The following is a 57671-nucleotide window of genomic DNA, read 5'->3' as shown; positions in this document are numbered from 1 at the left end:
TGTTCTACGATTTTTATTTCCTCCTCACTCAACCCATACAATTCATACACCATTTTATCAATAGCTTTATCAGTTTTGTCGATTTTCTGTTTTAGAGTTTGGGCTTGTAATTTGTATTCTTCAAAAATTTCCATCCAGTCTATTTCATCTTTTTTGGAAAGTGTTGGTTTGCCAGTTGCCTTTATGGCTTTGTTGAGTTCCAAAATGAAGGAAGAAAAGTTTTGTTCGTGCCAGTTTTCTAATTTTTTTGTAAGTTTTTCTAGTTTGTATTGACCTGAAAAGTAGTTGCTAAATTTTTCAATTATAATGTCATAGTTTTGTTTTAGTTGGACAGCAATATCTACATCATTACTTAACTTTTCGTTTTGGATATTTTTTGGAATAGGCAACTTATAAACATATTGCCTTTTCCATCTCAAAAAACCACCTCTAATTTCTGAACTTATCTGACTAAATAAAAAATTAATCAATTTTGAATTTAGAATACCTAATAACTCTTTAGATTCACTACCTATTATAAATGAAGTCATATCAAAATAAGACTTTTCTCTATCAATAGAGAATCTTCCATTAGTTGCTATTTCTGGATATACAATCTTTGACTTTTCAAATTCATTATAATAATCACAAGCTCTTAATTCCCACCAATATTTACCTTGGTCGGTTCTCATTTTTGCTCTTTTTTCAAATGGTTTTAAATATTCAGAAATCAATTCGTATTCAGAATTTAACCAATTCCAAGCATCAAGTTCATTTTTAAAACTACCTTTTGAATCGGTCCATTTATTTGGGATACAAATTATATATTTATCAATTGTTGGTTTTCCATATCTTGATAAATCTCTTCCAACTCCGTAGGGTTTTACAATCTCTTCATATTTTGTTGATTTTGAAGTTAGAGCTTTATAGAAATCTTTATTAATAATAAAAGCATCATTTAAACCTGTTTTTAAACCAACATACATTTTACCTCCAATAAACTCTTTAAGGCTTGATTTTTCTTTCGAAAGTCTTGTGATAATCCTCATTATTTTATCATCTGCTATTGACCAGCCTTCATCTCTTAAAAACAATCTATTCACATTGCTTTTGTAATTACTAACATATTGATCTAAACTTGAAAATAATAAATTATCAACTTCAACTCCGATAAAATTTTCACCTTTTTTGTTGCCTCCAACGGTTAAAATACACGGGTAAGCAATTGCATCATTAAAAACAGGTAAGTCTTTAAAATCAATTATTTCAATAATGTTTTGTTCTTTTAGCCAAATTCTTAACTCTTTACCATAATTTGCCCTCATCCACTTATTAGCAACTATAATACTGAATATGCCATTTTGTTTTAAGAGGTGCTTTATACCCAACTCAATAAAATATGTATATAAATCCGCCACACTATTGTAACATTTATAATTTTTTTCTAAATATGGTTTTATATCTATAAATAGTTCTTGTCTGACATAAGGCGGATTCCCAATAATCACATCAAAACCCCCTTTGGCAAAAACTTCTGGAAATTGTTCCTTCCAATTAAAGGCTTTGTCGCCAGCAATGGCTTTGTTGTCAATCAGTGAGTTGCCACATTTGATGTTGTTGTTTAGGCTCGTTAGTTTTCGTTTAGGTTGTGCAGTTCTTAACCACAAAGAGAGTTTCGCTATCTCGATACTTTCCTCATTAAGATCTACCCCATAGATGTTGTGTTCTAGGATTTGGTTTTCGATATCGGGAAAGACAAAGAAACCCCCAAAAAGTTGTTTATTGAGTTCGTCTAGATAGGCGTGTTCTCGAATCAGGAAATCCAAGGCTTGGTTCAGGAAGGCTCCGGAGCCACAAGCGGGGTCACAAATGGTAAGTCCCAAAAGCCATTCGCGGTAATCCTTGAGCTGCTGGTCCAGTTTGATAATCGTTGCTTCGTGGCGGTTCTTGCGACCTTTGGCATATTCTTCGTCTATAATGCCCAGTTCCTGTTTTTTCTCTGTACACAATTTGCCAATAGTGTTGTCAACAATGTATTTGGTAATGTATTTAGGGGTATAGAAAACCCCGTCTTTCTTGCGTTTGGTTTTTTGTTTGTCGAAATCCGTCCCTTCAATTTCGGCATTGACACTTTCGATTTCGTTCAAGGAATGTTCGAAAATGTGCCCCAGAATATTGACATCCACTTGACTTTCAAAATCGTAGGTTGAAAGCTTTAAGGTATGACGGTACAACATTTCGTTGTCGATGATTACGGCATCGAGAATAGTATCGGGTTGAAAAAGTCCACCATTGTAGGCAAAGATTTCTTCTTTCTTGTCGGTGCCTTTGCGACCAGTATCAAGATAGCCAAAGTATTGTTTGTAGCGGTCGTATAATGGCACTTCCACATCCAAATCGGCCAAAGACTTCCATTCTTTGAGAACGGTATTGATGGAGTTTGGGGCCAGCAGTCCCCGGTCTTCTGCAAAGAGAATGAACAAAAAACGGTCGATTAGTTTTTGTGATTTTTGGAAAAGAATCAGTTTAGTAGTCTTTTCGGGTAAATCATTAAGTATGATGTTAGACCGGTTTTGTTTGACTAAATCCCGGTACAATTCGCGTTTAAAAACGGAATAATCGGAATAGAATTTTTTGGTAATATTTTCTTCTTCCACCACCGAAGCTTCTTTTATGCTGAGTGGTTTGTTAGCCAGAATATTTTCTTTGGCCAGACAGAGGTAGAAGATTTCGAATTCGGCGTGGGTGAGGGTAAATAGATTGAACTCTTCATAGTCCACGGCATTATTGATGTAGAACCTCAACTTCTCGAAATTGGAGGTGATGACATAGATACAACCTGTTTGGTTGGCTTTGTAATCAAATGCTTGTTGGCGGATGCTTTCGAGGTCTTTGGTATTGGTTCCCTTTAGTTCGATTACACCCAAGGCGTTTCCGTCTTTTAGTATGGCACCATCCACTTTTTTGGCACCTTTTATGTTTTTTAATTCGGTAGTAAGATTGAACTTCGGAGTAGGGTTGAGGGTATATCCTAGTATATCCACAAATAATTCTCTAAGAAAACCTTCTTGAAATTGTTCCTCTTTACTGTTACGGATGTTTTCTTGAATAGTGATATTATGGAAATACTTGACGTATTTTTTATAGGCTTTCAGTACTTGATCTGAATCTTGTTGGCTTAAATATTTCTTAAGAACTGAAGGCTGGAATAATGACATGGGTAACGCTTTTTTTTAAGAATCTAAAAATACACAATTTGAAAGTAGTGTAAGATTTTTGTTATTAACAAATTAGGTTGATAAATAACACTATTTTTAGAGTTAGAATCGGATTGATTTTTCAAAGTTATGCGGAGTAAATGGAATTAGTTTACGGTTTTCCACATTTGCATCACTAAAATAATTTCAGAAGTAATATTTTAATTCATTTTGGATTAGTACGTTTTGGTTCGTGCAATGTAAAATAACAGCGATTTTAACGAATTTCCAATACCCACTTTTGGTGATTTTTAATCTATTTTGTAGGAATCCAGATAGTACTGTAATTCATATAGTTTAATCAGTTTTTGGTCTAGATCTGCTAATTGGGCTAATTGAATAAAACTAATGTTTTTGGATGCCGTTTTTTCTCCCAAAAGTTCTATAATTATTATGGAAAGAGCTTGATCTAAAGTTTTTGTGTTACAAAGTATATTATAGTTTTTTAGATAAATGTGGATTTGTAACTTATCCGTTTCTTGATCATGATCTAATGATATAAAATTCAGACTTTTTGCTTTTAAAGTGTTTTCGCGAATTATGTATGGCTTTTCTAGTTCTTCAATAATTTGAATTATTTGCTCGGTTGGCTTTAGGAACGTATTGAAGTTCCATGTTCTCAATCTTGGTGCATTATCGATTAAAGCTGTGACTTGTTGGAAATAGGTGGAATTTCCATTGGCAGTGACAATAAATTCCGCTTTGCTATTTTCTTTTTTTGGATAGACAATTATAAAGTCAATTTCCCTGCAGTAGTAGCTTAAGTTTTTATTTATCCAAAATATGATATATTGTTGATTTTGAGGCGTTTCATGGATTAGTTTTTTGATAGTTTGATTGTTGTCTTGGAACCAGTTCCAGAAGGTGTTGATTTTTTTCATTGTGTAAAAAGGTTATTTAGTTAATTGCTTTGGGTTGACTGTTCGTTTGTTTCGTTCTATCGACTCCGATCGAGATGACAGAGAGGTGTGCTGATATTATCGTTTGTCTTTAACGCTTTTGTCAAAGGCAATTAAGTTTATCATTTGGCGTAATCGGCTTCGGACACGATTTCCATATTGGTTTTCTATTTCAGTCGCAGATAAGTTTGTTGTGATGTGCGTGATAAGTTTTTTAGAAATAAATAAGTCGTAACGCGATAGTAGAATTTCAGCCATAACGTTGCATTCGTTTCCAAAATACTTCAGATTATTTTCAGTGCCCAAATCATCGAAACATATAGTTTTAGCCTCCGATGAATAAAGTTTTCCCTTGCTGTATTTGTGGATAATTTCATAACCGTCTTGGATGAATTCGAAACTGATTTCCCTGCAGGGCTTCACATAAAATTTATTATCGGTAGGGGTAAGGTATTTCATTAAATTCAATAATGACGTTTTACCGCATCCTACTGGGCCGCTCAACATTACTCCTTTATTCAGGTTCACATTCAATTGAAAACAGGTTTGCTCGTCTTTAAGGAAATAGGCAATAAGTTTGTAAATAATGGTATGATCATCTTCTACTATTTTAAATTGAGTTCCGTATAATTCACTTCCTTTTTTTTCCAGCCAGACGATTACTTCGTCATAGTTATAATGGCTCTGAATAGTCTTTATCAATGGTTGTATTGAGGTGTTTTGCTCTGTTGGGTTGGTACTGTTCATTGGTGTTAAATTTGTTTGCGTTTATCATCCAGTTTTGTGCTGCTGCCTTCCAATCAACCATTGGAGTTTTGCCACCGACTAACCATCCATTACTGGAGAAGTAATTGAAGAATTTCTGTGCTTCGATTTCTTGGAAGTCTTGTTCGAGGAAATATGTTTTGACATCTTCAATTCTTGGCTTCTCGTCTCTCGACTGTGCTCGAGATGACACGCTCGAAGTGACAAAATTTACCTTGTCGACAATTTCATAATTTTTTTCTATCGGTGTCGGCGAATCCAAAAGGGATTTCTTTTTTTCGCGCAACTTTTTTTCTTTTTTTTCGGCATCTTGGTTTTTAAAAATTGAACCGTCATCTTGAAAATTTTGTGCTTGCTCATCCAAGTTTGTAACCTTTAAAATGTTTGGATTATTTGTAATGTTTGTATTGTTTATATAGGATACCAGAGCTTGTTCAGTGCCTGTATCGCTGCTAGTGCAGGACTTGTCCACAACTTGTTCGTCAACTAGTTTAAAAACGGGTTCATTATTTGAACTCGTGTTTTTTTCACTTTTGGGCATTGGTTTTAATTCGTCAGCTAAATTAAATAGGTACACTTGACTTCCTTTGAATGGATTATACGATGGCTCGTAATTAATGTAGCCCAAAGAATGCAAGTTTTTTAAGCATTTGTGATAGGTTGCTTTCGAACTAATTTTGCTGATTCGCATCACCTCATCACGAGAAATACTGATTGGGTTTTTGAATCGATTGCAATTCCAGAATTGGAATAATGCGATGTATAAACTAACGTGTGTTGGATTGAGAATTTTGTCTTTTGATACTTTATCAAAAAACCCAGTTAAGTGTTTTATGTAATTCATACGGAAGTATTAAGATTGGAGTATTAAGTATTAAAACTTTTATTTAGATAATGAGATTTTCTTGTCCCCCACAAAAACATTATTTGAAGAGTGTGGGTAGCGCATTAACTTTGTTGCCGTTTAATACCTTTTCAATATCAGAATGGTCGTAGTAGACTATGCCACCAATTTTAGTGTATGTTAAGGTTCCATTTATCCGAAGGTTTTGGAGCGTGCCAGGGGAGATGTTCAGAAGCTTTCTAACTTCAGTGGATTTTAGCCATTTTTTAGATTGTTCATTATTGCCTTTGAGGATGTTTTTAATATCTTGCAACAGAGATTTTTGGAATTCTTTAAGGTCTTCTTTGGTAAGGATTTCGATTGCCATAACTTTAGTATTTTAAGTTGTTATGGTACAAAATTGTATGTTTTGGAACTTTTTATATCACAAGTGATTCACAAGTTGTGATAGAAAAAAAGGGGAATTAATAAAGAATTTACTTTTTTCTTAATGGATCCCTCGCCTTAACTCACGGTTAGTTTAAGTAAAATTAAGTTTAGGTTTTATTTTGGTTTGTGCTGTTTACGTTTTTAATTAAAAGTGCGTGCTATTTTTACTGTTTGAATTTGATGGAAATTTACTGACTACTTTTAATCGCTTTATTTTTTTTTAATTGCAAATGCAATTTAGATTAGAATTGATTTGTTCAATTCCTTAATGAAATAGGTGGGTGATATTCCTGTATGAGTATTGAAAGCTCTGGTAAAGTTTTGGGTTGATCCAAATCCTGCTTCATCTCCTAAAGCTTTGTTCGTATAATTTCGATATTTATTTTCGTTTTTAAGCAATTCTATTATATGGTCAATTTTAAGATCGCTTATATACTCTATAGTGCCTTTTTCGCGGTATTTTAGAATAATTTTTGAAACGTACTTCGTATTTGTATTTAGCAAAGAGGCTAATTTGTATAAGTTCATCTCTTTGTCGAGATACTTTTTAGTGGATTCGAATTTTTCTAATTTTTTTAGGATTGATGTTACCACCTCTGGACTTAAATCAATGGAAAAGGTTCCGTCATTTTTTGTTTCAACTATTTTGGTCGTTTCTGGCTGCCGTTTCATTAACTCGCCGAATAATCTTTTAGACCTGAAATGTCGATAAACGAGAAATGCAATTATTGCTGCTAAAACTGTAATAATAGTAATCCCCATTATGGTGCGGATATTCAATGAATTCCTTAAATCACTTTGGGATTGCAGTAGTTTTTCGGTGTTATAGTTTTTCGTTATTTTTCCGGACAAGTATTTGTAATTGTATTCTAATAATTGATCAGCTTTTAGTAATCTAGTGACGTAATATAAATGTGCTTTTTGATTATTTTTATTACTGTAATAGTCGATTATAAGCTCATAGGCTTCTCTCAGTTCAGGGCTAATATAGTTTTGTTCTTTAAAAGTAAAATCTACCTTTTTAAAATAAAACACTGCTTTTTCTTTTTCGTTTTGTGACCAGTAATTTTTGCCTATGTAGAAATATGCTAGTGTTTCATTGGCAAAATCCTTATTACTTTTAAGATCCAGAAGTGCTAATGATAATTTTTTTGTTGCATCTTCATAGTTGTGTTTTAGAGATTGATTTACACCTTCAGAAAAAAGAAAGTATGATTTCATTCGAAAAATTTCAAACTGCATCGCAGCGTTTATTCCTTTCTGATTTATTTTACTGCATAATTGATATTTATTAATTCTGCTGTAGCACTGACCTAAAGAATATAATGAATTCACATACGCATGATCATTTTGTTCTTTAAAATAAGCAACACAATCCGTAAATAAAGCTATTGCTTCATGGTAAAATCCAAGATAATATTTAGTCAGGGCTTTACAGTATTTTAATTTATAAATTAGATAATCGTCGTCTGTCTTTGAAATATATTCTTCGGCGAGTAGGTAATTATCCAGCGCTTTCATCATTTCTTTTCTATCATAAAATACAATTCCTTTAGTCATGTACGCTGATCCTATCAACTCAGGATCTCTTGTCCGTATGGCAGCAACAACCGAACTATCTGCGTATAAGTGTCTTAATTTTTTATCAAATCTATAGATTAAAGATTTGTAGGCGAGAGCCATTTGATTGTGGTTTTTCTCAGATTTTGCTTTAGCTAGCCAAGATTGGGCATATAACCGTTCTCTTAAACTATCATTTTCTTTATAAATTATTTTTTCATTGAAGTAGTTGAACTCTTTTTTTGAGAGACTATCTGGAACTATGAATCTTTTTTGAGCGTTTAAGTAAGTTGCAAAACAAAGTAAAAGTAGGATTGGGTAGGTTTTTTTCATGTTCTAATTTGGGGTTATAGAATTTCAAAAATTAAACTAATAATATTTCGAGGGTATTTGTAAGGATAAATGTATAAAAAAAACTTTGATAATTCGATGTTACAAGTAGTTAAGCCAAAGTACAGTTGTTGACTGTAAATCATTGGTTTTGTTTTCATTGGTTAATAAATTGAATGTTATCAATTCTGGAATTGCACATTGTAGATTCCCGAATTACACAGTAGCTGGCTTGTGTACCACTTCTTTCGCATTTAGTTTTGCTTCGAATTCAAATGGTTTTGTTATGAGCAAAACGAATAATGTTCTAATAATCCCGGGCAAAATGAACTAATGTAAAAAGTAATTAATAACATTTAAAACATTTAAAACCATGAAAAAAATATTTTTATACCTAGCCATTTTTATGTCCTTTGCTACACTCTTGCACTCTTGTAGCACCGATTCTGAATCAATAATTGAGAATAAATCCGATAACATTGATAAACAAGGACGTAATTTTAAATATAATTCGAAGAGTACAGGAATCATACCTGCAAACTCAAGTAATCCTTTTGATACTGATGGAAGGATGCTTTACGAGCAAAAGTCACTTGATAATTCCAAAAACTTTTTAGATGGTAATGTTATCCCTAAAACAACTGGAATTGAAACCCTTACCGTATCATCTAGCGCTAGAAATCATTTACAAGAAATAATTGCAACTTGGGAAATGACTCCGGATGCCAAATTAAGTTTTAGTCATTTTATTGATTCCTTATTGGGTCTTATAAGACTGCAAGAACAGTACGAGACGCTATATAATTTTATAGTTGATTATGAAGAGGATATTTTGCTTGATGATAACTTATCAACAGAAGATAAAGAGTCTTTACTGATCAATTCCTCTATTATTCGGTATGCCACTTATGAGGCGTCAATCAAGCCGCCAAAAAATAAAGATCCTGATTGGACTATACTTTTTAGAGAAGTTAGTTCATCAAAAAATGTGGTTGTTCAAGGTTTAAAGTAGAAATTATACAATGTGAGTAAAATTATCAAGCCGTCCTACTGGGCGGCTTTTTCTGGTTTTTTCTTGGATCTATCTTTTCATGTGATTTTGTTGTTGAAAAACGGACTTTTCAATTGTTTATCAATGTAGTTTTTGCTCAAAAAGTTGTTCGTCTTTGTTTAATGCTCCAGTAAATTTAATTGATTGAATTGGTTGTAAACTAATTTTCATCTGCGATTTCCATTCGGATCATTAGCTTATTTTTAAGGTTGTTCAAGAATTTAGTTCTTTCTGTTTTTCGGTTACGTATTTCAAGAAACACTCTATTAAATTGTCTCAATTCAATATCAAAAGTAGATTCGAAAAAGCTTACGACTTCTTTAAGCCCTGAAGTTCCATTATTAAAAACTCCTTCAGTATGCAATGCATATATCATTTCAATTAATTCCACTTTTGATCCTGTCCATTTCTGTTTTTTGCAAGGCAAGGAAGTAGTTGCAGCTACCACGATGTTACTTTCTAATTTTTTAATTTCTGATTCTAAGTAAGATTTAATTAAAGTATTGGCTAAAATCTTTGCCAATTTGTAGTCATGTGAAGTAGAAAAGCGCTGGTCTGTTTGAAAGTAAAAACTATCGAGAGTCAATTTTACATCATATTTGCCTCGTACGAAGTACGTAATGTCCAGGCATTGAATTTTTGTACGATAGTACCGGTAAAATTCCTGATTGTCGTTGAAGAATGTTTTTAACTTAGAGATTTCAGTAGTGTAATATTTACGTACAGCTTTATTAGAACCATAAGGTTTACTAGTTTCAATTGTGTAGATTTCGTTATAATAAATTAGTTTCGCCGCAAACTGGGGTTTAATATTTTTGAAAAACTCAATTTCCTCTGCTTTATCTTTGAATTTGTATTTTATGCAATACGTTTTTAACCTTTCTAAAATGGATATTGAAATTTTTATCGCCGCTTCTGCAAACTGCACCGGCTCTTTCATTTCTAAATGTATGATGTCTAACTGGTTTTCTAATTCTAATAGGAGGGATTGTGAAAACAATTTCATCTTAGGTTATTAAGGTTATTCAATTGCACAGATGTGGGTCTCGTATAGTTTGACAAATCTATATGTCTCTGTTTGAGCATGCAAACAGTCTTTTATTCAATTCCCGAATTGAATAGTGAAATTCCCGAATTGCATAGTGGAAATTTGGGAAGTAATTATAGTGACACAGGCATAAGTGTTACCAAATCAAATTGATAAGATAGTAGTGATTTTTTAATCGTAAATTAATTTTAAAAAAATTAATTATCTTTCGAAGATGTATCTTACTGCGGAAGATGTAATTGTTTCAGATATCAAAGGAAGCAAAGATATTATTATGAAATCAGAACTTGAACACCCACAATTATTATTAGTATTGTTTTTATCTTTCCTAAAAAAACAGATGCTTACTAAAATTATTTACCAGGCAAAATAATATGATATGATTGATATCTTTTGAGTGCTATTTTATCTTCATTAATTTTATTTTTTAATTTATAAAACATTATATCAGATGATCAAAAGAAATGTCGCTATATTTACTACAAATCTTTATCATATAGCATGGTTGACATAGCCAAGGTAACAACAGAACTTTTATTAGAAGAGACAAAAACAAGCGGTCATTCCCCGCTGAAGTTTATTTGTAATGATGGTTATCTGTATTACTGCAAATATTTGGTTGATTTTGATCCAAATGAAATTAACTGTCTCGCTTATGAGATAGTTTCCCATTATTTACTAAAAGTTTTAAATATCCCTACTCCAGATATAGCTTTGGTTAAGATTTCCGAAGGAACTTTGGATAAAAGTAAAATTATAAAAAACAGAAGACTTTGCGTAAACCATATTTGTTTTGGTTCAAAAGGAATTGATCCTTCAGAAGAACTCACTGAATTTGAAACGTGCAGTAGCAAAAGGGATTACAATCGAATTCTAAATCAGGAGGATGTAGTTAAAATTGCGCTTTTTGATTTATGGATCAATAATGTGGATAGAGGACGATTTATCAACCCAGGATTTAATTACAATCTTTTAACTGTAAGATCTGGTAATAAACGTAAAATATTGGCATTTGATCATGCTTTTGTTTTTGGTGGAGTTGAACAAATAGGCGTTTTTAATTCAAAAATGCCTTTTATAAATCAGGATAAATTTCATGACTCGGATTTTTACAAGAGCTTTATTAGCTATATGGACGAAGAAGAAATCATTAAAATTGTTGAAAATTTCATACCTTTGTTGAAAATTTCCCATAAAGAGGTTATTGATGCTGCTATTTATCAATTACCTGATATATGGAAATTAACCCCTAATTTAGCGAACCGAATACAAGAATATTTGTTTTGTGAAGAACGAATTGAAAAAGTTAAAACGGTTATATTGAACAGTAAATCCATTTATTGAAATGAAAACATTTTTCAGCATTGTCAGCATTCAAACTAATCCTATTTCTTTGGAAAAAGTGGTTATGGGCGTATTGGCTATTACCGAAAATGAGATTTATTTTGATTATTCTAAAAACAAATTGGGATTACTAGATAAATTGGCTCCTACCAAAATAGGGATTGGAAGCATGGCTAAAAATGCCTTGCAGCAAATAAAGCAAAAAGTTACTGAGGCTAACAAAGCACTGACTAAAGATCAAAAGAAATTAGTGTTTGAAAAATCGATTTTCTCTAAAGATTATATTTCTTATTTGAATAAATACAATAATGGAATTTTGTTTTTTTCGGAACCTGCTTCTTTATCTTTTGATTTTACTGCCGAGAAATTTATGCAGTACTATTACAACTTTGTAGGTGAAATGGTAGCCATCGAAACTAAAAAAGAAATGGTAACTTTTGCCAAAAAGATAAAACCTGCTTTTGAAAAAGAAGGTCTCGACGAAAAAGCAGATTTAAAATTTACTTTTGACCCTTTTACTTTCAATGGTATCCTAAAAGAAACACATATACCGTTGATTACTAAGAATGGAGCAATTAGTGCCATTCAAATCGTTGATTTTAGTTTAGGAGAACAAACGGTGGTTCATCATTTGTATGAAACAAAAATTTTACAACAGGTTTTGAATGTCTTTGCTATAAAAGCCAAAACTACAGTCAATAAAATTAAAATTGCATTTGAGGAGCCAAATGAAGGTACATTGCAACACGAATTGTTTGATCTTAGTTTTCAAAATTACAAAGACGATTTTGATTTTATTACACCAGATAAATTAGAAAAAGAAACAGACATAATTAGCAGCTCCAACAATATTAAATTCTCTGAATTTATTTTGACTTTAGAATTTTAAAAAGGGCTTTTCAGCCCTTTCTTTTATACAAGACGTTTTCTATTATTGTGCTGTTCCTCTTTTAACCGCACTTCACTCATTGCGCTAACTATTGTGTGTAAATCCAAGCGGTCTGGTTTTTTTATTTTTCGGTATTCTTAATGAAATTTATAAATTCTACTGCAAATTCGGTTATACTCATAATTTCAAATGGTTCCGTTCCTATCGCACCGATACCGCTATCGATTACTAAAGCTTTTGAATAAAGTCTTTGTTTGTAAAATCTAAATTTATCGTCAGAAATATTATAATTATTACATCCTCTAAATTTTTCAAGATTATTGTGATTATTTCTAATCTCACCTCTTTCTTTTTCTATTTCAATTATTTGTCTTGCGTATTTTGATGGTCCAATATTGATTGTCTCTTTTTTACGTTTTTCGTTAGCTTTATGTAATTGCTCAGCAAGTTCATTTTTTCTTAAAACTTCAATATTGTATTTTTTGCCAAAATGTCGATGTTCATATAATATTATAAGTTCATCTTCTGATAAATCTGTAATTAAATCTAGATATACATCCACAAACTCAAAATCATTTTCTGGACTTTTTAAACCTTTAATTAAAATGTCTTTGAATCGATTGAGTTTCAATTCTGATTTCGTCGTGTAAACACGTTTTATTACAGCTTCAAATAAATCATTAAAATTCTCGGTTTTAATGTTCTCAATATTAATTTCATTATTATTGGAAAATTCTTTAGCAAGAATTTCTACAAATTTATTTAATCGATTTTGCTTAATTCTTCCGTTATAATCGAAAACTAGTTCGGTTAGTGCTGTTCCGGCATATGGAATTACACTAAAAACTGTCTTTACAAAACTGTTTAATATTTCTGTTTTTTCGTCGTTTCTCATAAAATATTTGTCAACTTTTATATATGTCTGATTTTGTTTGTGGGCACGGAAAAGATTTTCGCGTGATTGGGGGTATTCGGCATTATAGGCTTTATCAAAATGCCAATGAGTTACTCGTCCATAAATTAATTTTTATACTAAATTCCGAGTGTAATTAACATCCCTAGTTTGTCATTTCCCTTGTTAACTTCAATTTGTAAGATCAAACCGTTTAATTTCCACAACCTGCCAGGCCATTCAAGATTAGAAATTTGCGCCTTTTCATTTTCCCAATCAAATTTACCTCTACTGTTAACATCAGAACCAAATAAATCGTATGAATGATTAATAACCATTTCAAATTCGCGAAAAAATAATCCCGGAGAATAATTTTTCCTTTCAGAATACATATAATAATATTGGACTTTATCCTCAGTCATATTATCAACACGATTAAAGAGTCCAAAATAGTCTAGGGCTGTTTTTATGGTAATTGTCTCCCTGTTAAATTGCAGTGATTTCTTAGAACCCAATACAATCCCGTTTTCAAGATCATATCTTAGCAATTCAGAAAAATCATGATTTTCATTATCAATATAAAAATCAAAAGTTTCTATAAATTCGTCAATGTGACAAACTTTCGTTTCTATTCCCAGCAGCCTATATAATATTTTTGTCTTTTTAAGAAAACCTTTATCGTCAGAGACCACCATATCAGTGTATGCACTATAATAGCTGTGAAAACCATCATTGAGCATATTATTAAATTTGACAGACTTTGCTGGTTCTTTGCAAATTCCCAAGAGATCAAGAATACAATATGCATTTACATAGAAATCCTGACGGCTGACATACTTGTCACCATCTGGATTTAAATTTTTTTCAACAAAGTCTAAGAATGTCTTTCCAAGTAAAGAATCTTTAAGATCTAGGTTAAAGTTTGAATTGTCTGCCTCTGCAGTGTATTTGCCATTATTTATATATTTGTCACTTGTATTCCTAATCTGCTTATAAATGGACTTGTTGTCTTCCATTTTATCAAGAAGTTCTTTAAAGTAGCCAGATAATTTGTCAATTGGAAGATCCTCCAAAAAACAGGCATCTTCTGGCTTAAATGATGAATAAGGAAGTTCAAGAGGGTTTAATAATCCATAATTGGACTTAATGTTTGACATTGCATTCTTAATACCGTCACGCCTCATTTTTTCGAGTTCGCTTAAATCCTCACTATCTTTAGATAACAGACTAGTAATATCAATGTTTTCAACAGTATTGATTTCACTTGCAAAAGTTTCTAAAGGCTTTGCTAAGTAGAAAGATGTTTTTTTCTCAATGCCATGATAAGAAATGTAATTGTCTGCCACCAGCGTTTCCATAAATTCCAACTCGGCAAATTTTATGTTTGTGGTGTCATTCTTTAAATCCAACAAGTGCGCATGTGAATAACAGAATAGATTATTGCTTGCTGCTCTATATAGCTTAGGCAAAAGGAAACAATATTTGTCCTGTTCTTGCTTAAAAAGGTGGCTAAAAATCTGTTTGTCAAAATATATTCTCATAATGACTTCTATATAGTATTATTCTGATATTATAATCTGTGGCATATTAAAACTTATCTTGTACCGTTCAAAACAGGTTACATTGTTTGTATTGTGCATGCCACGAAACCTCAGCTGTTATAGATAGTAGTTTTTACTTATTGAATTCTAAACTCCATTTGTCTTTTGTTTCTAGATATCTATTAGATAAACTATCGGGAATAAATAACAATTTATGAATAAATCTTATTACCATAAAGATTCCGTATAAAACAACAAAATTTAAAGTAAACAGCCATGTGTCTGGGTTTTCTATACCAAGTATGGTATACATATTGTAGAACAACATAAGTGTAATAAATATGACAAAAAAGCCATTGAGAATTATCCAATTTCTGGGCTCAGTATGAAGTAATTTTCCAGTTTCAACTACCCTACCTTTCAAATTTATATTGCCGTTATGAGCTACTTCTAAAACAATAAAATCTGTTGAATCTAAATTTTCAAAATTAAGCTTTGCGGTTTTTTTATCAATATTTGTAGAAAGCCCTTCTACATTTTTTACTATAATGATATTGTCAATTTTACCCGATGAAATAATCTCTAATTTATTGATTTGTTCAGTTGATATGGTTTTCCTGCCATTATTATAAATTAAGATTCTGGTACTAAACATATTTTCGGGATTAGACCAATCACTAATTTTTTTACAACTTTTACAAATTGTATTTGTTGAGTAAACCAATCTGTAAAACGATTTAAAATAAAAGTAGTAAGAGATAAAAAGACCTATTAAAAAGGTAATGATGGAAATTATGTTTCCAATTCCAAAGGTTTTAATACTTTTATTAAGAATGTTCAATATCTCCATATAATTTCAGGTTCGTATTACTATTGACTAGATTGTTCTGGTTCTACCAAGTTTTTTTGGAACTAAGTTAAGATTTATCTTAAGGTTATCACTAAACTTCCAAATACAAAACCAACTTTCCATTAATCCAATTGCCCAAATCCGTTGTAGTAGCCGTTGGCTGCAGTTTAAATTTCACCAATCATTTTCCTTATTGTATAGTTTTCTAATTTATTTGCAATACTTACTTCATTGTCTTTCCAATGCATACCATCATTATATATGATGCCAAGTAGGTAATAGATTTCGGGAACAACTACACCTTTGTTTTCTGCAAACTTGAGTTTATTTGGAGTTGTGTGGGTATTTAAAAATTCATCCTTAAATTCTTGCGTCAATAGTTTATCATAAATATTTTTTTCAACTTTCTTTCTTACTGCACAACAAACTGCAAAAGGGTCATATATTTCTTCATTGTTATTGTATTTGGTAAATTCATCACCAATGAATTCCTCAAAAATTTGTGAATTACCCCAAGTCGGTTTGAGATTTAGAGATTCAAAATCTGGGCGAATGTTTATTGAAATTGGTTCGTAGTGTAAGTGATATTTTGAGACATTATCTTTAATTAAGATATTTTCTCGATTAATAAGTATTTTTTTAAAATGCTCATTAATTTTTGCAGCTTTACTATTTAAGAAATGCACCTTTTGTTTGCTAAACACAAAATTTTTGAAAAAGTATGGATTTAAATGAGTAAATATTATAGGATAGATTTTGCGTCCTTCAGATTGAAATTTTTGAATAAATTGTGTAACATAATATTGTACCGCTATCAAGTTTGCGTCATCTAAATAATCAAAAACTTCGTCTATGATTAAGACACCTTTTGATTTTGTCAATTTTAATTCTGCTTTTTTTAGCAAAGCAATGAAACACATAACATCTCTTTGCCCATTTGAAATGTATGCGGTTTTCGGAATTTCGACAATCAATTTATTGTCCTTAGCTAGAGGTTTAAAATTTTGCCAACTTGAATTAAAACTAGCAAATAATGCTTCGTATTGGTCTTTTTCATAGTTATAGATTTTTCTTAAAATCGCTGCTTTAAAATTTGCTTCATTTTCTTTAAACATTTTAGCAAATTGTATAGCAGTTAAAAAGCTATCAGCAACTCTGGTGTAATTTAAATCTAGAGAAATAATATAATTTTTAATATCTCTCAAATATGGAATGTCTTCCAAATTTCCCAGTTCATTATTCTCAATCCAGTCAAGAACAGTTTCGGCATTTCCAACCTGTTCATTAACCCTTTCAATAAATGAATTTAATTTCTCCTGTGTTTTGACACCTGTATTTAGTCTGTTTATATGTACATAATAATTAGCAAGACCTTTGATCATTTTGTCATTACCAAAAAGAACAGAAATATTTTTCAACACTTTTCCATTCTGACCGAACACTTCTCTATGATGAGTAATTGTATAATCAAAATGAATTAATTCAGGAATATTGTTGACTAAAATTATTGGAGGAGTTTCCAATGAAGCGGTAGCAATTACAAATCCGCCTAAATTATTTTTTTTTGCTTTAGCATATATCTGATTATTGATAACAAAATAGTCAAATTCAGATTTTATTATGTTGGATACTTGGTTTGCAGAAACAGTGTTCGAAGTACCATTTTCTTCGTAAGTTATACTAATAGATGGAAGATTTAATTCACTATTTTTAAAATAGTGTTCTTTTTCTAATACAATTTTTCCTGGTTGAAGAGATTTGAATGCGACTGAAAATGAACTTTTTCCAAAACCGTTTGGAGCTACAAGTATATTTGGTTTATTTGGTGATATTTCAAAATTATAATTACAGTTTTCTGTTGTCGTTCCAATTCCTTTAACATTTCGAATTTCAATTCTTGTTATCATAAATATTTGTTTAGAGACGAATATGGACGATTTGGGTCGTAAATTGCAGCCAACTTGTCTATACCAGCCATGAAATGGCAGCAGTCTCCCCGAATGAGGTTTGCTTTGTTCCATAAAATGGTTTTTTACTGGCAGCACCAAACATACAAAACCATTTTTATTATACTTTACGGTTTTCCACATTATCAAAAAAATATAATGTAAAAACAAAAAAGGCGCCTCACAACATTTTCCTTTATTTCAGTCGCCTATCCTTTAAACTATCATTATAACGCCTATTTCTCATACGCTCATAAAATTTCCCTCTCAAGTAAAGGCCTACAACCCAAACCACAGCCAGCCCTATTATTTCATACCATTCCATCGTTATTATAGATTTGATTAAACGTCAAACCTATAATTTTACAGAGTTAGTAACAAATAGTGTAGTGTGTGATTCCGGAATTGAATACCTAAAGTATATTGGTTTATATTGAAAAAGCTTTCAGATATCTTTTACTTCACTGAAAAAATATCATCGTCAAAAAAATCTTTTAATTTAATATTGATCATGTCACAAAATTTCTTAATTGAGTACACAGTAACTCCTCTTTTATTTTTTGTGCTTTCCCATCTATTAATGACCTGCCGATCTATATCATATTTCTTAGCAAAATCCGATTGTGATAAACCAGTTTGCAGCCTTAGAAACTCAATCCTTTCAGATATTTTTCTCTGTAGTACAGTATCTTCTTTTGTTAGTTCAGCCATACTGCAATTTTCATAATATTTCATAATATTCTGTAAACCACTTGGATTACAAAATATAATTTATATCTTTGGTTATCATTTGATCTTTATTTGGAAATAATAGATATCATTTATTAGATTTGCGTTTCTTCATATAGAAAATATTTGAAGCATTCGCTTAGAATTTCGTCTTAGAAAACTGGTAATTTTAAAAGGAACGAAATAATAAGTAAGATGCTCACGTCCCATGGCGTGGGCTCACTTATTGTTCCCGGGTATACCAGTACCTCTAAGGCAGTAAGCTGAGTTCCATGCCATTTTTTAAGGCTACACCTCCAGCTAATTCTTAGCCAATCTTCTTCATTTTTAAAGACTCGCAATAATTTGTCAACTATTTAACTCTTAAATCAGCATGCCTATGATATAAAAAAAAGAATACTATTTACATGTTGCCTGTACTGATTCTTTATTTTGAATTAGTTATTCAGTACAGGCTTCACAAAAAGCATAAAAAAGGCCTTCTTACCGTCTCGACAACTCCACGAAGGGCATACAGCTAGCAAAAACATTCAATTTAACTTACCTCAACCAGTATTATGAATAAAAAATCCTTAAACAATGTCCTAAGAAGCGTTCTTGAAAATCAATTCATACTTATAACATTACGTTACCACAACACATGGGATATACATGGTGTTGTGTAATATACAAAAATTGATATTATGAAATACTATAAACTAATACAAGCTGCTCTAATAGTAGCATTTATAACACTAATATACCTATGGATTTATGGTTGCAGCAGTTTGTCTTAGACCGATTTATGGTGTAATAAAAAGCCTTAACTGATTTATTGAGCATTTGAACCAATTTTTAAGTTTTCAATAAACGATGCACATTCTAAATCGCACTACTAACCTTAAAAATTAGTTTGCCTATGATAAAACAATAAAAGTGCTATTGCGTAATAGCAATTTAGTGTCGCTTATTTACTGGAAATAAAAAAAATAGTCCCTTATGTGCTAAGGGTTATAAAAGAAAGCACAAAAAAAAAGGCCCTCTTACCGTCTCGACAACTGAATAGAGGACCTAAAGCTAACAAAAACATTCATTTAAATTAACTTAACCAATATTATGAAAAATATTTCATTTTACAAAGGGAGGCTTGTCATTCCTTTACTTTTAGCAATGTGGTTCTATAACTTTGCCGCACATGCCGCTACGATAAGCTCTTCGACTGTGCTCAGGGCGACAAAAAAGGATATATACCAACTACAAATTACGGGAACTGTCAAAGATAATCGGGGGCAAATACCTGGAGTAACGGTCACCGTAAAAGGAACAAAAACTTCTGTTATTACTGATTTTGACGGTAAATACATGATCAGCGCTTTAAGCACTGATATATTAGTTTTTTCTTTTATCGGATACAAGACAATTGAAATTCCAATCAATAGTAAATCGGTACTAAATGTGCTGCTACAGGAAGATTCCACCAGCTTGCAGGAGGTAAAAGTGAACGCTGGCTATTATAGTGTGAAAGAAAGTGAGCGAACAGGAAGTATTGCTCGAATAACTTCAAACGACATTGAAAAGCAACCGGTTCCTAATATTCTTGCAACCATGCAAGGTAGAATGGCAGGTGTTAATATTGTTCAAGAAAGTGGGATTGCAGGTGGTGGATTTAGTATCAACATACGAGGACTAAACAGTCTGCGGGAAGGGGCGAATGCGCCGCTTTATGTTATTGACGGAGTTCCCTATTCATCAGATCCGATAAGTGATCGTCAAACTTCTACATCTATTCCAGGAGACGGAAACCCGTTAGCGAGCATTAATCCTGGCGATATAGAAAGTCTTGAAATTTTAAAAGATGCTGATGCTACAGCAATTTACGGTTCTCGCGGTGCCAACGGCGTAGTTCTAGTTACTACTAAAAAAGGCAAAGCAGGCAAGACCACTTTTACAATAAATACTAATCACAGTAGTGGATCGGTCAGCAGAGTAATGCCTCTCATGAACACTGAACAGTATTTATCTATGCGGCGCAGTGCTTTTGCTAATGATGGTATAGTTGCCTTGCTGCCAAATGCCTTTGATGTTAACGGCACTTGGGATACTAGCCGTTATACAGATTGGCAAAAGAAATTAATAGGAGGTACATCTGAAGTTATGGGATTGCAGGCTTCGGTCAGTGGCGGTTCTGAACAAACAAAATACCTACTCAGCGGAAATTATTATACGGAAAGTAGCGTGTTCCCCGGAGATTTTTTATATCGTAGAGGAGGTGCTCGACTTAGTTTTGATCATGTGTCTGAGGATAAAAAGTTTCGTGTCACTTTTTCGGGAAGTTTTACTGCGCAAAACAATAACCTTCCATGGATTGACTTTGTTACTTTGTCGCGACAACTTGCACCTAATGCTCCTGCACTTTATGATGCTGATAATCAGCTAAACTGGGAGAACGGTACATGGGAAAACCCACTGGCCAATTTAGAAAGCAAGAATATTACTCAAACAACCGATCTTATTGCAAATAGCTTACTTTCTTATAGTGTAGCAAAAAACTTGGAATTCAAAACAAGTCTTGGCTTTACCGATTTAAATAATGTAGATAATCGTTCCATCCCCGCTACTATTTACAATCCTGCATTTAATTTAGGTAGTGAGTATTCCTCGATATTTAGCAATACCGTGAGCAGACGTTCGTGGATCGTTGAGCCGCAATTGAACTGGCGTAAGGAGTATGGACAATCAAAAATAGATGTATTGTTAGGTGCTACTTTTCAAAACCAAGATAGCGAGAAGTTACTTACTGTTGCTAGTGGATTTACTAGCAATAACCTACTTTCTGACTTGGCATCAGCATCGGTGACACAAATTTTGAATAATGATGCTATACTTTATAAATATCAAGCTTTTTTTGGGCGTGCTAATTACACCTTTGCTGAAAAGTATATTTTAAATCTTACCGCTAGGAGGGATGGGTCGAGTCGTTTTGGACCTGCAAAGCAGTTTGCCACTTTTGGAGCTATCGGCGGTGCGTGGTTGTTTCATAAAGAACCATTAGTCGCTGAAAATATTTCATGGCTAAGTTTTGGAAAACTACGATCCAGCTATGGGACTACTGGAAATGATCAAATAGGAGATTACCAGTTTTTAAATACTTATAGTTCCTCGGGCTTTCAATACGGAGGTATTAATGGTTTGCAACCTGCTAGACTTTATAATGCTGATTTTGGATGGGAAACTAACAAAAAATTTGAAGCTGCACTAGAACTGGGATTTTTTAACGATCGTATTTTTTTGACAACCGCTTGGTATCAGAATCGTTCTTCCAACCAGCTGGTTGGTTTACCTTTAGCAGGAACCACGGGCTTTAGTAGCATCCAAGCTAATTTAGATGCGACTGTTGAAAATACTGGATTTGAAGCTACGTTGCGCCTAGTGACAATTAAAACTAATAATTTTTCGTGGACGACTAATTTTAATATAACTAGCGCGACTAATAGATTGGTTTCTTTTCCTGATTTAGAATCTTCTGCGTATAGAAGCGATTATGTAATAGGACAACCTACGACAATACGAAAACTATTTCATTTTACTGGAGTCGATCCACAAACTGGACTGTACCAATTTAAAGATGTAAATGGTGATGGCGTTATATCTTTCGAAAATGATCGCGAAACGGTTAAGGATTTCAACCCTGAATTCTATGGCGGCTTGCAGAATATGTTTGTTTACAAAGGCTTACAACTGGATTTTTTATTTCAGTTTGTTAAACAGCAAAATTTCAATTTTGCTAATACGCAACGTTTTGCTGGACTACTCAGTAACCAGCCAGAAGCTTATGTCAATAGCTGGCAACAAACTGGAGACGTGGCCCCGCATCAAAGGTTTACCACTGGTATTAATCAACAAGTAATGCAGGCCAGTGAGTTCTTTGGTTTGAGCGACGGTGCTGTCAGCGATGCTTCTTTTATTCGTCTTAAAAATATATCTCTCTCGTACGATATTCCAAGAACACTTTTACCACAAGTGGGATGTCGTTTGTCACTGCAAGCTCAAAATCTGCTCACTATCACTTCTTTTAAAGGAGCAGATCCTGAGTTTACTCAGGGCGGGACTTTACCTCCTTTACGTGTTATTTCAGCGGGAGTCCAATTAACATTTTAATCTTTAAAATCTCAATCAATGAAAAATTTAATACGAATCCAGAAATATTATTTCAAGCTAATAGCCTTGTTTTGTTTTGCTTTTATTGTAGGCTGCGATGATTTTGTTGTAGTTGATCAACCTAATTCACAGTTAACTACCGATGCAATTTTTGAAAATGCTACTACAGCCAATGCAGCTATGGTTGATGTTTATGCGCAACTTAGAGAAAACGGATTGCTAACAGGAAAATCTTATGGGATTTCTTCTCTGCTAGGTACTTACTCTGATGAATTGGTCTCTTACGAAAACGGTGCATTTACGACAGCCGATTTTTATAATAATTCGATACTCGCTTCTGATCCTTTTATTTCAATACTTTGGAACAGCTCCTATAATCAGATTTATGCTTCTAATGCTGTTTTTGAAGGAGTAGGCAAGTCAACTTCATTAGCATCAAATGTTAAAAATCAGTTGCAGGGTGAAGCTCTTTTTGTACGAGCGCTGATTCACTTTTATCTTGTATCTGTTTTTGGAGATGTACCTTACTTATCCACTACTGATTACGTTTTTAACAGCACGACACCAAGGACGGCTTCTCAAGTCGTTTATCAAAATATCATTTCTGATTTAGAAACTTCCATCAAGTTATTGCCAGAAGGTTATACTAAATCTGACAGAACTCGTCCTAATAAGGCAGTAGCTCAAGCATTGCTTGCACGGGTATTTTTAAACAATGGTAATTTTGCAGAAGCTTCCAACACGGCATCGGCTTTATTGAATGACAATGTAAATTATATTTGGGAGAATAACCTTGATGCAATATTTCTAAAAGAAAGCACCACCACAATATGGCAGCTAGCTTCTGGAGCTGCGGGTGCTAATACAGAAGCCGGTAGCACTTTTATCTTCTTTTCTGGTCCCCCCGAGTTGGTGGCCTTGTCCGATAATTTTGTGTCGCAGTTTGAGACTAATGATTTAAGAAAGAGTAGCTGGATAAAGGAGGTCACGGAGGGTAATGGTATTTGGTATCATCCCTATAAATACAAGCAAGATATAGCCACAGGCTCCTCAATGGAATACTCCGTTATTTTCAGATTAGCAGAGCAATACCTGATTAGGGCAGAAGCACGTGCTAGGCAGGGAGAAATCACCGGTGCTGCAGCAGATTTAAACAAAATAAGAAACACTGCTGGTCTTGCAAATACAGCCGCAAATACTCAATCCGCATTACTTGAAGCCGTATTGCAAGAACGAAAGTTTGAATTATTTACAGAGTACGGACATCGTTTTTTTGATCTAAAGCGTTTTGGCAAACTGGATGCTGTGCTGGGTGCGAAAGCGGGGTGGAGTGCCAATGACCAATTATGGCCTTTGCCACAATCGGAATTGCTTGTTAATCCATCTCTAAAACCACAAAATCCAGGATACTGATATGATAAATTATAACAACATTTATCTGATGTTAAGCTGTAAAAAAGAAAATACGATACTTTTTGGTAAAGTTTACCAATGGGTTAATTTTTTAATTTTGTTGTTAGTTGCTTGCCCGAATTACGGGCAGGTACTACCAAAAAAAGCAGTTACAGAAACTGATTATCATTTGTGGGGAACGCTTTATACTGACAAAATATCTGATAAAGGGAATTGGGTAAGCTATGCGATGCGCTATGATGAAAACCCTGATACGCTTTTTGTGAAGCGAAGTGACGGAAAGAAGATGTATACTTTTGCTAAATCCAATGCGGGAGCATTTAGCGGGGAACGTCAATTTGTCTGCCGTGATAATGATGGACGACTATCTCTTCTTGATTTGGAAAAGGGAAAAATCAGTATAATTGAAGAAGTGGAATCGTATTCCTTTTCGGGAAATGGACACTATTTGATTACTGTGGAAGGAAAAGCGAACCAGCGCGTATTACAGCTTAGGAATACTAGAGGAGAACTGCTGCAAAGCATAGCAGGGATTGATCAATTCCGTATGACTAGTACCAAAGATGCTCTGGTCTGTACCATTGAAAATGGTGGCGTTTACCAAGTACTGATGGTGACCTTTGGGTCAACTATTGGGAAATCAGTAGTAGCTGAAAGTGGTAGCGGAAAATTTTTGCAACTGATATGGAATGCTGATGGTCAATCTGTTGCTTTTCTTAGAGAAAATAAAGATAGTATCAGTGCAATTAATCGTCCGGCTGTTTTCTGTTTTTCTGTAAAGAATACTACATTATTTCAAATGGAGCCCAATAAAATTCCAGAGGGTTTTTATGTGGAAAGCGGATTCGCGAGTGGTTTGACCCTTTCTCCCGATGGTAAAAGGGTGTTTTTTACTATTAGAAAGGAGGTTGCCATAGCAGAAAAATTTGATGGGGCACAGGTGTGGAATGGCAATGATGCGGTAGTTTATCCTGAAAGGCAGACTGTGGGGGATATCGAATTTAATACCAGAATCGCTGCATGGTGGCCGGAGCAAGATCGTTTTATGCAAATTACCGATCAAAGTAAACCCTTTGGTTTTCTGAATGCTAGTGAAGATTTTGCTATTACTTATAATAAAAACGATTTAGGACCGCAATACAAAATGGAGCGGAATGTAAACTTCTTTGTTACTGATCTAGAAACGGGACAGAAAAATTTACTTTTAGAAAACCAGTCTACAGAACTAGAAACATCAAGTTTGTCACCTGGCGGAAAATATTTTGCTTATTTTAAAGATAACGACTGGTGGGTTTATAATTTTTTGACTGGTGCCCATTCTAATGTTACAGGGCGGCACGGGCTTCAATTAGCGGACTGGGAAGATAAGATTTGGCAAATTAACTACCGGATTGTAGGCTGGGGTATTCATGACGAATGTATTTTAATTTATGATCAGTTTGATATTTGGCAAATAGATTTTAAAGGAAATAAAGCTGTTCGACTTACTAGGGGGAAGGAGTCGGGAATTACATTCCGGATAGTTCCGCCAGTTGATAGCGAATTTTATGCACCCTATTTTACTGGGCATATTGATGCAGCGATCAATACTAAAAATAAAATAATGTTAAGTGCGAAAAGAAATAATGAAAGTGGCTATTATATTCTTGATCCAAATGGGAGTACAAAACCAATTGTTTTTGGTGATTTTCTTACTACAAAAATACTAAAAGCAAGCAAAGCGAATGTGTATGTTTTTGAATCACAGAAATATAATAGTCCGCCAGAATTAAGCATAAGCATGGGCAAGGAAGGGACGAATACAAAACTCTTTCAGAGTAATTTACAGCATTATAAATATGCGTGGGCAAAGCAGGAAAAGATCTATTATCGGGATTCAAAAAACACACTTTTAACTGGGATTTTGTATTATCCTGCAGTTTATAATCCAGAAAAGAAATATCCAATGATTGTACACATATACCAAACGCAATCCTATTTACTTCATTATTACATCAATCCATCGCTCCATAATATGGCAGGATTTAATACCTCTAACCTCACTGCTCAAGGTTATTTTGTGCTACTTCCTGATATTGAATATGAGTTGGGAAATCCAGGGGTATCAGCTTCAGATTGTGTCATTGCTGCCACCAAAGCAGTTGTAAGTAAAGGCGTAGTCGACAGTTCTAAAATTGGATTAATTGGACACTCTTTTGGAGGATATGAAACTAATTTTATACTAGGGCAAACCAATTTATTTGCAAGTGCTATATCAGGGGCTTCCGTTTTTGACCTTGCTGGATGGTATCTTTCTATCGGTTGGATTTTTGGACGACCAGAGATGTGGCGATTTGAGACCCAGCAGTGGCGTATGGGGAAATCGTTGTTTGAGGATAGGAAAGGCTACGAACGTAATTCGCCGCTTACTTATGTCGATAAAATTGAAACGCCTGTGCTTATTTGGACTGGAGAAGAAGACAGACAGATTCATTATTATCAAAGTATTGCTTTTTATCTTTCGATGCAACGATTAAAAAAAAGCACCATCTTGCTAGTGTATCCCGGAGATGGTCATGCCTTGGTGAAAAAGGAGAATCAACAGGACTTTGCTCATCGAATTGAAGATTGGTTTGGCTATTATTTAAAAGGAGAATCCCCAAAAAAATGGATTACTGAAGGAGTACAATAAGAAATGCAGGTCATAAGAAATTATGACCTGCATTAATTTTACCTCAAAAGATTATTTAAGGTTTGTGGGTCAATAGGGCAGTACAATCAGATGTTGACGAAGGTTTCGCGTACATTTGATCAGTACCGTCAACACAGAGAATCGATCCTACGTTGTTACAGATTTTTTGTGGCTGACAATTGAACGGCGCCGTACGTTTAAATCCCTGTACTGCTGCATTTGCAGATTCACTACTTGAATGATTGGTGCTTACTGCACCTGCCGATGCCAGCACAAAGGCTACAGCGGGGAACATCATTTTAATTGCTAAAGATTTCATACTATTAAAATTTAAAAATTAACTAATGTGATCTACTCTTTTTTACAGGTTTTCGATCTTACCCCTGATACTGGCCAGTATTTATTTCCTTCTCTATTTAAATTGCTCTTTTAATGCCTTACTTAATTTGTACGACACAATATTTGATCCCAGTATTACAAACAAATGGGTATCGGTTACTATAAAATCATCAACTTTTTCACCGTCAATTTTGTAGATGTAAAAGCTCATGAGATAGGATTTAGTTAGAATGTCGTATACATCAATAACATTGGCATTTTTCCACATTTTTAATTCATCATATCTTGCTGGTAGCGTTGAATTTACGAATAGCAGATTATTATGCATTGCACTAACTCTGTTTATCAACAATGGAGGTGCAGAAAACACCCTTTGCTTTTTCGCTTTTATATATTTCATTTTAATTTTGGCTTTAGAAGTGGTGTCAATTGTGTTTCCGCGATGCACTAGGTTGAGGTAGTGATCTGTAACCGTATATTGATTACGATAATAGTAGAGGTAAACAAATTTTCTTTGCTTGTGGCTGTATTGCATTGTTCCATCGGTATCGAATAATCCATCGATTTGTTTGACAAGAAGTTTAGGATCTGAATTTTTAATTTGGTCCTTGTTGAGGTTTACAGTCGCTAAAAGATTTTCTCTAGAATTGCTGAGCGTTCGAATTATGAGCGTTGTGGAATCAATAACAACCGCTTTTGTGAAACCGGGGATTTTTCTGGATTGTAAAACCGCTTTTCCATCACTTAAATTTCCTTTAAAAATACAAGGCACTGTACCATCGAATAAATAAAAGTAGGGTGGAAGTACCCGTAACTGTACATTATGGAATTTAAATAACGTGTCCATAATCTTAATGTTCTGAGTCGTGATCTCTTGAAGTGTTGTGTCCATTTTAGTTATTAGCGCTGGTGCCGATGTATTTCCAAGAAAGATTTCACCGTTATTTTCGCCAGCAAAGTAATAGGAATTGAATTTCAGGTTTTCTACAGTAATTCGTTTAGCAGGAAAGGGAGGAAACCTTCTCACAAAGTTATTGCGATGTTGCACCATGTCTTCAGAAATAAGAAACAGCCCAGCCATTAAAACTATACTTAGCAGCGATATTGCTACAAGACGTATGCTGATATAAAATCGCGGTTTATTCTGCCAATCATTGGAAAGATACAAAGCTGCTATCGCGAGCATTGCGAATGCAATATTAAAGAAAAGATGTTCTGTCCAGTTCATATTTTCAAGTATACCCCCGCAGGAGCAGGGCACAAAAGAACTGTAATTAAGTATTATGTAGATATAAAGTGTAAATTGAAACATAAGTCCAAATGCTAAATACAAGGCAATTGTTCTAGTCTTGGGAATTGATAATAATACGGCTATTGAGAACTCTACAATAAGTACGGCGTAAGAAATAAATGTAGCAAAAGCAGTTAGTAAAGGAGATTGCGCAAGTTGCACTTGAAAATTTTGAAAATCAAGTACTTTACTTACTGCTGAATAAACGAAAAGCAATATGAACAAATAGCTGATAATTATTGTGAATTTATTTCTGAAAGTTGCAGTTAATTTCATCGCACTATTTTTTAGTACTGTAAAATTGTAAATATTAAAAGTTTAGCAAATAGTAATTCGGGAATATTAGTATGCAAAAATGGTAACTGCTATCACTTAATTTTCTAGTTTATCTCAAAGACCTGTGTCGCGTTTAACAGCCGATGGTGGATATGAATATCTTTTTTTAAAAGATTTATAGAAATTAATATAATCTGTAAAACCACTCATGAAAGCAATTTCTTTTAATGGAATCGCTGTCTGCTGAATTAAAAGATGTGCTTTTTTTAATCTTTCTTCCGTGTAAAAATGGTAAATGCTAGTTTTAAAGAAGTGACGAAAACCGTCTTTTAATGCGAACTCATTTGTTCCAAACATTTTCGATAAAATTTTTACATTTGGTAATGGCTCTTCTAAATTATTTAGAATATAATCGTAGAGATTTTGTATCATAATCGCTTCTGAGTTTCGAGAGGCGATTGTATTTTTCGTTTTTTTAATTTGATTTAGTGTATCAATGTCTCGGATAATCGTGGTGATTGTGCTTATCAAAATTTTATTCGAATAAAGAAGTCTTGAAATGCTGCAATAAGAGGGAATAATTTTTTTTTGAGCAGTTATGAATAATATTTGCATAGTGGCATAATAGCTTTTTTCACTCTTTATTTGAATTTTAATTGTGTCCCAAAAAGGCTGGAATTGTATCGCTAAAAGTACGTGAAAATCCATTTTATAAATCTGTTCTGGTTCGTAGCCAAAAGCAAGAGGTAAATCAGAACTGAAACTTATAATAATAAAATCTTCGTCAAGTATAAAGGTGGTTTGAACAAGATTCTGGTAGCTATAATGCGGATTTACAAAACCTAAATTTAAGATTATTAGATGCATCCGTTCCGCTACGTCATTAATAATTTTAATGAGCTTATCTAGCTCATCTTCTTTGTCGCCTTGCGGCATACGCAACGTGTGATTACCAGTTGTCATTTCGAAAAGTAGCTGGTAAATTTGTTTTATCCGGTGCTGATCAGGAGGGTTATCCATGCTTTTATTTTGATATAGTAGCTAGTGATAGTGGGTAAATGCACCAGCAAAACTATATTAAATAAATTTTTCACACTAAAAGTATAGTGTTCAATTCGGGAATTGAATAGTGGGATTTAAGTTCGAGTAGGTTCTTATTTTAGTTGAGGGAAGATAATTAAAGGAGTGTTTTAATTTTTAGCAGATGTATTGATTTGTTTCAGTTTTGTGTTAGTTAGAGATATGTTTTTCATTTCGGGAATATGTATTTTCGCTGTTGAGAAATAAAGATGCTGCGTGGTATTTTTCTATGTTTTATTTGATAATGTGGGAAACCGTAAAGAATTGAAATTATACTGGAATAATTTTACTTCAAAGAAATGTATGAATATCACTATAAGTAGGTATTGTAAGAATGATTTGAAAAGCTTTTATTTACGAACTAGGGTAAATAGCTTTGAAACTTTAAAAAAGTATTAGTTGTTGATGTTATATATTAGGTGGTAGTAATTCTATCACGAATTAGGTTAAATATCAAGATATGGAAATAATTAAAATTGATTGGGAAAATTGCTTTGGCATAGGTAAGTTAAATCACGAATTTGACTTCACTGCCCATAAATCAAATACATTTATGGTTTATGCGCCAAATGGCACAATGAAAACTTCATTTGCGAAAACGTTTGATTTGGTTTCAAAAAATGTACCTGGTAATATGCCTTGTGATAAAGTTCACATCAAAAAAATACCGAAATATGAAATTTATTCTGATGGTATCGCAATTAAACCTGAAAGTATTTTGGTTATTAATGCTGAAGACAATGGTTTCGATGCCTCTCATCGAATTAGTAATTTTTTAGCAAGTATTGATTTGAAAAAAAAGTACGAAAAAATATATTTTGAACTTGAAGAGCGTAGAAGAGAATTTATTAAAAAACTAAAAGCTGTTTCTCAAAGTACAGATTGTGAAACGGAACTTATTGAAAGCTTTGTAGATCAATCGAAAAATACATTTTTTGAAGTTCTGTTAGACACGTCAAAAAGTCTAAAAGTGTCATTTGAAAAATATAACTTTCGATACAATGATATTTTTGATAAGAAAGATAATGTAAAAAAATTTTTAGATAAAAATCAAAAACTTCTTGATCAATATGTTTCTGACTACAAAGATCTGTTATTTAAATCAAATTTTTTTAAGCAATCAAATAACCCTTTTGGTACAGCACAAGCAAATGAAATTTTAAAATCAACCGAAGACAATGCTTTTTTTGAAGCAGGACATAAATTTGTTTTAGAGGACGGAACTGAAATTACAGATTCCGCTACCTTAAAACAACTTGTCCAAGAAGAAATGAGCAAAATCTTAAGTGATCATAAGCTTATTCAAGCTTTCGAAAAATTTGATAAAGCAATTGGTTCAAATATAGAACTCAGAACATTTAAAAAAGTCATAGAAAAAGACAATTCAATTTTAGTAGAATTAAGCGACTATAAAGGTTTTCAAAAGAAGATTTGGGTAAATTATTTATCAGAAATAAAATCTGACACTGAAGTTTTAGCGAGACACTATGAAGTACAAAAAACTGAAATTGAGAAAATTATAATTGAGGCCAAAAAGGAAATTGATCTTTGGAAAAAAATTATTCAGACTTTCAATTCTAGATTTTATGTTCCTTTTGAGGTCATTCTGGTAAATCAAGAAGATATTCTTTTAAAGGAAGACACTGCTAATTTAGAATTCGACTACATCGATAAAAACGAAAATCCAGTACGTCAAAACAGCGAAAATCTTTTAAAAATTCTTAGCAAAGGAGAGCAAAGAGCATATTTTATTCTCGAATTTCTATTCGAAATTGAATCAAGAAAAAATAGTACGGACAAACACCTGATAATTTTTGATGATGTTGCGGATTCGTTTGACTATAAAAATAAATTTGCTATTATTGAATACATCCGTGACTTACATTTGTCAAACGATTTTCGAATAGTTATTCTTACTCATAATTTTGACTTCTATCGCACAATTGCTTCTAGAATTGCCCTACCACATAATGTTGTTTATATGGCTACTAAAAGCGATGAAAAAGAAATAAAGCTTCATCTCGGACAGTATCGGAATGACCTTTTTGCGCATTTAATCTCTAACTACAAAAAGCCTAGATTCTTTATTAGTTTAATTGCGTTTGTCAGAAATATAATTGAGTATACAGATTCGATCGAATGTGAAGATTACAAATTATTGACTAGCTCAATGCATAAAAAGAGAGGTTCCGAAAGCTTAACCGTTCAGAATACTTTTGATATATTTCAATCTAGACTAATAAAGCTTGAGGGAAAGACAATAGACTTTGGAAGTGAAAATCTATTTGAATTCATATTTAAAACGGCTGATGCAATAAGTAATGATCCTAATTTAAATGAAATTAACATTGAAAATAAAATAACACTTGCAATAGCTATTAGGCTAAAAGCTGAAATTTATCTTATCTGCAAACTCCCAGAAGTCGATTTGAACTTGATTTCAAACAATCAGACAAATGCATTATATCAAGAATATAAGATTAAATTTTCCACAAGTCCAGCTGTTTCAATTCTTGATAAAGTTAATTTGATGACCCCAGAGAATATTCATATAAACGCATTTATGTTTGAACCATTGATCGATATGTCAGTAAACCACTTGAAAGATTTATATGAGAAAACGTGTAATCTAAATTAAGAGTTGCCTGCAACAGCTAGAGTTTCCTTGTGTGCGTAGCACGAACAATTAAAACTCATCATGGATGTAACTGGGAGAAATGGATGTTTTACTGATAAAGGTGAAGTCTTTTACGTCAAGACATTTTTTTATGACAAATCAATCATATTTACTCGGAATTAAGTTTTAATGACGTTTTATTGGTTTTTAGAAAAATTAGCAGTGAGCGACAGCTAATTAAAACCGATAATTAATAACAATAATTTAAAAATTATGCAACATTACAAACAACTATTCTCAATTTTTACTATTCTCTTAGTTCTGACAAATAATACATTTGCTCAAACAAAAAAAATAGAGCAAATTGACTCTCTGATGAAATGGTCAAACCAAATTGGGGTTTTTAATGGAAACGTACTTGTTTCAAAAAATGATAAAATAATTTACCAAGAGTCATTTGGTTTTACTGATGTAACAAAAAAGAAGAAATTAAATGCTGCTTATAGATTTAATATCGGATCTATAACAAAAGAATTTAGTGCGGTAGCTTTAATGCAATTGCAGGAACAAGGGAAATTACAGTTGGACGATAAGGTCTCTAAATTTATTCCTGAATTACCAAAATGGGCAAATGAAGTAGCAATTAGAGATTTATTACAATATACTAGCGGCATACCTAACGTAAACTGGAAAATTATTAACAATGACAAAGACCTTTTTGATGGTTTAAAGCTAACCGACACTCTTGATTTTAAACCTGGCACAAATTACGATTACAATAACAATAATATTTTTTTAAGGCAATTTATTGTTGAACGATTAACATGCATGTCCTTTAAAATGTATGCAGAAAAGTACATATTTAAACCTTGCAAAATGAATTCGTCTATTTTGACACCTTTTGGGAATGAAAAAAATATAGCTAAAGGGTTTAATAATAATCTAGTTCAAGATAAAACGGACTTGCAAATAACGGGAGGAACTTACTTAACAACTATTGATTTACTAAAATGGGTAAATTGTCTTCATTCAAAAAAAATAATTAATAATCAATCGCTGTATGAAATAGGTCAACAATTTGATTTAGAACAAACTCAATCAGCTTTAGGACAAGCAAAATACAAAGATGAAAATTTGATTGAGCATTTACACGATGGAAGAGCTGGAAATTATGAAGCCATTTTAGTTTCGGATATTAATGAAAAGTTTACGGTCATTTTGTTAGACAATAATTATAATGGAAAAGTTTTTGAAATATCAGATGCGATCATAGCAATTTTGAAAGACCAAAAATTTATCTTTCCACAAAACATACATAAATAATAAGCTAGCGTCTCACGGGGGTGCGCGGAATTCTAATTGGCCTTTTTGATAATTTTTTCATTGTTGCTTTTTAACATTTTTTTCCTCAAAATCATCATATCCTCACTCACTTTTTTATCTAAAACCTTTGCATAATGTTGAGTGGTTCGTAAGTTTTTGTGTCCAAGCATTTTGCTTACACTTTCAATGGGAACACCGTTCGTGAGTGTTACTGTGGTAGCAAAAGTATGTCGGGCAATGTGGAAGGTAAGTTCTTTTTTAATTTCACAAACGCCAGCAATTTCCTTTAAATAGGCGTTCATTTTCTGGTTACTCAAAATGGGTAATAATTTATTTTGATTGTTGCTTTCTGGATGATCTTCGTATTTATCAATTATCATTTGTGTAATTGGAAGAATTGGAATTTTCGAAGCCGTTTCTGTTTTCTGGCGGTGGGTGAATATCCATTTCTCCCCGTCAATACCACGGCTTATGTGGGACTTTGTTAAGTTTTTGACATCGATGTAAGCCAAACCGGTAAAGCAGCTAAAAAGGAAGATATCGCGTACTAATGAGAGTCTATCTGTTTTAAAATCTTTGTTGATAATATTCTCAATCTCTTCCTGTGATAAATATACGCGTTCTACTTCTCTGACTTTGGCTTTGTAGTTACTGAAAGGGTTTCTTTCAATCCAATTATTGGCCAAGCATATCTTTATGATTTTACTGAAGTTCTTTATGTATTTCACCGCGGTGTTGTTGGCGCAATTCCTAACGCTGCGCAAGTAAAATTCATAATCGGTAATAAAGGCATGGTTTATTTTATCAATCTCGATATCGGATATTTTGTATTTCCATTCGAGAAAATCGATGGTATGTTTTAACGAGGTCTTGTAACGCTCTAACGTTCCTGGTGCATATTCTTTACCCACCAATTCTTTGATTTTGTTGTTGTGGTCTTGAAAGATAGGGATGAGGGTTCTAGAGCGTTCTTCGATACCTATTAGTTTGTTTTTGAAAACTTCAAGTGTGAGCAATTCGTTTTTGTGGATTAACTCCATTTGAATGTCATATATTTTGGATTTCATTAAATTAAGGTATTCATTTAATGAACGGGCTTCCTCTGAGGTCCCTTTCATTTTTGACAATTCGGCTGACCATTTTGTTGCATCAATGAATTTCTTTGAACTGAACTCCATTCGTTTTCCATCCACGGTCAATCTAATATAGATTGGTAATTGACCAGATGTGTTGGCTTTGGTGCTTTTAGCATAATAGTGCAATGTGATTTTTGTCTTCATAGTGGTAACCTTTTAATTATTATTCAATTTAGATCTCTTCAGGATACCAAACAAGATGTTTACATAATGAACTAGTCGTTGAACTAGTCGTAAAACATAATGTTTGTAGGGTTTAAGGAGATTTAGCGAGACCCTAATTGTTGAATTTGTTAGGGTCTCGATTTAGTCTCTTTAAAGATGAGATTAGATGAATAATTTGACTATGTCGTAAAAGCAAAAACCCCGTAAATCATAAGATTTACGGGGTTTTGATACCATTTGTTTTTATACTGGCGGAGAAAGAGGGATTCGAACCCCCGGACCTGTTACAGTCAACAGTTTTCAAGACTGCCGCATTCGACCGCTCTGCCATTTCTCCAGTGAGCGACAACCATTACCTGATTGCGAGTGCAAATATAGTTACCTTTTTCGATTTACAAAAAGAATTTGATAAAAATTATAGCTGTTTTTTAAAGTAATTTTTAATTGTTTCATTTCCTTCGCATTAACAAAACAATTATTTTTATATTCAAATCAAATTTCTCTTAATAACTTACATATTCTGTGATTTCTAAGCCGTATCCAATCATTCCAACACGTTTTGTTCCTTCGGTATTAGACACTAATCTAATTTTTGAAATGTCGATATCATGCAGTATTTGAGCTCCAATCCCAAAATCTTTACTATCGATAACAAGTTTTGGCGCTTTTAATATGCCTTCACTTTGTAATTGTTTTAGCTCTGAAATTCGATTTAAGAAATTTACAGCCTGCATATCTTGATTTATAAAAATAACAGCGCCTTTTCCTTCCTCATTTATTACTTGGAACATATCGTCTAATTGCTGATCAGCATTGTTAGTTAACGTTCCCAATAAATCATTGTTGACTTGTGAAGAATTAATACGTGTCAAAATTGACTCGCCCAAATTCCACATGCCTTTAGTAAGTGCAATGTGTATTTGTTTATTTGTAGTTTGTTGATAAGCTCTAAGTCTAAAAGCACCAAAACGAGTCTCGATATTAAAATCTTCCTTTTTGATGATCAAACTATCATGTTGCATTCTGTACGCTACAAGGTCCTCAATTGAAACCAATTTTAAGTCAAACTTGCGAGCGACTTCTACCAGTTGCGGTAAACGCGCCATTGTGCCATCTTCGTTCATAATTTCGACAATGACTCCAGCCGATTTAAAACCTGCCAAACGTGCAAAATCTATTGCTGCTTCTGTGTGGCCCGTTCGTCTTAAAACGCCTCCTTGTTTTGCAATCAATGGAAAAATATGTCCTGGTCTCGCTAATTCATGCGGCTTAGTACTTGGATTAACTAATGCTAAAATGGTTTTTGCCCTATCTGATGCTGAAATTCCTGTGGTAACACCGTTGCCTTTTAAATCTACTGAAACCGTAAAAGCGGTTTCCATTGGGTCTGTGTTATTGCTAACCATTACATGCAAACCTAATTCTTTACACCGACTTTCTGTTAACGGCGCACATATTAATCCGCGACCGTGAGTAGCCATAAAATTGATCATTTCGGGAGTTACCTTTTCGGCTGCAGCCAAGAAATCACCTTCATTTTCACGATCCTCATCATCAACAACAATAATAATTTTTCCTTGTCTAATGTCTTCTATCGCTTCTTCAATTGTGTTCAACTTTATTTTATTTAAGTCCATTTCAGGGTTTAGTTTTGTGATGGGAATAATTTTTTAATAATTTTTTGGAAAGGAGCCAGTATAACATCCATATTTATTAATCCAATATCATTTGTGGCTCTATAAGTTAACAATATGGCTAAAGGAGTCAAAACGAAGGAGGAAATCCAAGCTCCCATAAATGGTGTCATTCCATTTTCCTGCGCTAATCTTTTTCCAAAGGTATTTATAAAATGGAAATTGATAAAGATCAAAATAGCAAAAACTATGGGAAGACCAAGTCCTCCTTTTCTAATTATTGCTCCCAAAGGCGCTCCAATAAAAAACATCAAAAAGCATGCAAAAACAATAACAAACTTATCATAAAATGCTAATAAGTGGTTGTTTATGTTTTTTTGCTTGTTAAGTAATTCACTATTTGTACTGTCAATTGAATAAATACTATTTTCAAGTGTACTTTTTGCTAACTGTAAAATATTAGATTTTTCTTGGTTGGTATATAACGACAATATATCTTTTGGAAGTAACTTATTTCTCTTGCTGATAATCGCCTTATTTTTTTCAGGATAGGCAATCTTGAGATTGCTGTTTTCTGCAAACGAAATGATATCACTTTTCATATTCTTTTTTAAGGAATCTAAAGTATAGTTCAATTCATTGACCGTTAGCATTGTATTTGTATTGGCTACTGATTCTTCCTTGATATCCACTTTATTCAATTCTGATAAATCAATATTAATAATTTGTTTTTTAAATGAGCTTTTCGCGAAAGGCATTTTGTCACGATCACTATAATTTTTAGGTACAATATCTTCGTAATAATAACCATCATTGAGAACTAATTGTAAAATACTACTTTCCTCACTGCTAATTAATTCGCCATTTTTAGCTTTAATAACTGTTTTACTGCCATCACCAGTTTGAGATTTTTTATGAATAGTTATTCCGGTGAGCGTATTTCCTTCTGCTCCACTTTTTTTGTTGACTTTAATATTATAAAAACCAACATCACTAAATTGTCCTTCAGTAATAGCTAAAGCAGGCTTAACTTGAGCAATGTTTTTCCTAAAATTGATGAACTTATACTCAGCAAAAGGAATTACATTGTTAGAAAAGAAAAAAGCAACAATACTCAACAATATGATAAAAACCGTTAAACTTCTCATCGCTCTTTGAAGCGAAATTCCAGAAGATTTCATTGCAGCAAATTCATAATTTTCAGCTAAATTTCCAAAAGTCATTATTGACGATAGCAAGATAGACAACGGCAAAACTAAAGGTACAATCCTTGGCATTGAAAACGCTAAGAATTTTATAATCATCACTAAATCTAAATCTTTTCCCGCTAATTCAGCTATAAATAACCAAACGGTTTGAAGTATAAATATGAAAAATAAGATTACAAATACGGTAGTAAATGTAGTCAGAAAGGTTTTTAATAAGTATTTGTCAAGAATTTTCACTTAATGTACTAATCTAATTTGTTGATGTAGTAATTTGGATATTTACTCCCTACAAATGTAAATTGATTTTTTGATAAAGGTTGGTTGGTTTTAAAAGAATTAACCGTTAAAGTTGTTTTGGTACCTTTTTTTCCAACTTCAATCAAATTATAAATATGTTTTGTTTGAACATCAATTCCAAGCAGAACTTCTTTTCTAGAATCCTTTGGATTCGTAGAGACTAGTTTGATATATTGAATTTTTCTCCCTTTTACGTTTTGCAAAATATCCATTTCATACTTATAACCTGAATTAAAAAATGTAAGCATTTTTGAAGGGGTTATGGCATTATCATCTTTATCATTTACCGTAGAAATAGTAATTTCTTCATCTTCTGGAACAATTGTGTATGTTTTTTTGCCGTCAAATACCTTTGTAACTCCCATGAAACTCAACACATATTGATTGCCCTTCATAATTACATTCCCCTTGCTATCTTGGTTTATATTTTCTTTTGCATTATTTAATGAATATTTAAAATCTATTGTGATATTACTGTAACTTTTAACTTTAGCTGTAACTTCATCTAAAAGTTGTTTTGCTTTTTTATCTTGTGCTTGAATTGAAAAACTAAAAAGTAGTAAAGTAGTAATTACGATGACTTTTTGTGATATTCCGTTCAAATAATTTTTTGCAGATTCTTGATTGCTTAATTTCATTGTTTTATTTATTTTGTTCATTACTGAAAAATTGATCAAGAGAACTCATATCTAAAATATTGACGCTTCGTGCTTTACTTCCTTCAAAAGGGCCAACAATTCCCGCGGCTTCCAGTTGATCTATCAACCTACCTGCTCTATTGTAACCTAATTTAAGTTTTCGTTGTAATAAAGAAGCTGATCCTTGCTGCGCATTTACAATAATCTCAGCGGCTTCTCTAAATAAGGTATCTCTGTCGGAAATATCCATATCAAGATTTATGCCGCTTTCCTCACCTACAAACTCTGGAAGTAAATAAGCGGTGGCGTATGCTTTTTGTGAACCTATAAATTCGGTTATTTTTTCTACTTCTGGTGTGTCAATAAAAGCACATTGTACCCGCACTACATCATTCCCATTTGTATAAAGCATATCTCCGCGTCCTATTAATTGATCAGCGCCTTGTGTATCTAGGATTGTTCTAGAATCTATTTTTGAGGTTACTCTAAAGGCAATTCTAGCGGGGAAATTGGCTTTTATGAGTCCAGTAATAACATTCACAGATGGTCTTTGTGTAGCAATAATTAAATGTATTCCAATTGCCCGCGCCAGTTGCGCTAAACGCGCTATAGGAACTTCGACTTCTTTTCCAGCTGTCATAATCAAATCGGCAAATTCGTCAACAACTAATACTATATATGGTAGAAATCGATGTCCATTTTCAGGATTTAGTTTCCGCGCTTTAAATTTATCGTTATATTCTTTAATATTTCGAACCATTGCGTCTTTAAGCAATGAATATCGGTTGTCCATTTCTACACAAAGAGAGTTCAAGGTGTTAACTACTTTGGCATTATCAGTAATAATAGCATCATCCATGTCTGGAAGTTTAGCTAAATAATGTCTTTCAATTTTGTTAAAAAGTGTAAGTTCAACTTTTTTGGGATCAACCAAGACAAATTTGACTTCTGCTGGGTGTTTTTTATACAAAAGTGAAGTCAAGACAGCGTTTAAGCCTACGGATTTTCCTTGTCCGGTCGCGCCAGCCATTAGTAAGTGTGGCATTTTAGCTAGATCAACGACGAAAGTTTCATTTGAAATTGTTTTTCCAAGAGCAATTGGTAATTCCATTTCTGCTTCTTGAAATTTGGCTGAGCCAATAACACTTTTCATAGAAACCATTGTTGGATTCTTATTCGGAACTTCAATTCCTATAGTTCCCTTTCCTGGAATAGGCGCTATGATACGAATTCCCAATGCCGACAGTGATAATGCAATATCATCCTCTAAACTTTTTATTTTAGAGATCCTAATTCCTGCCTCGGGGACAATTTCATATAAGGTCACTGATGGTCCAACAGTCGCTTTTATCTGCGCGATTTCTATTTTGTAATTGCGAAGCGTATCTACAATTCGGTTTTTATTTTCCTCTAATTCTTCCTGATTAATTGTAATTCCGCCCGTGGAATATTCTTTTAATAAATCAATTACTGGGAATTTATAATTGGATAAATCCAAAGTAGGATCAAATAATCCAAAATCAGCCACTAATCTAGAAGCTAAATTTTCTTCAATAATATCTTCTTCAGCCGCTGTTTCTATTACAAATGAGTCACTAGCAGACACAATAACTTCTGGAAATGGAGGAGGAGTAACTTCCATAGTAAGCTGCCTAGCAATTGGTTCTCTTTGTATATCAGACGAATTACTTATGGTAGGTTTTAAGGCTTCCTTATTGATTTCAAACAGAGAACCATTTGTTTTTAAATGAATATCATCATCTTCATCATTGACAGCAAATTCTTCTAAATTGTAGTCTCCTGCTGTATGATTTAATAGATTGGTCAAAGCAGTTGAATTCATTTCTTTTTTAGAATCATTAAAAAAGGACTGAATGCTATCTGGAGAGAGTTGTAGTTTAAAAATAATATAAACAATTAAACCAAACAATAAGACTAATAGCGTTCCGGTTTTCCCAATGTAATCTTGTAGAAATAAATTCAACTCATAACCAATTGTTCCACCTAATTCTGGTGCTGAAGTCGCAAAAAATCCAAATAATACTGATAAAATTATGATTACGAATAGATCCCAAAACCAAATACTTTTTAATTTCCGAACACTGATTCCTAAAACCAAATAAATTCCAGAGAGAAAAAATAAGCGTCCAAATATAAAAGCAGCAACTCCAAAGCCCTTGTAAATGAGTAAATCAGCTAAAAAAGCACCAAATTTTCCCAACCAGTTTCCAACAACTTCTGTTCTATCACCTAACTGCTGAACTGCGCTTTGATCTTGTTGTCCATAGATAAAAAAAGATATAAAGGCAACAACTAATGCTATGGAAAATAAAACCAACAAAGAACCAATAACAATTTTATGTTGCTTGGTTAGCTGTGATGTAATTTTAGGCCCTGATTTAGTCTCAGCTTTTTTATTTGAAGGAGTAGCTTTTGTTGATTTTGCCATCTAAAATTTGTAATAATACCTAAAAAATTATAGGTACGTAAATTGTTAAACCAATTATGACTGCTGTCAATGCAGCAAAAAATACTGCCCCAGCAGCAATATCTTTAATAAATCCAATTTTTTGATGATAACTTGGATGAATAAAATCAGCGATTTTTTCAACTGCCGTATTTAATCCTTCAACGCTAAGTACTAAGCCAATAGCCATTGTTTGAAAAAGCCACTCTGTTTTAGAGATACCAAAATAAAAACCAGTAATAGTCATGATAATTCCTAAAGAGAATTGCACCATAATACTGTGCTCCGTTGTGATTAATTTTTTAGCACCTTGGAAAGCAAACGTAAAACTTTTAATTCTCCCCGAAATAAAGTTATTGTCTTTTTGAAATTCCATCAGGAAGTATTAAAGTGTTGCTATTGCAGCTTCGTAATTAGGCTCATCAGCAATTTCACCTACTTGTTCCGTATGCGTAATTATTCCGTTTTCATCAATTACAATGATTACTCTTGAATGCAATCCCGCTAAAGGTCCGTCAGTTATTTCTAAACCATTAGTTTTACCAAATTCACCATTTTTAAAATCCGATAAGTTTACCACGTTCTCTAATCCTTCAGCCGCGCAAAAACGTTTTTGTGCAAATGGTAAATCTCTTGAAATACATAAAACTTTTGTATTCTCTAATTTGCTTGCATTTTCATTAAACTTTCTAACTGATGCTGCACATGTTCCAGTATCAACGCTGGGAAAAATATTTAAAACTACCTTTTTACCTGCAAAATCACTAAGTGAAACTACTGCAAGATCAGTATTAATTAATTTGAAATCAGCGATTTTGGTACCTATTGCTGGTAACTCTCCTGATGTATGAATTGGATTTCCTCCTAATGTAATTGAAGCCATGTTGTTTGTTTTTTTGTGAGGTTCAAAAGTATGAAAATTTTTTAAGAATTTGTTCAGAAGTAATCGTATAAAATTTGTCTTATTGATACGCCGTATATTTATTTAAACTTCAAATAATTCTCTTTTACAAATAAAAAACGCACTCGATTTAGAGTGCGTTCCAATATTTTTAAGGAGATAATGTTATTTGTCTATTGAACCTAAAACTCTTTTCATAAAAGTGTTTAACGCTTCTTTTTTATCAGTTCCGATTTTTATTAATTTATTAACCTCCAAAGCCCCATACATATTGGAAATTAATTCACCTATAACATCTAACTCTTCATCTTTTAGTGATGGTATTTCAGTCATAGCCTCCAGAACGTCAATAGTTTCAATGATGTAATCTTCATCATTTTCCTCTATAAATTGTGTCAAATGCTTTATTACAGGTAATTTCATCTTTTAATATTTATTCGGTTATCCGTTAATTTGTTGATTTGGCTGGGCAAACATTTTTGAACGATTATCCCTTTTAACCAATTAAACGATTTCGTTTACTAATTCAATTAAAACTTCTTGCTTGTTTGTTTGTGTTTCGTTTACTAATTTACCATTTACAAAAGTGGCAAAAGTTGGTAGATTACTTACATTGGCAAGTTTTCTAGATTCTGGGAAATTTTCAGCGTCTACAAGTGCAAAAGTGATTGCTTCGTTTTCAGTTGCTAATTTTTTGAACTTTGGCTTCATAATTCGACAGTTTCCGCACCATGATGCCGAATATTGAACTACTACTTTTTCGTTTTTGGAAATTAAATCCTGTAACGTATCTTCAGTTAATTCGATTAACATATTTTAAATTATAATTTTTATAAATTCCAAATTCCAATGTCAAGATCAAAATTTAAAACTTTTAAAAAGGTTAATATTTTTTTATTTTATATTTCCAAATCCTAAATCCCAAATCCCAAATTAAACTTGTATAATCTGTCTTGGAATTTGGAATTTTAAATTTGATTTTCTTCTTAGTTCAGGGTTAAATACTCAGCAGTACTTGTTCTGTCGGCACTCATTGCTTCTTTACCTGGTTCCCAGTTAGCAGGACAAACTTCTCCTTTTTCCTGAATGTGAGTGTAGGCATCAACCATACGTAAATACTCGTTTACGTTACGACCCAATGGCATATCATTTACACTTTCGTGGAAAATTTTTCCTGTCTCGTCTATTAAGTATGTAGCTCTAAAAGTTACATTAGATCCTTCAACAATAACTGAATCAGTCTCTTCAGAATATTCAGTTGAATCAATATCAAGAATTCCTAAAATGTTGGATAAATTTCTGTTCGTATCTGCAAGAATTGGGTAAGTAACTCCTTCTATTCCTCCGTTATTTTTTGGAGTATTTAACCAAGCAAAGTGAACTTCATTCGTATCGCAAGAAGCACCGATTACGATTGTATTTCTTTTTTCAAATTCGGGTAAAGCAGCTTGAAAAGCGTGTAATTCAGTTGGACATACAAAAGTAAAATCTTTTGGGTACCAAAATAAAAGTACTTTTTTGTTATTATTTACTGCTTCTTCAAAAATATTGATTTTTAAATTATCACCCATTTCTGAAATAGCATCAACTGCAATACTTGGGAATTTTTTTCCTACTAAAGACATATTATTTTTATTTTAAATTGTTATTGTTTTCACAGTGCAAAAGTAGTTCAGAAATACAGTTTTAACGATAGTTTTTTATGCTATTTATTTATAAAACCATAGAAAAACTTTATAATTGATATATTCATATTCCTTTTCTGAAAGTTATTGCAAAACAAAAATCCACCTTTAAAAAGTGGATTTTTGAATTATTAAAAAGTTAATAGTTAATTTGATTTTATATCAAAACGATCGTTATTCATAACTTTTGTCCATGCTTTTACAAAGTCAATTGCAAATTTTTCTTTGTTGTCATCTTGTGCGTAAACTTCAGCATAAGATCTTAAAATAGAATTTGAACCAAATACTAAATCAGCTCTGGTTGCAGTCCATTTAGTTACGCCACTTTTTCTATTGACAATATTATATAGATTATCTGCAATTGGTTTCCAACTATAATTCATGTCAGTAAGATTAACAAAGAAATCATTAGTCAAAACACCTTCATTATTAGTAAACACTCCTTCTTTTGAACCTTGATAATTAGTTCCTAAAACACGCATACCTCCAATTAAAACAGTCATTTCTGGTGCTGTTAATCCTAGCAATTGTGCTCTATCCAATAATAATTCTTCTGGATTTATTGTATTCTCACTTTTGTAAAAATTTCTAAAACCGTCTGCATTTGGTTCTAAATCTTCAAAGGATTCTGCATCAGTCATTTCTGCTGTTGCGTCACCTCTACCAGCATTAAAAGGTACTTTTACATCAAATCCTGCATCTTGAATCGCTTTTTCAATTGCGGCATTCCCTCCCAGAACTATCAAATCTGCGATGGAAACTTTTTTACTTAAATCCGCTTGAATTTGTTTGAGTGTGGCGAGGACTTTTTTAAGACGGTCTGGTTCATTTCCAGTCCAGTCTTTTTGCGGAGATAATTGAATTCGGGCCCCATTTGCACCACCTCTAAGGTCAGAAACCCTAAATGTTCGAGCACTATCCCAAGCTGTGTTTATTAATTCTGGTCGTGTTAAACCAATTCCAAGTAATTTTACTTTCAACTCCTCAATTTCTGAATCGGATAAAGTATAGTCGACTGTTGGGATAGGATCTTGCCAAATCAATACTTCATCGGGAACATCTGCGCCTAGATATCTGTTTTTTGGACCCAAATCCCTATGTGTTAATTTGAACCATGCTCTAGCAAAAACATCATCAAAATCAGCTTGGTCCTTGTGAAAGCGTTCTGATATTTTTCTATAAATAGGATCCATTTTCATTGCCATATCGGCATCAGTCATAATTGGATTATTTCTTTTTGAAGGGTCAAAAGCATCAATGGGTTTATCCTCTTCTTTAATATTTATTGGTTCCCATTGCCACGCACCAGCAGGACTTTTTTTCGATTCCCAGTCATAAGTAAATAACAAATGGAAATATTCATTGTCCCAACGTGTTGGGTTGGTAGTCCATGAACCTTCTAAGCCGCTTGTAACAGTGTCAGCACCATTGCCATTATTTTTTGGATTTAACCATCCAAAACCTTGAGTTTCCATTTCACTTCCTTCAGGCTCTTTACTTAGCAGAGAAGCATCACCATTTCCATGCGCTTTCCCTACGGTGTGACCACCCGCGGTCAAGGCAACAGTTTCTTCATCATTCATTGCCATGCGTTTAAAAGTAACACGCACGTCGTAAGCTGTTCTCAAAGGATCGGGCTGACCATCAACACCCTCTGGATTCACATAAACTAAGCCCATCATTACAGCGGCTAATTTACTATCTAACTCTCTTTCGCCAGAATATCTACTTCCTAAGCCTCCAGACTTTGCCAGCCACTCTGTTTCTTCCCCCCAACTAATATCTTTTTCTGGGTGCCAAATATCTTCACGTCCTCCAGCAAAACCAAAAGTTTTAAATCCCATAGACTCATAAGCCATGTTTCCTGAAAGAATAATTAAATCAGCCCACGAAATTTTATTTCCGTATTTCTTCTTTATTGGCCAAAGTAATCGTCGTGCTTTATCTAAATTTCCATTGTCAGGCCAGCTATTTATAGGTGCAAATCGCTGATTTCCTGTGTTACTCCCGCCACGTCCATCAGAGACTCTGTAAGTTCCCGCAGAGTGCCAAGCTAAACGGATCATTAAACCTCCATAATGGCCCCAGTCAGCAGGCCACCAATCTTGACTATCAGTCATTAAATTTTTTAAATCCGATTTAACAGCCTCTAAATCTAATTTTTTAAATTCGTCAGCATAATTAAAATTACTTCCTAGCGGATTTGTTTTAGTATCATGTTGGCTAAGAATATCTAAATTTAGAGCTTTTGGCCACCAGTGCTGATTTGTTATTGCGGGTCTTGAATTGTATTCCTTTGGACTAAAAGGACATTTGCTTAAATCATTTGAAAGTTCCATATACGTTTGTTTTAGTTTAATAAGTTGACCAGTACAAACTTAACGTAAAGAACGAGAATATTAATTGATTTTAATTATTAGTTTTTATGAAGTAATCAATTTTAGTTATAACAAGTTTAAATCAGAAATCCAATTTTTCAATCCAACCAATTGATAGAAACAGGAAGAGTTCCATTGCATTCCAGCTTCCCTAACAGATGTTTGGCGGCAACAGTTTGAAACTCATCAAAATCTTGATATACTTGTACGATTCCAAGCACTGATTTTGAGTTTGGAATCACTTGGAGTGAATAGGGGTTTCCAAAAACATATAAAATGCATTTTTTGATATTAAATATTTTTTGCAAAAAAACAAGAACTTCTTCGTCTATATCAAAATTGTCAAGTGGTTTTGCTTTAGGAACAAATAATGCAATAATTATAGTGTCATAACCTTCAAGGTCTTTTTCTAGCTGTTCCAAATCTAACTTTTCCTCACTTTGATAACTAAATTCCGGTGACATTAAATCATTAGATAAAACTTTAAAAAATCGGTTATCAGTTTTTTTATAAAGACTTAATTTGGCAAGCGTACTTTTTGCTTTTGCATCAAAAACAGCTTGCGTATTGCCGTTATCGATGATTTTAGTGATGGAAGCTTTAGCGATTTGATAATTTAAATCAGAAGTTTTTTCAAAATCGAATTCATAATCTGATATTGATTTTACCGCAGTTTCAAAATTTAGTAAACCAACTTTTTGCTTGCATTTTACAATACGATTATAACTTTCCGCAATTCTTGATGCTGTTGCATTGTTTAGGATTTCTTGTATTCCTTCAGCGACATTTTCTGCAAAACAAAGTACATCATTTCCAGCATTGAAAGCTTCCCATTCTAATTGTCCTTTTTTAGTGTATAAATCGGAAACACTTCGCATGTTCAAGGCATCAGAAATTACTAATCCATCATAACCTAATTGCTTTCGCAAAAGCATTTCTATAATAGATTTAGATAAGGTAGCCGAGGTATTTTTTCCATCATTCAAAGCCGGAACGGCCAAGTGACCTATCATTATTGAATCGACATTATTTTCGATTCCTTTTATAAAGGGAACCAGCTCGTTTTTTAATAATTGTTCTAAATTTTCTTCTAATATTGGCAAGCCCAGGTGAGAATCGACGTTTGTGTTACCATGACCAGGAAAATGTTTCAGACAGCCTAGCACGCCAGCATCATTCATTCCTCTTAAATATTCTAATGCAAAATCGCTGACTTTTTCTTTGCTTTCGCCAAAGGAACGATACCCAATAACAGGATTATTGGGGTTATTGTTGATATCCGCTAGTGGCGCTAAATTGTAATGAATTCCAACTGATTTTAAATCAAAACCAATTTGTTTTCCAACTTCGTAAACCAAATGAGATTTTGATTCAGACAAAGCGCCTAGCGTAATTGCATAAGGATATTGAGGTGTTTTTTCGACGCGCATTGCTAAGCCCCATTCGGCATCAATACTGATTAACAGTGGAGTAGGAGCACATTTTTGATAGCGAACAATGAGTTCCTTTAAACGCTGACAACTATCATCATTAAAAATTACTTTTTTCTTGGTTTCAAAATTAGTTGCTGCGCTCGCTCTACTATGAAAAAAAGTAAGTCCGCCAATGTTATAATCTTTAATTAATTTTTCAGTTGCCTGAATATTTTCTTCCGTATCGTTAATGAATACTGCGGGAAAGAAAAATTGTCCTATTTTTTGTTCTAATGTCATTTTTTTTTAGTTTGCTAGTATCAAATAAAGCTTGGAATAATTTTTACCGAAGATGCGTAGATTATAAATTTTTTAAAATAATTTGCGAATCTGCGGTTATATTTTTGGATTAATCCGTAGTAACGATTTTAGGTTGTCTTCTTCCCAAAATTCTTGGGAAATATCAAAAATCTCGAAAGTATTAATCCAGGAATAGTAGCAATAAAAACCCAAATAAAGAAATTACCATAACCTAAATAATCTTGAATGTAACCACTTACCATTCCAGGAAGCATCATTCCTAGTGCCATAAATCCTGTGGCAATAGAATAGTGGGAAGTTTTTGATTCGCCATCAGCGACATAAATTAAATACATCATAAAGGCTGCAAAACCAAAACCGTATCCAAACTGCTCCGCAATTACTGTCAAATAAATATAAATTACAGAACTTGGATGAAAGTGAGATAATAGAACGAATCCTATAATTGGCAAGTGCATCGCTAAAATCATGGGTAACATCCATTTCCCCAAACCATCTTTCGAAATTACAATTCCGCCTAAAATACCGCCAATGGTAAGTGCAATGAGGCCAAAAGTTCCATAAATGATTCCAACATCTTCGGTTTGTAATCCCATTCCGCCGTCATTAATAGGATCTACTAAAAAAGGAGTTAACATCTTTAGCAATTGCGATTCTCCCAAACGAAATAAAAGAATGAAAGCCAGAATTAAAACAATTTGTTTCTTCTTGAAAAAACTAATAAAAACTTTGCTAAAATTTTTCTCCTCTTCTTGACCTACTGCAATTGGCAACTCTGCTTTTGGTGTCGCAAAATAGTTGTAAACAGTTAAGATCGTCATTACAAGGCCCACGAAAATCATTGTGTAAGACCATGCTTGCTGATTATTACCAAAACGATGTTCTAAATATCCTGCCAGTAAAATAATTAAGCCGTTTCCAGTAAGCATTGAAGCTCTGTAAAATGTACTTCGAATTCCTAAAAAGAAAGACTGTTGCTCTTTTCTTAAAGCCAGCATATAAAAACCATCACTTGCTACATCATTGGAAGCCGATGCAAAAGCAGCGACCCAAAAAACAGCTAAACTCAACACAAAAAAATGACTAGTAGGAATAATAAAACCAACTATAATAAAGGCAATTGAAATAAGGAATTGCATCGTTAGAAACCAATTTCTCTTGGTGCCATATAAATCAATAAATGGACTCCATAATGGTTTTATAACCCACGGCAAATACAATAAACTGGTATATAAACCAATGTCTTCATTGCTAATTCCTAAGTTTTTGTACATCAGCACGGAGACCGAAATTATTATCACATAAGGAAATCCCGATGCGAAATTTAATACGGGAATCCAATACCATGGTCTGTTATCTGCTTTCATTTAAGTTGCTTATTGGTAATTTGAAATTATTGTTTTAAATCTACAATTGTTGCTTCACTCTCGTTGCCGAAATAATCAATAAAAGTCATTGCGCAAGTAGTATTTTTATCTAATTTGTAAGCTGGAATTACAATTTCGGCAATATCACTATTGGATTCGTAAGCGACTTTTTCGATAATTTGGCTAGGATTGCTAATGTCAATTGGCAAACCAAATGACGATGCGTAAACCATAACGTATCTTATTTTGCTGTACATTGGGCTCTTTACAGAAAATCGGGTGGAGATTGGATCAACTATCAAGTTAGTTGCCGTGGGAACAATCACCATAATTTTGACTGCCGCTGGCACAACAGGCGGAAGAGCCGGATATTTATACTGATTTTCACTTAGTAATTTTGTTACTTTTTGATTTTTATTGACAAATCCTTTGGCACTGAAATAGGCGTTTCCTTGAACATTTTTATACGTTCTAGTAATGTCAATTTGATTCGGAATTTCGAGTGGATTATTCCATCTTTTATCTGAATCAGCGTTGATTTTGTAGGTTCCGTTTCCTATATAAATTGCTGTATTACTAGAATTTTCAGACCACCATTTTAATAATTTAGAATAAGAAGCTTTAGGATGATCCATGCTCCAATACAATTGTGGTACAAGATAATCAATCCATTTATTGTCCATCCACGCTAATGGATCGGCATATAAATCATCGTAATTTGTTTGGCCTGCTTCAGTATCAGAACCTCTCGGATCCACTGATTTGTTTCTCCAAACACCAAAAGGACTTATTCCAAATTGTACCCACGGTTTTAGATTTTTAATAGAAACAGATACGTCTTTTACAAATGTATTTACATTGTCGCGTCTCCAATCTTCGATACTCATTCCTTTCCCATATTGAATAAACGCAGCGGTGTCATTAAACTTCTCACCTGCAACTTTATATGGATAAAAATAATCATCAAAATGCATTGCGTCGATATCATAATTTTGAACTACTTCATCAACAATCGTTAATAAATGTTTTTGAACTTCCGGCAACGCTGGATTGTAGTAATATTTTCCACCGTATTTTATCATCCATTCGGGATATTTAAAAAAATCGTGTTCTGGACTTAAAATGGCGGTGTTATAATCCATTGCAGCACGATACGGATTCATCCAAGCATGAAATTCAAAGCCTCGGCGGTGCGCTTCATTTATCATCCATTCAAGCGGGTCGTAATAGGGCTTAGGTGCTTGTCCTTCTTTTCCAGTTAAATATTTTGACCATGGAGCTAATTTAGTTGGATAGAAAGCATCACCCACACTGCGAATTTGAACAATCACCGCGTTATAATTTAATTTTTGATACGTGTCTAGAATTTCAATATAGTCGGCTTTTTGTTTGGCAACGCTGTCTTTACTTGTTTTTGGCCAATCAATATTTACAACTGTTGCAATCCACACACCTCTAAATTCGGTTTTTGGATGTTTGATAAGTTCCTGAGCATTTAAGTTCAAAAATGAGAATATTAGAAAGCATATTAGTAATGCGCTGTGCTTATAATTTTTCATTAGCGTGTAGTTTAGTAAAGTCTTCAAAAATAGTTTTTTTAGTGTAATGTATCCGTTTAATAAGTGATCAAATTTTACTTTACAATTTGCTTGCCAAAATATTTCGCTTTTGCCAAAATGAATTCGTTTAAAAATTTTGATATTAAACTTTAAAAATCAATTTATTTTTATACAAAATCCATAGAATGAATGACCAAAAAACCGCGTAAGAAACAGCATAAAAAAGCGATGCATTCAACGGATTATCAAAAAGCGGAACAATATTAAAATCATAAATAAATTTTTGAAGACTAATTTTTTCCTCCGCTACAATTGGATTTTCAATCTTAATAGCACTTAAAGCTCTTGGAATTATTCCTGAAAAGAAAAACACAATCATTGGATTAACACCCCAAATTAAAAATAATTTCGTCCATTTTTTTATATTTAGAACGTCGATTAGGTAATACAGAATTAGTAGACAAATTGTAGCTAAACCAGCAGTGTAAACTACATAAGAACTCGTCCAAAGTGATTTGTTTAAGGGGAAAGCAGTGCTCCACAACAACCCAACAACCACCATTGAAATTCCTACGACTGCCATTTTTATTACAATATCACTTTTTGAAATTTGTAAATTCAATATTTGGCCAACAAACATTCCCAAAATACCTGTTGAAATTGCGGGTAAAGTACTAAGAATTCCCTCTGGATCCCAAGTTTTTGATGATGCCCATAAATGGCCATTTAATAATAAATTATCAATCCAGGCTGCTAGATTAGTTCCTTTTTCAAAATTAGCTTCTCCAAATCCTGGAACAGGCACTAGAGCCATTAAGCCCCAATAAACTAGTAAAATAGCTGCTACTACTAGAATTTGTGTTTTTAGATTTGATGTTAGATATAATAGTGAAGCAAAGAAATAAACGATTCCTATTCGTTGTAAAACTCCCGGAATCCGTACTTCATCGAATGCGGGAATCCTGCTGTAGGCCAAAAATAGTAGACCACCAAAAATTAGAAAAACGAGATAAGTTTTAATTTTCAAAGTGAAATTTCCTAAAAGTGCGTACGCCACCGCAAAAGTTATCAGCAGCCGAACCATCAGCAACGGAATTCCTTCCAATGAAAATACTTCGATTCTACTAAAGAAATTTAAAAATAATCCCAAACAAAAAATGCGAAGTGAACGAACGAGAATTTTATTGAAAACAGCAAAATCTAGATGTTTTGCTGGCATTGCAAATGGAATTGCGGTTCCCATGATGAAAATAAAAAAAGGAAAAACTAAATCAGTAGGAGTGCAGCCGTGCCATTCCGCGTGTTTTAAAGGTGGATAAATATGGGCCCAACTTCCTGGATTATTTACAATTGTCATCAATAGAATGGTAAATCCTCTAAAAACATCGAGTGAAAGTAAACGTTCTTTTTGCATTTTATTTTGGTTGGTTTAATAGATATTTTTTCTAGTTCGGAAATGATATTTTTCCCATCGATACCGATGGAATTCCTTTTCGTGTTCCAAAATCAGAATTACCACCACATACTGTTTCATTAGCTAAAATGGCAAATAGAATGGCTTCCTTAGCATCACCTGAAATTCCTAAATCATCTGTTTTTAAAAAATGACAAGGCAATAATTCTTTTAACCATTTTACTAATAATGGATTGTGTGTTCCTCCACCCGACAAATAAATAGTGAAATTTTCAACTAAATAATTGGTATTATTGATTGTACTATTTATTGCTTCTGCAATTGTTTCTGCACTAAATCGAGTTAGTGTCGCTAGTAAATCGTTGATCGAAATATTTAGCATACTGGTATTTTTTTGTGCATTTGTAACAAAGTCAACACTAAAAAGTTCAGGTCCTGTTGTTTTAGGGAAAGGTTTTTGAAAAAAAGAATTAGATTTTAAACTTGTCAGAAGTTCTTGATTTACAATTCCATCTTTAGCGATTGCAGCATCTTTATCATACGATTTTTTTGGAAAAACAAGTTTCGTAAATGCATCAATCAAGGTGTTTCCAGTTCCTGTATCAGTTACAAAAACTTCTTCTGCATCGCTGCTTTCGGGCAAATAAGTGAAATTAGCAATGCCGCCTATATTAAGCATAATACGATTTTCTCCTTTTTTTGAAAACAGAAAATAATCTCCATAAACTGCTAATGGTGCTCCTTCACCTCCTGCCGCAAGATGCTTTTGTCTAAAATCAGATAGTGTGATAATGCCCGTATTTACTGCTATATGATCTCCGTCGCCAATTTGCAAAGTAGCATTTGGAAATTTTTCTTGCTGGTGCAAAATCTTTGGCGCATGAAAAACAGTTTGACCGTGAGACGCTATCAAATCTACTTTTTCTGAAGAAATTCCCCATTGGTGCAAACATTTCAAAATCATATCTGCATGTAAAACGCCAATCCATTGATTTAGTAATACGAGTTTTTGAAATTCAATTGTTTGCTTTGCAAAAACAGATCGTATTTCTGTTTTGATATCTTCTGAATATTCAACAGTTTTAAACTCAATTAATTTAACTTCAGTTTCTTCACCAGAACCTGAAATTTCGCATAAAGCCACATCCAAGCCATCAAGTGAAGTTCCAGACATTAAACCAATAATGGTTCGCGTTGGTTTATGGGCAATTTTATAAAGTGATTCCAGATTTGAATTCATGATTTGTATTTTAGCGTTATTTAATTTTCAGATTAAACATAGTAATCTACCTCTTATTTAAGAATCGCATTTTGAATTATTTGTTGAATATCTTCTCTAATTTTTTCTCTTGATAACTTATTTCCTTCGGCTGTAACTTCTGGATACGTTCTATTGGAAAGAAAAACATAGACAATTTCAGTTTTGGGGTCAACCCAAGCCATAGTGCCAGTAAAACCAGTGTGACCAAAACTAGTTTCTGACACGCAACCACAAGTTGGACCCTCTTTTTCTACTCTTTTATCAAATCCTAAACCACGTTGGACTCCTTGAGCTGCATAGTGCGAGGTATTAAAAACATTGAACGTTTCTTCCGAAAAATAGCTTTTGCCACCATAATTTCCCTTTTGTAAAAACAGTTGCATCATTTTAGCGACATCCATTGCATTCGAGAAAATTCCAGCGTGACCGGCAATTCCGCCTTCCATTGCGGCCGCCATGTCATGCACATATCCTTGTACAACTTGCTGACGGAAATAAGTATCAATTTCTGATGGGGCGATGTTATTTTTGTCAAATTTAGTTAATGGATTATACATCGTATTGTTCATTCCAAGCGAGTTGTAAAAGTTTTTCTGACTTAAAACTTCAAGTGGCTGTTTTGTTTTTCTTTCTAAAAATTCTTTTAAAATGATAAAAGTAAAGTCGCTGTATTTATATTCTTTTTTGAGGGATAGCGGACTATTAGCAATGATTTTCATGATGGTGTCATGATAATCATTGCTTATGTACAAATCATCAGCTACTTTTCTCGAAAATTGTGGGTTTGCCACTTTGCGATAGTACTTTTCCATGGGTGTATTGTCGCGATTTAAAGTTGCTTTGTAAAACGGAATCCAAGCTTGAAGTCCAGCATAATGCGTTAATAAGTCCTTGAAACTGATATTTTCTTTATTAGTTTTCGCAAAAAGCGGTACCATCGTTTTTAATTTGGTGTCTAATGTAACTTTTTGCTGATCGTACAACTGCATCACATTAGGAAGTGTCGAAATCATTTTTGAAATAGATGCTACATCATATAAATCTGAATTTGTGACTTTTTTAGTCTCGTCATAAGTTAGATGACCGTAGGATTTTTGGAAAATCACATTTCCTCTTCGAGCTACTAATACTTGCATTCCGGGAGTCATCTTACCATTAATTGCTTTTTGTGCTATACTATCAATTTTAGATAAAATCAGCGGATTCATATCTTCGTTTTCAGGTGTTGTAAAACCCAATCGGTTCAATTTTACTGTTGCTAAACCATCATTCACTTTAAATGATTTATTGATCGAAACTGGCAATTTTCCTTTGGCTTCAATGGCACCAAATAATAATTCTGCCGAAACCACTTGGCTTACATCTGAGTTTTGATAGGAAACAACTAATCCTTCAATTTCATTGAAATTAGTTATTGGCAGTAATGTATATGGTTTTGTAAAAATGTCTAGAATTACCTTATTTTCCTTAGCTATCTTCTGTATCGAAAGCAATTCTGTTTCGTTGAAATCTTGTTTTTCCCACGTTTTATTTTCTTTGTGAAAACTTAAAATAACAAGGTCGTATTTTTTAAATTCGGCGTTTAAACTATCTATGTTGGCATTCGAAACCTCGGTAACTTCGGTATATTTTTTTAAAGTGGAGATAAAAGTGCTATTTTCAGCATCGCCTAATTTTACATAAGCAATTTTTTGACTCAAATCTTTTAAAGGAAGTATCTCTTCCTCATTTTTCAGTACTGTAATCGCGTTTTCGTACAATTTGTAATGTATTGCCTTGTTTTGCGAGGGATTAATATCCTTTATTAGATTAGCAACAGCAAAAGGTTTGTATTTATTTAGGCCAACTTTAAACTTGTATTTCAATATTTTTTTTACAGATAAGGCTATACGTGCTTCTGTTAGAATTCCTTCATTGTAAAAAGATTCCAGTTTTTCAAAACTGGCAGGAACGTTTTCTGGAGCGAGAAGAATATCATTTCCGGCTAAAAGCACTGCTAACTCTAAATCGCCTGCGTCTTTAAAATTAGTGGCGCCTTTCATGGCTAAACCATCTGTAAAAATCAAACCTTCAAAGCCTAGTTGATTTTGAAGCACGTTTGTTACCACATTAAAGGAAGCCGATGAAGGAATATTTTCTTTGGATTCTAAACTTGGAATATTGAGATGTCCTACCATTACTGATGCTAATCCTTCATCAAACATTCTTTTGTAAGGATATAATTCTACGAGGTTAAGGCGCTCTTTTGAGAAATTGACTAATGGTAAAGTGTAGTGCGAATCAGTAGATGTGTCGCCATGTCCAGGAAAATGTTTGCCCGTACTAAAAACGCCTTGAGCTTGAACGCCTTTCATTAAGGCGATTGCCTTCTTGCTCACATTTATTTTGCTTTCGCCAAAGGATCGATTGCCAATAATAGGATTTTTAGGATTAGTATTAATGTCGATCACAGGAGCAAAATTGAAATGGATTCCCATTCTTTTGCTTTCAGCACCCATTTGTCGTCCTACTTTTTCGATTAAATCTAAATCTTGAATCGCTCCAAGAGTCATATTCCACGGAAATATATAGGTAGAATCTAATCTCATACTTAAACCCCATTCGGCATCAATAGCTACAAATAAGGGCACTTTTGCTTTAGCTTGATATTCATTGGTTAATCTAGCTTGGCGAACTGGGCCACCTTGAAAAAAAATAACGCCTCCTATATTGTAATTCTGAATTAATGCTTTTGTTTTGTTAACGTGAATAGAATCTTTATTAGAATACGCAGCAATCATAAACAATTGACCTATTTTTTCTTGCAGCGACATTTTATTGTAAATACTATCTACCCAAAGCGTTTCTAGATCTGAGTCTTTAAAAAAAGTTTTACGTTCTAGTTTACTTACAGTTTTGTAAGTTGCTGTATCTTCTGTAAAAATTTCTTTTGGTAAATCAGTAACCGTTTTGCTTTTTTTTACAACAGCACAGTTCGCAATTAGAAACGCAAATGTTGTATAAAGCATGATTTTTAAAAAATATTTTTTCATTTGTTTCATTTTATTCGAATGGTAAGTCAGAAGAAAATTTCATAAAATCGTTATTGTTCTCGTTGACTACTCTTGTTTTTCCTAAGGAATTAAAAACTTATTTTTTCTGTGCTGTGGGAACTAGTTATTAGCAATCCTAAATAAGTAATCAGTCCATTGAGAACAATTAATTCATTGTCAAATACATATCCAGAAAATAAAGTTTTTGAATATTCATTAATTAAATAGGTAAATAGGGGAGACAATGCACAAATATAAGGCACTAACTTGTCATTTACATTTCTTGTTTTTTGGAATAATCCAAAAGCATATAAACCTAACAATGGTCCGTAAGTGTAAGATGCCACTCTAAAAATCATTCCTACTACAGAGCTATCATTGATGGAATTAAAAACGAGAATGACCATAAAAATCAAAGCAGAAAAACTAATATGTACCAGATGTCTAGTTCGAACAGTGTTTTTCTTATTTAAATTTTCAGCTTTATCCATTCCTAAAAAATCGACGCAAAATGAAGTTGTTAATGCTGTCAAAGCAGAATCAGTTGTGGCAAAAGTAGCAGCGATAATTCCCAGTAAAAATACAATTGCTGGAATTATCGAAAGATGATTTAAGGCTATTTCTGGAAAAAGTAAATCAGTTCGCGGTTTGCCAGTTATTAAATCTGTTGGAATTGCGATCCCATTTTTATTGGCATAGATATAAAGTAAAGCACCTACACTCAAGAAAAATATATTTATTATTACAAAGATTCCAGTGAATGTAAACATGTTTTTTTGTGCTTCGCCAATGTTTTTACAACTCAGATTTTTTTGCATTAAATCTTGATCGAGTCCCACCATTGCAATGGTAACAAACATCCCGCCTATGATTTGTTTTACAAAATGAAATTTGCTTCCCAAGAAATCATCAAAGAAAAATATTTTAGAATAGTTACTATTTTTAATTTCATTAAAAGCATTTACGACACCTAAGTCCATGCTATCACAAATGAAGTAAATTGTCAAGAATACCGATGTTACTAAGAAAAACGTTTGTAAAGTATCTGTAATAATGATAGTTTTCAGTCCGCCCCGATAAGTGTATGAAAATATGAGTATTAGTGAAATTAAAACTGTCAATGCAAATGGAATTCCGTAATAATCAAAAACGTAGCGTTGCAAAACGATAACAACTAAATACAGTCTAAAAGCTGAGCTTACGGTTCTACTAATCAAAAAAATGGATGCTGCAGTTTTATAACTGTAAAATCCCATTCTTTGTTCGATATAACTATAAATCGAAGTCAAATTCATG

Annotated in this window: 41 protein-coding genes and 1 tRNA gene (2 of these 42 cut by a window edge); 8 read left to right on the top strand and 34 right to left on the bottom strand. The window is 33.1% G+C overall.

From position 1 onward, the window contains the following. From BUB42_RS11670 to BUB42_RS11645, 6 genes are all read right to left on the bottom strand, one after another. A protein-coding gene (locus BUB42_RS11670; RefSeq protein ID WP_073020544.1) for an Eco57I restriction-modification methylase domain-containing protein crosses the window boundary here: on the bottom strand, window positions 1-3197 show its 5' portion. The gene continues 7 nt to the left of window position 1, outside the view; only the first 3197 of its 3204 coding nucleotides appear in the window; it begins with the start codon at window positions 3195-3197; its stop codon lies beyond the left edge, outside the window. 290 nt (window positions 3198-3487) lie between these two features. Further along, entirely contained in the window at window positions 3488-4117 is a 630-nt protein-coding gene (locus tag BUB42_RS11665; RefSeq protein WP_073020542.1) for a hypothetical protein, read from the bottom strand. Between the two features lie 96 nt (window positions 4118-4213). After that, window positions 4214-4882: an AAA family ATPase gene (locus BUB42_RS11660; RefSeq protein ID WP_073020540.1), complete on the bottom strand. Its 669-nt coding sequence runs from the start codon at window positions 4880-4882 to the stop codon at window positions 4214-4216. Then, window positions 4809-5744, bottom strand: coding sequence for a transcriptional regulator (locus tag BUB42_RS11655; RefSeq protein ID WP_073020538.1), 936 nt, complete (start codon window positions 5742-5744; stop codon window positions 4809-4811). Before BUB42_RS11655 ends, BUB42_RS11660 begins: the two co-directional genes overlap by 74 nt. A gap of 79 nt (window positions 5745-5823) precedes the next feature. Further along, window positions 5824-6111 (bottom strand): helix-turn-helix domain-containing protein, encoded by a 288-nt coding sequence (locus tag BUB42_RS11650; protein WP_073020536.1) that lies wholly within the window; start codon window positions 6109-6111, stop codon window positions 5824-5826. Window positions 6112-6410: 299 nt separating this feature from the next. Next, window positions 6411-8066 (bottom strand): helix-turn-helix domain-containing protein, encoded by a 1656-nt coding sequence (locus BUB42_RS11645; RefSeq protein ID WP_073020534.1) that lies wholly within the window; start codon window positions 8064-8066, stop codon window positions 6411-6413. 370 nt (window positions 8067-8436) lie between these two features. Between BUB42_RS11645 and BUB42_RS11640 the strand changes: the two genes are divergently transcribed. Continuing rightward, the gene (locus tag BUB42_RS11640; protein ID WP_073020532.1) at window positions 8437-9075 is read left to right on the top strand and encodes a hypothetical protein; all 639 of its coding nucleotides are present in this window, start codon (window positions 8437-8439) and stop codon (window positions 9073-9075) included. Window positions 9076-9274: 199 nt separating this feature from the next. Here the strand turns inward: BUB42_RS11640 and BUB42_RS11635 are convergent, their stop codons facing one another. Next, a complete protein-coding gene (locus BUB42_RS11635; RefSeq protein WP_073020530.1) occupies window positions 9275-10120 on the bottom strand; it encodes an RteC domain-containing protein in 846 nt (281 codons plus the stop codon). Window positions 10121-10663: 543 nt separating this feature from the next. Here BUB42_RS11635 and BUB42_RS11630 point away from each other — a divergent pair. Both BUB42_RS11630 and BUB42_RS11625 read left to right on the top strand, forming a co-directional pair. Then, window positions 10664-11506 carry a HipA family kinase gene (locus BUB42_RS11630; protein WP_073020528.1) on the top strand — a complete coding sequence of 281 codons (843 nt, stop codon included), beginning with the start codon at window positions 10664-10666 and terminating at the stop codon, window positions 11504-11506. Window position 11507: 1 nt separating this feature from the next. Beyond that, window positions 11508-12395: a hypothetical protein gene (locus tag BUB42_RS11625; RefSeq protein WP_073020526.1), complete on the top strand. Its 888-nt coding sequence runs from the start codon at window positions 11508-11510 to the stop codon at window positions 12393-12395. A 121-nt stretch (window positions 12396-12516) separates the two neighbouring features. On the opposite strand, the gene BUB42_RS11620 is transcribed toward BUB42_RS11625, so the two are convergent. The 5 genes from BUB42_RS11620 to BUB42_RS11600 form a co-directional block, all read right to left on the bottom strand. After that, entirely contained in the window at window positions 12517-13290 is a 774-nt protein-coding gene (locus BUB42_RS11620; RefSeq protein ID WP_073020524.1) for a hypothetical protein, read from the bottom strand. A gap of 137 nt (window positions 13291-13427) precedes the next feature. After that, window positions 13428-14828 (bottom strand): hypothetical protein, encoded by a 1401-nt coding sequence (locus tag BUB42_RS11615; protein WP_139257367.1) that lies wholly within the window; start codon window positions 14826-14828, stop codon window positions 13428-13430. Window positions 14829-14961: 133 nt separating this feature from the next. After that, window positions 14962-15483 carry a hypothetical protein gene (locus BUB42_RS11610; RefSeq protein WP_139257365.1) on the bottom strand — a complete coding sequence of 174 codons (522 nt, stop codon included), beginning with the start codon at window positions 15481-15483 and terminating at the stop codon, window positions 14962-14964. 362 nt (window positions 15484-15845) lie between these two features. Further along, on the bottom strand, window positions 15846-17585 hold the full coding sequence (locus BUB42_RS16445) for a hypothetical protein (RefSeq protein ID WP_170857224.1): 1740 nt from the start codon (window positions 17583-17585) through the stop codon (window positions 15846-15848). Window positions 17586-18080: 495 nt separating this feature from the next. Continuing rightward, window positions 18081-18335: a helix-turn-helix transcriptional regulator gene (locus BUB42_RS11600; protein WP_073020683.1), complete on the bottom strand. Its 255-nt coding sequence runs from the start codon at window positions 18333-18335 to the stop codon at window positions 18081-18083. A gap of 1113 nt (window positions 18336-19448) precedes the next feature. On the opposite strand from BUB42_RS11600, the gene BUB42_RS11595 reads away from it, so the two are divergent. The 3 genes from BUB42_RS11595 to BUB42_RS11585 are packed head-to-tail and all read left to right on the top strand — an operon-like array spanning window position 19449 to window position 26574. After that, entirely contained in the window at window positions 19449-22490 is a 3042-nt protein-coding gene (locus BUB42_RS11595; RefSeq protein WP_073020516.1) for a SusC/RagA family TonB-linked outer membrane protein, read from the top strand. 18 nt (window positions 22491-22508) lie between these two features. Beyond that, a complete protein-coding gene (locus BUB42_RS11590) occupies window positions 22509-23903 on the top strand; it encodes a RagB/SusD family nutrient uptake outer membrane protein (protein WP_073020514.1) in 1395 nt (464 codons plus the stop codon). Window positions 23904-23931: 28 nt separating this feature from the next. Beyond that, window positions 23932-26574 carry an alpha/beta hydrolase family protein gene (locus tag BUB42_RS11585; protein WP_073020512.1) on the top strand — a complete coding sequence of 881 codons (2643 nt, stop codon included), beginning with the start codon at window positions 23932-23934 and terminating at the stop codon, window positions 26572-26574. Between the two features lie 55 nt (window positions 26575-26629). Here BUB42_RS11585 and BUB42_RS11580 read toward each other — a convergent pair whose 3' ends face one another. From BUB42_RS11580 to BUB42_RS11570, 3 genes are all read right to left on the bottom strand, one after another. Further along, the gene (locus BUB42_RS11580; RefSeq protein ID WP_073020510.1) at window positions 26630-26893 is read right to left on the bottom strand and encodes a DUF6520 family protein; all 264 of its coding nucleotides are present in this window, start codon (window positions 26891-26893) and stop codon (window positions 26630-26632) included. A gap of 93 nt (window positions 26894-26986) precedes the next feature. Continuing rightward, on the bottom strand, window positions 26987-28480 hold the full coding sequence (locus tag BUB42_RS11575) for a MauE/DoxX family redox-associated membrane protein (RefSeq protein ID WP_073020508.1): 1494 nt from the start codon (window positions 28478-28480) through the stop codon (window positions 26987-26989). A gap of 114 nt (window positions 28481-28594) precedes the next feature. Beyond that, window positions 28595-29500: a helix-turn-helix domain-containing protein gene (locus BUB42_RS11570; protein ID WP_073020506.1), complete on the bottom strand. Its 906-nt coding sequence runs from the start codon at window positions 29498-29500 to the stop codon at window positions 28595-28597. Between the two features lie 520 nt (window positions 29501-30020). On the opposite strand from BUB42_RS11570, the gene BUB42_RS11565 reads away from it, so the two are divergent. Both BUB42_RS11565 and BUB42_RS11560 read left to right on the top strand, forming a co-directional pair. Next, complete coding sequence (locus BUB42_RS11565; protein WP_073020494.1) at window positions 30021-32198, top strand: ATP-binding protein; 2178 nt, start codon at window positions 30021-30023, stop codon at window positions 32196-32198. Between the two features lie 354 nt (window positions 32199-32552). After that, on the top strand, window positions 32553-33500 hold the full coding sequence (locus BUB42_RS11560; protein ID WP_244533924.1) for a serine hydrolase domain-containing protein: 948 nt from the start codon (window positions 32553-32555) through the stop codon (window positions 33498-33500). Between the two features lie 32 nt (window positions 33501-33532). Here the strand turns inward: BUB42_RS11560 and BUB42_RS11555 are convergent, their stop codons facing one another. From BUB42_RS11555 to BUB42_RS11465, 19 genes are all read right to left on the bottom strand, one after another. Beyond that, complete coding sequence (locus tag BUB42_RS11555; protein ID WP_073020491.1) at window positions 33533-34780, bottom strand: site-specific integrase; 1248 nt, start codon at window positions 34778-34780, stop codon at window positions 33533-33535. Between the two features lie 270 nt (window positions 34781-35050). Beyond that, window positions 35051-35138 (bottom strand) — tRNA-Ser (locus tag BUB42_RS11550). A 166-nt stretch (window positions 35139-35304) separates the two neighbouring features. Next, a complete protein-coding gene (ribB, locus tag BUB42_RS11545) occupies window positions 35305-36438 on the bottom strand; it encodes a 3,4-dihydroxy-2-butanone-4-phosphate synthase (RefSeq protein ID WP_073020489.1) in 1134 nt (377 codons plus the stop codon). Between the two features lie 8 nt (window positions 36439-36446). Beyond that, a complete protein-coding gene (locus BUB42_RS11540; protein ID WP_073020488.1) occupies window positions 36447-37880 on the bottom strand; it encodes an LptF/LptG family permease in 1434 nt (477 codons plus the stop codon). An 8-nt stretch (window positions 37881-37888) separates the two neighbouring features. Continuing rightward, window positions 37889-38578 (bottom strand): outer membrane lipoprotein periplasmic chaperone LolA1, encoded by a 690-nt coding sequence (locus BUB42_RS11535; RefSeq protein WP_073020673.1) that lies wholly within the window; start codon window positions 38576-38578, stop codon window positions 37889-37891. Between the two features lie 4 nt (window positions 38579-38582). Beyond that, window positions 38583-41027, bottom strand: a complete 2445-nt coding sequence (locus tag BUB42_RS11530) for a DNA translocase FtsK (RefSeq protein WP_073020486.1) — start codon at window positions 41025-41027, stop codon at window positions 38583-38585. A 19-nt stretch (window positions 41028-41046) separates the two neighbouring features. Beyond that, window positions 41047-41421, bottom strand: coding sequence for a diacylglycerol kinase family protein (locus BUB42_RS11525; protein ID WP_073020484.1), 375 nt, complete (start codon window positions 41419-41421; stop codon window positions 41047-41049). A 9-nt stretch (window positions 41422-41430) separates the two neighbouring features. Next, on the bottom strand, window positions 41431-41928 hold the full coding sequence (tpx, locus tag BUB42_RS11520; RefSeq protein ID WP_073020482.1) for a thiol peroxidase: 498 nt from the start codon (window positions 41926-41928) through the stop codon (window positions 41431-41433). Between the two features lie 183 nt (window positions 41929-42111). Next, window positions 42112-42369 carry a DUF6952 family protein gene (locus BUB42_RS11515; protein ID WP_073020481.1) on the bottom strand — a complete coding sequence of 86 codons (258 nt, stop codon included), beginning with the start codon at window positions 42367-42369 and terminating at the stop codon, window positions 42112-42114. Between the two features lie 81 nt (window positions 42370-42450). Further along, window positions 42451-42759, bottom strand: a complete 309-nt coding sequence (locus BUB42_RS11510; RefSeq protein WP_073020479.1) for a thioredoxin family protein — start codon at window positions 42757-42759, stop codon at window positions 42451-42453. A gap of 173 nt (window positions 42760-42932) precedes the next feature. After that, window positions 42933-43571, bottom strand: a complete 639-nt coding sequence (locus BUB42_RS11505) for a peroxiredoxin (protein ID WP_073020477.1) — start codon at window positions 43569-43571, stop codon at window positions 42933-42935. A 206-nt stretch (window positions 43572-43777) separates the two neighbouring features. Further along, window positions 43778-45970: a catalase/peroxidase HPI gene (katG, locus tag BUB42_RS11500; RefSeq protein ID WP_073020475.1), complete on the bottom strand. Its 2193-nt coding sequence runs from the start codon at window positions 45968-45970 to the stop codon at window positions 43778-43780. Window positions 45971-46107: 137 nt separating this feature from the next. Further along, the gene (locus BUB42_RS11495; RefSeq protein WP_073020473.1) at window positions 46108-47721 is read right to left on the bottom strand and encodes a glycoside hydrolase family 3 protein; all 1614 of its coding nucleotides are present in this window, start codon (window positions 47719-47721) and stop codon (window positions 46108-46110) included. A gap of 128 nt (window positions 47722-47849) precedes the next feature. Continuing rightward, the gene (locus BUB42_RS11490) at window positions 47850-49109 is read right to left on the bottom strand and encodes an MFS transporter (protein ID WP_073020471.1); all 1260 of its coding nucleotides are present in this window, start codon (window positions 49107-49109) and stop codon (window positions 47850-47852) included. A 26-nt stretch (window positions 49110-49135) separates the two neighbouring features. Further along, window positions 49136-50668: a glycoside hydrolase family 10-like protein gene (locus BUB42_RS11485; protein ID WP_073020469.1), complete on the bottom strand. Its 1533-nt coding sequence runs from the start codon at window positions 50666-50668 to the stop codon at window positions 49136-49138. A 142-nt stretch (window positions 50669-50810) separates the two neighbouring features. Further along, the gene (locus BUB42_RS11480) at window positions 50811-52082 is read right to left on the bottom strand and encodes an acyltransferase family protein (RefSeq protein WP_073020467.1); all 1272 of its coding nucleotides are present in this window, start codon (window positions 52080-52082) and stop codon (window positions 50811-50813) included. 31 nt (window positions 52083-52113) lie between these two features. Then, complete coding sequence (locus BUB42_RS11475) at window positions 52114-53322, bottom strand: anhydro-N-acetylmuramic acid kinase (RefSeq protein ID WP_073020465.1); 1209 nt, start codon at window positions 53320-53322, stop codon at window positions 52114-52116. 53 nt (window positions 53323-53375) lie between these two features. Further along, the gene (locus BUB42_RS11470) at window positions 53376-56375 is read right to left on the bottom strand and encodes a serine hydrolase domain-containing protein (RefSeq protein WP_073020671.1); all 3000 of its coding nucleotides are present in this window, start codon (window positions 56373-56375) and stop codon (window positions 53376-53378) included. Between the two features lie 89 nt (window positions 56376-56464). Beyond that, on the bottom strand, window positions 56465-57671 hold the 3' portion of the coding sequence (locus tag BUB42_RS11465; RefSeq protein ID WP_073020454.1) for a sodium:solute symporter. The gene runs 302 nt beyond the window's last position; the window shows 1207 of its 1509 coding nt (coding positions 303-1509); its start codon lies off the right edge, out of view — the gene reads right to left on this strand; it ends in the stop codon at window positions 56465-56467.

It is taken from the genome of Flavobacterium micromati, from assembly GCF_900129585.1.
GTDB classification, from domain to species: domain Bacteria; phylum Bacteroidota; class Bacteroidia; order Flavobacteriales; family Flavobacteriaceae; genus Flavobacterium; species Flavobacterium micromati.
This window is presented reverse-complemented; position numbering and strand designations above follow the sequence as displayed.

Bases quoted from the DNA above. Each gene is read 5' to 3' on its own strand.
- BUB42_RS11665 (WP_073020542.1), bottom strand. From the start codon at position 4,117: ATGAAAAAAATCAACACCTTCTGGAACTGGTTCCAAGACAACAATCAA.
- BUB42_RS11660 (WP_073020540.1), bottom strand. From the start codon at position 4,882: ATGAACAGTACCAACCCAACAGAGCAAAACACCTCAATACAACCATTG.
- BUB42_RS11655 (WP_073020538.1), bottom strand. From the start codon at position 5,744: ATGAATTACATAAAACACTTAACTGGGTTTTTTGATAAAGTATCAAAA.
- BUB42_RS11650 (WP_073020536.1), bottom strand. From the start codon at position 6,111: ATGGCAATCGAAATCCTTACCAAAGAAGACCTTAAAGAATTCCAAAAA.
- BUB42_RS11645 (WP_073020534.1), bottom strand. From the start codon at position 8,066: ATGAAAAAAACCTACCCAATCCTACTTTTACTTTGTTTTGCAACTTAC.
- BUB42_RS11640 (WP_073020532.1), top strand. From the start codon at position 8,437: ATGAAAAAAATATTTTTATACCTAGCCATTTTTATGTCCTTTGCTACA.
- BUB42_RS11635 (WP_073020530.1), bottom strand. From the start codon at position 10,120: ATGAAATTGTTTTCACAATCCCTCCTATTAGAATTAGAAAACCAGTTA.
- BUB42_RS11630 (WP_073020528.1), top strand. From the start codon at position 10,664: ATGGTTGACATAGCCAAGGTAACAACAGAACTTTTATTAGAAGAGACA.
- BUB42_RS11625 (WP_073020526.1), top strand. From the start codon at position 11,508: ATGAAAACATTTTTCAGCATTGTCAGCATTCAAACTAATCCTATTTCT.
- BUB42_RS11620 (WP_073020524.1), bottom strand. From the start codon at position 13,290: ATGAGAAACGACGAAAAAACAGAAATATTAAACAGTTTTGTAAAGACA.
- BUB42_RS11615 (WP_139257367.1), bottom strand. From the start codon at position 14,828: ATGAGAATATATTTTGACAAACAGATTTTTAGCCACCTTTTTAAGCAA.
- BUB42_RS11610 (WP_139257365.1), bottom strand. From the start codon at position 15,483: ATGTTTAGTACCAGAATCTTAATTTATAATAATGGCAGGAAAACCATA.
- BUB42_RS16445 (WP_170857224.1), bottom strand. From the start codon at position 17,585: ATGATAACAAGAATTGAAATTCGAAATGTTAAAGGAATTGGAACGACA.
- BUB42_RS11600 (WP_073020683.1), bottom strand. From the start codon at position 18,335: ATGGCTGAACTAACAAAAGAAGATACTGTACTACAGAGAAAAATATCT.
- BUB42_RS11595 (WP_073020516.1), top strand. From the start codon at position 19,449: ATGAAAAATATTTCATTTTACAAAGGGAGGCTTGTCATTCCTTTACTT.
- BUB42_RS11590 (WP_073020514.1), top strand. From the start codon at position 22,509: ATGAAAAATTTAATACGAATCCAGAAATATTATTTCAAGCTAATAGCC.
- BUB42_RS11585 (WP_073020512.1), top strand. From the start codon at position 23,932: ATGTTAAGCTGTAAAAAAGAAAATACGATACTTTTTGGTAAAGTTTAC.
- BUB42_RS11580 (WP_073020510.1), bottom strand. From the start codon at position 26,893: ATGAAATCTTTAGCAATTAAAATGATGTTCCCCGCTGTAGCCTTTGTG.
- BUB42_RS11575 (WP_073020508.1), bottom strand. From the start codon at position 28,480: ATGAAATTAACTGCAACTTTCAGAAATAAATTCACAATAATTATCAGC.
- BUB42_RS11570 (WP_073020506.1), bottom strand. From the start codon at position 29,500: ATGGATAACCCTCCTGATCAGCACCGGATAAAACAAATTTACCAGCTA.
- BUB42_RS11565 (WP_073020494.1), top strand. From the start codon at position 30,021: ATGGAAATAATTAAAATTGATTGGGAAAATTGCTTTGGCATAGGTAAG.
- BUB42_RS11560 (WP_244533924.1), top strand. From the start codon at position 32,553: ATGAAATGGTCAAACCAAATTGGGGTTTTTAATGGAAACGTACTTGTT.
- BUB42_RS11555 (WP_073020491.1), bottom strand. From the start codon at position 34,780: ATGAAGACAAAAATCACATTGCACTATTATGCTAAAAGCACCAAAGCC.
- ribB (WP_073020489.1), bottom strand. From the start codon at position 36,438: ATGGACTTAAATAAAATAAAGTTGAACACAATTGAAGAAGCGATAGAA.
- BUB42_RS11535 (WP_073020673.1), bottom strand. From the start codon at position 38,578: ATGAAATTAAGCAATCAAGAATCTGCAAAAAATTATTTGAACGGAATA.
- BUB42_RS11530 (WP_073020486.1), bottom strand. From the start codon at position 41,027: ATGGCAAAATCAACAAAAGCTACTCCTTCAAATAAAAAAGCTGAGACT.
- BUB42_RS11525 (WP_073020484.1), bottom strand. From the start codon at position 41,421: ATGGAATTTCAAAAAGACAATAACTTTATTTCGGGGAGAATTAAAAGT.
- tpx (WP_073020482.1), bottom strand. From the start codon at position 41,928: ATGGCTTCAATTACATTAGGAGGAAATCCAATTCATACATCAGGAGAG.
- BUB42_RS11515 (WP_073020481.1), bottom strand. From the start codon at position 42,369: ATGAAATTACCTGTAATAAAGCATTTGACACAATTTATAGAGGAAAAT.
- BUB42_RS11510 (WP_073020479.1), bottom strand. From the start codon at position 42,759: ATGTTAATCGAATTAACTGAAGATACGTTACAGGATTTAATTTCCAAA.
- BUB42_RS11505 (WP_073020477.1), bottom strand. From the start codon at position 43,571: ATGTCTTTAGTAGGAAAAAAATTCCCAAGTATTGCAGTTGATGCTATT.
- katG (WP_073020475.1), bottom strand. From the start codon at position 45,970: ATGGAACTTTCAAATGATTTAAGCAAATGTCCTTTTAGTCCAAAGGAA.
- BUB42_RS11495 (WP_073020473.1), bottom strand. From the start codon at position 47,721: ATGACATTAGAACAAAAAATAGGACAATTTTTCTTTCCCGCAGTATTC.
- BUB42_RS11490 (WP_073020471.1), bottom strand. From the start codon at position 49,109: ATGAAAGCAGATAACAGACCATGGTATTGGATTCCCGTATTAAATTTC.
- BUB42_RS11485 (WP_073020469.1), bottom strand. From the start codon at position 50,668: ATGAAAAATTATAAGCACAGCGCATTACTAATATGCTTTCTAATATTC.
- BUB42_RS11480 (WP_073020467.1), bottom strand. From the start codon at position 52,082: ATGCAAAAAGAACGTTTACTTTCACTCGATGTTTTTAGAGGATTTACC.
- BUB42_RS11475 (WP_073020465.1), bottom strand. From the start codon at position 53,322: ATGAATTCAAATCTGGAATCACTTTATAAAATTGCCCATAAACCAACG.
- BUB42_RS11470 (WP_073020671.1), bottom strand. From the start codon at position 56,375: ATGAAAAAATATTTTTTAAAAATCATGCTTTATACAACATTTGCGTTT.